General features: G+C 68.9%; 52 protein-coding genes, 1 tRNA gene and 1 pseudogene (2 of these 54 cut by a window edge). 23 read left to right on the forward strand and 31 right to left on the reverse strand.

Translation table 11 applies throughout. The features are described from left to right. The 4 genes from merA to THIARS_RS01520 all read right to left on the reverse strand — a co-directional run. A protein-coding gene (gene merA, locus THIARS_RS01505; RefSeq protein WP_094159164.1) for a mercury(II) reductase crosses the window boundary here: on the reverse strand, positions 1–700 show its beginning. The gene continues 968 nt to the left of window position 1, outside the view; only the first 700 of its 1,668 coding nucleotides appear in the window; the start codon lies at positions 698–700; its stop codon lies off the left edge, out of view. A 248-nt stretch (positions 701–948) separates the two neighbouring features. Then, a complete protein-coding gene (gene merP / locus THIARS_RS01510) occupies positions 949–1,227 on the reverse strand; it encodes a mercury resistance system periplasmic binding protein MerP (RefSeq protein ID WP_094159165.1) in 279 nt (92 codons plus the stop codon). A gap of 16 nt (positions 1,228–1,243) precedes the next feature. After that, positions 1,244–1,609, reverse strand: a complete 366-nt coding sequence (merT, locus tag THIARS_RS01515) for a mercuric ion transporter MerT (protein ID WP_094159166.1) — start codon at positions 1,607–1,609, stop codon at positions 1,244–1,246. Between the two features lie 182 nt (positions 1,610–1,791). Continuing rightward, entirely contained in the window at positions 1,792–3,054 is a 1,263-nt protein-coding gene (locus tag THIARS_RS01520) for an MFS transporter (protein WP_245845422.1), read from the reverse strand. Positions 3,055–3,403: 349 nt separating this feature from the next. Here THIARS_RS01520 and uvrA point away from each other — a divergent pair, with 349 nt between their 5' ends. Further along, positions 3,404–6,304 (forward strand): excinuclease ABC subunit UvrA, encoded by a 2,901-nt coding sequence (gene uvrA, locus THIARS_RS01525; protein ID WP_094159168.1) that lies wholly within the window; start codon positions 3,404–3,406, stop codon positions 6,302–6,304. 73 nt (positions 6,305–6,377) lie between these two features. After that, entirely contained in the window at positions 6,378–7,265 is an 888-nt protein-coding gene (locus tag THIARS_RS01530; protein WP_094159169.1) for a fructosamine kinase family protein, read from the forward strand. Between the two features lie 37 nt (positions 7,266–7,302). Here THIARS_RS01530 and THIARS_RS01535 read toward each other — a convergent pair. Both THIARS_RS01535 and THIARS_RS01540 read right to left on the reverse strand, forming a co-directional pair. Next, positions 7,303–8,804, reverse strand: a pseudogene (locus THIARS_RS01535) (class I adenylate-forming enzyme family protein). A 45-nt stretch (positions 8,805–8,849) separates the two neighbouring features. After that, positions 8,850–10,502: an acyl-CoA dehydrogenase family protein gene (locus THIARS_RS01540; RefSeq protein ID WP_094159170.1), complete on the reverse strand. Its 1,653-nt coding sequence runs from the start codon at positions 10,500–10,502 to the stop codon at positions 8,850–8,852. Positions 10,503–10,549: 47 nt separating this feature from the next. Between THIARS_RS01540 and THIARS_RS01545 the strand changes: the two genes are divergently transcribed. The 3 genes from THIARS_RS01545 (at position 10,550) to THIARS_RS01555 (ending at position 12,649) form a co-directional block, all read left to right on the forward strand. After that, positions 10,550–11,251, forward strand: a complete 702-nt coding sequence (locus tag THIARS_RS01545) for a TetR/AcrR family transcriptional regulator (protein WP_094159171.1) — start codon at positions 10,550–10,552, stop codon at positions 11,249–11,251. Between the two features lie 95 nt (positions 11,252–11,346). Continuing rightward, a complete protein-coding gene (locus THIARS_RS01550; protein WP_094159172.1) occupies positions 11,347–12,009 on the forward strand; it encodes a dienelactone hydrolase family protein in 663 nt (220 codons plus the stop codon). 10 nt (positions 12,010–12,019) lie between these two features. Continuing rightward, positions 12,020–12,649, forward strand: a complete 630-nt coding sequence (locus THIARS_RS01555) for a chorismate--pyruvate lyase family protein (protein WP_094159173.1) — start codon at positions 12,020–12,022, stop codon at positions 12,647–12,649. 12 nt (positions 12,650–12,661) lie between these two features. Here THIARS_RS01555 and THIARS_RS01560 read toward each other — a convergent pair whose 3' ends face one another. The 14 genes from THIARS_RS01560 to THIARS_RS01625 form a co-directional block, all read right to left on the reverse strand. Next, positions 12,662–13,513, reverse strand: a complete 852-nt coding sequence (locus tag THIARS_RS01560; RefSeq protein WP_094159174.1) for a DMT family transporter — start codon at positions 13,511–13,513, stop codon at positions 12,662–12,664. A 130-nt stretch (positions 13,514–13,643) separates the two neighbouring features. Then, positions 13,644–14,345 carry an AraC family transcriptional regulator gene (locus THIARS_RS01565; protein ID WP_094159175.1) on the reverse strand — a complete coding sequence of 234 codons (702 nt, stop codon included), beginning with the start codon at positions 14,343–14,345 and terminating at the stop codon, positions 13,644–13,646. After that, on the reverse strand, positions 14,342–15,847 hold the full coding sequence (locus THIARS_RS01570) for an amidase (RefSeq protein WP_094159176.1): 1,506 nt from the start codon (positions 15,845–15,847) through the stop codon (positions 14,342–14,344). The genes THIARS_RS01565 and THIARS_RS01570 overlap by 4 nt, the downstream gene beginning before the upstream one ends. Positions 15,848–15,983: 136 nt before the next feature. Further along, entirely contained in the window at positions 15,984–16,688 is a 705-nt protein-coding gene (locus tag THIARS_RS01575) for a HugZ family pyridoxamine 5'-phosphate oxidase (RefSeq protein WP_094159177.1), read from the reverse strand. A 139-nt stretch (positions 16,689–16,827) separates the two neighbouring features. Then, positions 16,828–17,415, reverse strand: coding sequence for a CBS domain-containing protein (locus tag THIARS_RS01580; protein ID WP_094160554.1), 588 nt, complete (start codon positions 17,413–17,415; stop codon positions 16,828–16,830). Positions 17,416–17,653: 238 nt separating this feature from the next. Then, positions 17,654–17,729, reverse strand: a tRNA-Phe gene (locus tag THIARS_RS01585). Between the two features lie 93 nt (positions 17,730–17,822). Then, complete coding sequence (locus THIARS_RS01590; protein ID WP_094160555.1) at positions 17,823–18,500, reverse strand: response regulator; 678 nt, start codon at positions 18,498–18,500, stop codon at positions 17,823–17,825. A gap of 26 nt (positions 18,501–18,526) precedes the next feature. After that, positions 18,527–20,797: a sensor histidine kinase gene (locus THIARS_RS01595; protein WP_094159178.1), complete on the reverse strand. Its 2,271-nt coding sequence runs from the start codon at positions 20,795–20,797 to the stop codon at positions 18,527–18,529. Next, a complete protein-coding gene (locus THIARS_RS01600) occupies positions 20,761–21,378 on the reverse strand; it encodes a DUF4390 domain-containing protein (RefSeq protein ID WP_094159179.1) in 618 nt (205 codons plus the stop codon). Before THIARS_RS01600 ends, THIARS_RS01595 begins: the two co-directional genes overlap by 37 nt. Continuing rightward, positions 21,375–22,790, reverse strand: a complete 1,416-nt coding sequence (gene rsmB, locus THIARS_RS01605) for a 16S rRNA (cytosine(967)-C(5))-methyltransferase RsmB (protein WP_425444233.1) — start codon at positions 22,788–22,790, stop codon at positions 21,375–21,377. Before rsmB ends, THIARS_RS01600 begins: the two co-directional genes overlap by 4 nt. A gap of 82 nt (positions 22,791–22,872) precedes the next feature. Continuing rightward, positions 22,873–23,340 (reverse strand): DsrE family protein, encoded by a 468-nt coding sequence (locus tag THIARS_RS01610; protein WP_094160556.1) that lies wholly within the window; start codon positions 23,338–23,340, stop codon positions 22,873–22,875. Between the two features lie 132 nt (positions 23,341–23,472). Beyond that, entirely contained in the window at positions 23,473–23,940 is a 468-nt protein-coding gene (locus THIARS_RS01615; protein WP_094159181.1) for a DsrE family protein, read from the reverse strand. A 57-nt stretch (positions 23,941–23,997) separates the two neighbouring features. Further along, positions 23,998–24,285, reverse strand: coding sequence for a hypothetical protein (locus THIARS_RS01620; protein WP_094159182.1), 288 nt, complete (start codon positions 24,283–24,285; stop codon positions 23,998–24,000). Between the two features lie 45 nt (positions 24,286–24,330). Next, positions 24,331–25,623, reverse strand: a complete 1,293-nt coding sequence (locus THIARS_RS01625) for a glutamate-5-semialdehyde dehydrogenase (protein ID WP_094160557.1) — start codon at positions 25,621–25,623, stop codon at positions 24,331–24,333. Positions 25,624–25,908: 285 nt separating this feature from the next. Here THIARS_RS01625 and THIARS_RS01630 point away from each other — a divergent pair, with 285 nt between their 5' ends. The 4 genes from THIARS_RS01630 to THIARS_RS01645 all read left to right on the forward strand — a co-directional run bounded on the left by THIARS_RS01630 (position 25,909) and on the right by THIARS_RS01645 (position 29,584). Continuing rightward, positions 25,909–26,589 (forward strand): c-type cytochrome, encoded by a 681-nt coding sequence (locus THIARS_RS01630; protein ID WP_222423016.1) that lies wholly within the window; start codon positions 25,909–25,911, stop codon positions 26,587–26,589. 36 nt (positions 26,590–26,625) lie between these two features. After that, on the forward strand, positions 26,626–27,579 hold the full coding sequence (locus tag THIARS_RS01635; protein WP_094159184.1) for a c-type cytochrome: 954 nt from the start codon (positions 26,626–26,628) through the stop codon (positions 27,577–27,579). A 161-nt stretch (positions 27,580–27,740) separates the two neighbouring features. Continuing rightward, positions 27,741–28,523: a thiosulfate dehydrogenase gene (gene tetH, locus THIARS_RS01640; protein WP_094159185.1), complete on the forward strand. Its 783-nt coding sequence runs from the start codon at positions 27,741–27,743 to the stop codon at positions 28,521–28,523. Positions 28,524–28,549: 26 nt separating this feature from the next. After that, positions 28,550–29,584 carry a molybdate ABC transporter substrate-binding protein gene (locus THIARS_RS01645; protein ID WP_094160558.1) on the forward strand — a complete coding sequence of 345 codons (1,035 nt, stop codon included), beginning with the start codon at positions 28,550–28,552 and terminating at the stop codon, positions 29,582–29,584. A gap of 71 nt (positions 29,585–29,655) precedes the next feature. Here the strand turns inward: THIARS_RS01645 and ald are convergent, their stop codons facing one another. Further along, positions 29,656–30,798 (reverse strand): alanine dehydrogenase, encoded by a 1,143-nt coding sequence (gene ald, locus THIARS_RS01650; RefSeq protein WP_094159186.1) that lies wholly within the window; start codon positions 30,796–30,798, stop codon positions 29,656–29,658. A 180-nt stretch (positions 30,799–30,978) separates the two neighbouring features. Between ald and THIARS_RS01655 the strand changes: the two genes are divergently transcribed. Further along, positions 30,979–31,440, forward strand: a complete 462-nt coding sequence (locus THIARS_RS01655; RefSeq protein WP_094159187.1) for an Lrp/AsnC family transcriptional regulator — start codon at positions 30,979–30,981, stop codon at positions 31,438–31,440. 32 nt (positions 31,441–31,472) lie between these two features. Here the strand turns inward: THIARS_RS01655 and THIARS_RS01660 are convergent, their stop codons facing one another. The 5 genes from THIARS_RS01660 to THIARS_RS01680 all read right to left on the reverse strand — a co-directional run bounded on the left by THIARS_RS01660 (position 31,473) and on the right by THIARS_RS01680 (position 35,277). Further along, positions 31,473–31,862: a hypothetical protein gene (locus THIARS_RS01660; RefSeq protein ID WP_094159188.1), complete on the reverse strand. Its 390-nt coding sequence runs from the start codon at positions 31,860–31,862 to the stop codon at positions 31,473–31,475. Positions 31,863–32,427: 565 nt separating this feature from the next. Further along, complete coding sequence (gene rocF, locus THIARS_RS01665; protein ID WP_094159189.1) at positions 32,428–33,342, reverse strand: arginase; 915 nt, start codon at positions 33,340–33,342, stop codon at positions 32,428–32,430. Positions 33,343–33,351: 9 nt separating this feature from the next. Continuing rightward, positions 33,352–34,254: an LOG family protein gene (locus THIARS_RS01670; RefSeq protein ID WP_094159190.1), complete on the reverse strand. Its 903-nt coding sequence runs from the start codon at positions 34,252–34,254 to the stop codon at positions 33,352–33,354. Between the two features lie 87 nt (positions 34,255–34,341). Next, positions 34,342–34,731, reverse strand: coding sequence for a c-type cytochrome (locus THIARS_RS01675; RefSeq protein WP_094159191.1), 390 nt, complete (start codon positions 34,729–34,731; stop codon positions 34,342–34,344). Between the two features lie 15 nt (positions 34,732–34,746). After that, complete coding sequence (locus tag THIARS_RS01680) at positions 34,747–35,277, reverse strand: cytochrome c-like protein (protein WP_094159192.1); 531 nt, start codon at positions 35,275–35,277, stop codon at positions 34,747–34,749. A 334-nt stretch (positions 35,278–35,611) separates the two neighbouring features. On the opposite strand from THIARS_RS01680, the gene metX reads away from it, so the two are divergent. Continuing rightward, entirely contained in the window at positions 35,612–36,841 is a 1,230-nt protein-coding gene (gene metX / locus THIARS_RS01685; RefSeq protein WP_094159193.1) for a homoserine O-succinyltransferase MetX, read from the forward strand. Beyond that, positions 36,838–37,416 (forward strand): methionine biosynthesis protein MetW, encoded by a 579-nt coding sequence (gene metW / locus THIARS_RS01690; protein ID WP_094159194.1) that lies wholly within the window; start codon positions 36,838–36,840, stop codon positions 37,414–37,416. Before metX ends, metW begins: the two co-directional genes overlap by 4 nt. Before the next feature lie 19 nt (positions 37,417–37,435). Here metW and folE read toward each other — a convergent pair whose 3' ends face one another. Then, positions 37,436–38,014 carry a GTP cyclohydrolase I FolE gene (gene folE, locus THIARS_RS01695; protein ID WP_245845425.1) on the reverse strand — a complete coding sequence of 193 codons (579 nt, stop codon included), beginning with the start codon at positions 38,012–38,014 and terminating at the stop codon, positions 37,436–37,438. A 282-nt stretch (positions 38,015–38,296) separates the two neighbouring features. On the opposite strand from folE, the gene THIARS_RS01700 reads away from it, so the two are divergent. From THIARS_RS01700 to THIARS_RS01735, 8 genes are all read left to right on the forward strand, one after another. Beyond that, positions 38,297–38,488, forward strand: a complete 192-nt coding sequence (locus tag THIARS_RS01700) for a hypothetical protein (protein ID WP_094159196.1) — start codon at positions 38,297–38,299, stop codon at positions 38,486–38,488. A gap of 7 nt (positions 38,489–38,495) precedes the next feature. Further along, the gene (gene kdpF / locus THIARS_RS01705) at positions 38,496–38,579 is read left to right on the forward strand and encodes a K(+)-transporting ATPase subunit F (RefSeq protein WP_245845728.1); all 84 of its coding nucleotides are present in this window, start codon (positions 38,496–38,498) and stop codon (positions 38,577–38,579) included. Then, positions 38,579–40,348, forward strand: coding sequence for a potassium-transporting ATPase subunit KdpA (gene kdpA / locus THIARS_RS01710; RefSeq protein WP_094159198.1), 1,770 nt, complete (start codon positions 38,579–38,581; stop codon positions 40,346–40,348). Before kdpF ends, kdpA begins: the two co-directional genes overlap by 1 nt. A 7-nt stretch (positions 40,349–40,355) precedes the next feature. Further along, positions 40,356–42,518 (forward strand): potassium-transporting ATPase subunit KdpB, encoded by a 2,163-nt coding sequence (kdpB, locus tag THIARS_RS01715; protein ID WP_094159199.1) that lies wholly within the window; start codon positions 40,356–40,358, stop codon positions 42,516–42,518. Positions 42,519–42,564: 46 nt separating this feature from the next. Further along, a complete protein-coding gene (kdpC, locus tag THIARS_RS01720; RefSeq protein WP_094159200.1) occupies positions 42,565–43,155 on the forward strand; it encodes a potassium-transporting ATPase subunit KdpC in 591 nt (196 codons plus the stop codon). A 33-nt stretch (positions 43,156–43,188) separates the two neighbouring features. Next, positions 43,189–46,077: a DUF4118 domain-containing protein gene (locus THIARS_RS01725; RefSeq protein WP_425444216.1), complete on the forward strand. Its 2,889-nt coding sequence runs from the start codon at positions 43,189–43,191 to the stop codon at positions 46,075–46,077. Then, entirely contained in the window at positions 46,074–46,769 is a 696-nt protein-coding gene (gene kdpE / locus THIARS_RS01730) for a two-component system response regulator KdpE (RefSeq protein WP_094159201.1), read from the forward strand. The genes THIARS_RS01725 and kdpE overlap by 4 nt, the downstream gene beginning before the upstream one ends. 127 nt (positions 46,770–46,896) lie before the next feature. Continuing rightward, positions 46,897–47,916: a cation diffusion facilitator family transporter gene (locus tag THIARS_RS01735; RefSeq protein ID WP_094159202.1), complete on the forward strand. Its 1,020-nt coding sequence runs from the start codon at positions 46,897–46,899 to the stop codon at positions 47,914–47,916. 21 nt (positions 47,917–47,937) lie between these two features. Here the strand turns inward: THIARS_RS01735 and THIARS_RS01740 are convergent, their stop codons facing one another. The 4 genes from THIARS_RS01740 to THIARS_RS01755 form a co-directional block, all read right to left on the reverse strand. After that, a complete protein-coding gene (locus THIARS_RS01740; RefSeq protein ID WP_094159203.1) occupies positions 47,938–48,978 on the reverse strand; it encodes a sterol desaturase family protein in 1,041 nt (346 codons plus the stop codon). Between the two features lie 16 nt (positions 48,979–48,994). Further along, positions 48,995–50,035 carry a YncE family protein gene (locus tag THIARS_RS01745; RefSeq protein ID WP_094159204.1) on the reverse strand — a complete coding sequence of 347 codons (1,041 nt, stop codon included), beginning with the start codon at positions 50,033–50,035 and terminating at the stop codon, positions 48,995–48,997. Between the two features lie 83 nt (positions 50,036–50,118). Continuing rightward, positions 50,119–51,684, reverse strand: coding sequence for a heavy metal sensor histidine kinase (locus tag THIARS_RS01750; RefSeq protein WP_245845427.1), 1,566 nt, complete (start codon positions 51,682–51,684; stop codon positions 50,119–50,121). Continuing rightward, positions 51,674–52,351, reverse strand: a complete 678-nt coding sequence (locus THIARS_RS01755) for a heavy metal response regulator transcription factor (protein ID WP_094159206.1) — start codon at positions 52,349–52,351, stop codon at positions 51,674–51,676. The genes THIARS_RS01750 and THIARS_RS01755 overlap by 11 nt, the downstream gene beginning before the upstream one ends. Positions 52,352–52,446: 95 nt before the next feature. Here THIARS_RS01755 and THIARS_RS01760 point away from each other — a divergent pair, with 95 nt between their 5' ends. The 3 genes in view from THIARS_RS01760 to THIARS_RS01770 are tightly spaced (at most 13 nt apart) and all read left to right on the forward strand, a layout consistent with a single transcriptional unit that may run on beyond the window. Then, complete coding sequence (locus tag THIARS_RS01760; RefSeq protein WP_186436529.1) at positions 52,447–53,973, forward strand: TolC family protein; 1,527 nt, start codon at positions 52,447–52,449, stop codon at positions 53,971–53,973. Between the two features lie 13 nt (positions 53,974–53,986). Beyond that, positions 53,987–55,033: an efflux RND transporter periplasmic adaptor subunit gene (locus tag THIARS_RS01765; protein ID WP_141202309.1), complete on the forward strand. Its 1,047-nt coding sequence runs from the start codon at positions 53,987–53,989 to the stop codon at positions 55,031–55,033. Further along, positions 55,033–55,753, forward strand: partial view of an efflux RND transporter permease subunit gene (locus THIARS_RS01770; protein ID WP_094159209.1) — the 5' portion only. Its footprint extends 2,501 nt past the window's final position; the window shows 721 of its 3,222 coding nt (coding positions 1–721); the start codon lies at positions 55,033–55,035; its stop codon lies beyond the right edge, outside the window. The genes THIARS_RS01765 and THIARS_RS01770 overlap by 1 nt, the downstream gene beginning before the upstream one ends.

Below are 55,753 nucleotides of genomic sequence, written 5' to 3' on the forward strand. Positions count from 1 at the left end.
TGGCGATCAGGCAGCGGTCGAATCCGAGCCTGCGCTCGCTGCCGTCGTGCAGCGTCACGACCAGCGTCCGGGCGTCTTTGAAGCTGGCCCTGCCGTGCAGGGTGGTGATGGCCGGCTGGCTTTCGAGAATGCTTTCGTACTTGGCGTGGCGCAGTTCGTCGACACGCGCTTGCTGCTGCGCGAGCAGCTTGTCGCGCAGGATGGCCGGGGCCGCGGGCTCGATGCCGGCGTCGAACGGACTGTGGCGGCGCAGATGGGCGATGTGCGCGGCACGGATCATGATCTTGGACGGCACGCAGCCGACGTTGACGCAGGTGCCGCCGATCACGCCGCGCTCGATCAGCGTGACCTGGGCGCCGCTGCCGGCCGCCTTGATGGCCGCCGCCATGGCCGCCCCGCCGCTGCCGATGACGGCGATGCGCAGGCCGTTGCCATCGCCATGCCGGGCGGGACCGGTGGTGTCGCCGGGCTGGCCGCTCGAGCTCTCGGGCGAGCGGGTCGCCTGTTTCGCCGAGTAGCCGGCCTTGGCCACGGCCGCAGCCATCGCGTCAAACGAGACGCCGGCATCGGCGACGACCTGGGCCGTGCCCTGCGGATACGAGACCTGCGCGGACTTCACGCCGGGCAGCCGTTCCAGGACGTCCTTGACGTGGATGGCGCAGCTGTTGCAGGTCATGCCGCTGATGCTCAGGGTTTGCATGTGCTTGTCGTTGGGATGGATGGATTCGGAGGAAGCCGACCAAGGCCCGGATCACCCCGGCCGGCACGAGCGCGAGGCCAAGCTTCGGATACACGATGTCCCTGATGTGGCTGTGGCGCGCTCGGCGCCCGGCCGCTCACGCCGCGTGCCGGGCGATGCCGCCGGCGATGCGCGAACCGGGTTGGCGATCCCCGCGCCCCGCCGCGGCGGCATGGCCCGGGCGCCGGTCGAACCGTCGCGCCATCGACTTACTGCGCCACCGTCGAGGGATAGCCCGCATCGGTGGTGGCCTTGATCAGAGCCTTGACATTGGTCCTGGCATCGTCGAACGTGACCACGGCGTCTTTCTTGGCCTCGTCCACGCTCACTTTTTCCACGCCAGGCACGGCGGTGAGGGCCTTGTGCACGGTGATGGGGCAGACCCCGCAGGTCATGCCAGGCACGGCGAGCGTCACCGTCTGCTCGGCAGCCCAGGCGGGGGCGCTGAAAACGCAGACGGCGGCGAGGGCGGTCAGGAGCTTGTTCATCGGGATTCCTTTCAATTCAATAGAACAGGGGGGCGACGTAGGGGAAAGCCAGGGCAACGACGATCAGGGCTGCGACGATCCAGAACAGCAGCCTGTACGTGGCGCTGACCTGGGGAATAGCGCAGACCTCGCCGGGCGTGCATGCCGCCGGAGCCCTGAACAGGCGGCGGTAGGCGAAGAACAGGGCGACGAGGGCAGCGCCGATGAAGATCGGCCGGTACGGTTCGAGCAGGGTCAGATTGCTGATCCACGCACCGCTGATGCCCAGCGACAGCAGGATCAGCGGGCCCAGGCAACAGGTCGAGGCCAGGATAGCCGCGAGCCCACCGGCGAACAGAGCGCCGCGCCCGGTGGGCGGGTTGGATGGACTGGGTTGCGACATGCCGAAACTCCATGGGGTTGACGATGGCGGCACTGTAGAGCCGTACCAAAGTCCGGAGTCAAGCCGTGCCGCGCAATGGTTGACAACGCCTTGTGGACTTGCCCCGCCCCGACGCCTCGAGGACGCGCGGGTCGCCACGAGCAGGCCGCGCACCCGCAGGCCCGCGGGAAAAAACGCGGGGTTCAGCCCGGCTGCGCCTGGGGCTGCTGCTCCTGCACGGCCGCCTTCGCCCGCTTGGCCGGCGGCTTGATGGTCATGGCCACCGCCAGCCACAGCGCGGCCAGCGCGGCGGCGGCAAGGAACACGGCTTCCTTGCTGAAGTGCTGGGCCAGCAGGCCGCCTACCGCGCCGCCGGCGAACAGGCCGAGCGACTGCCCGGTGTTGTAGATGCCCATGGCCAGGCCCTTGCGGCTGGGCGGCGCCGTGCGCGACACCAGGGACGGCAGCAAAGCTTCCATCACGTTGAAGGCCATGAAGAAGAAAAACAAAGCGGCGATCAAGGCCACCGGGCTCTTGTAGCCGGCCGCGAAGCCGAACATGGTGAGCACCAGCAAGGCCACCGAGGACACGAAGACCACCTTCATGTATCCGTGCTTCTCGGCCCAGATGATGCCGGGGATCGACAGCATGAAGGACACCACGGTCACCGGCAGATACACCATCCAATGGTGCATCAGCGGGATGCCGGCGTACTGCACCAGGGCCACGGGCACGACGACGAACATGCTGACCTGCAGGAAGTTGACCACGAAGATGGAGAAGTCGAGCTTGAGCAGGGCTGGCGTGAACACGGCCTTGGCCCAGTGGCCCTCGAGTTCTTCCGCGTGCTTGACCATGGGCACGTTGGGCACCACCCAGATGATGACCGCAATGGCGACCAGCGCCGACAGGCCGGTGAGGATGAACATGCCGGGAACGGAAATGGCGTGATACACCGGCGGGCCCAACACCAGCGAGGCGATGAAACTGAAGCCGATGGTCATCCCGACCAGGGCCATGGCCTTGGTGCGGTGCTCTTCGCGCGTGGCGTCGGCGATCATGGCCGAGATCGCCGCCGAAATGGCCCCGGCGCCCTGGATGGCGCGGCCGAGGATGATGAGGTAGAGGTTGTCGGACGAGCCGGCGCAAAAGCTGCCGGCGGCGAAGATCAGCAGGCCGAGCACCATCACCGGCTTGCGGCCGAAGCGGTCGCTGGCCATGCCGAAAGGAATTTGCATCAGGGCCTGGGTCAGCCCGTAGATGCCCATGGCCAGGCCCACCAGGGTCTTGTCGTGGCCGAGCGGCAGATGTTCGGCATAGATGGCGAACACCGGCAGGATGAAGAACAGGCCGAGCATGCGCAGGCCGTAGATGGACGCCAGGGTCGTGCTGGCACGGCGCTCGGCCGGGGTCATGCCGGATGGCTGGGGCAATGGTGCGGCACGGTTCGATGCGGTGGCGGACATGGGTCGACGAGGTGATCTGTGTGCTGAAACGAAACCGGTTCGGTCCGGTTGGAGGCGGCGGATGGGAACTGGAATCCACCGGTTCACATCCCGGAAAGGACGGCGGCTCGGCGGCCTGCCCCGGGAAGACACTGCATTTTCGCCCATTCTTCTCAGGAAGGAGGTCCGCGGCAGGTGAAAATTCCCCCGCTTTACAGTCGGTTGCACGATGCCCGCCCTCTGGGCGGGCCAACCCCGCGCCACGTCGAAAACAGCCCCCCCGGTGCGCACAGTCCTTGCTTGGCATTCCTGTGCGGCGCGCGGAAAGCCTCCGCGCGCCTATAGTTGCGTGTTGTCCAGCATCGCCGCCATGAACGCTCAAGACCGCCTCGCCCTGATCGACACCGCCTCCGACGACGCCACCGTCGCGCCGCCGGCCGCGAGCATCCGCGTGCGTGGCGCGCGCACCCACAACCTGAAGAACATCTCGCTCGACATCCCGCGCAACAGCCTGGTGGTGGTGACCGGGCTGTCGGGTTCCGGCAAGTCGTCCCTGGCCTTCGACACACTGTATGCCGAGGGCCAGCGGCGCTACGTGGAAAGCCTGTCGGCTTACGCGCGGCAGTTTCTGCAGCGCATGGAAAAGCCGGACGTGGACGTGATCGAGGGCCTGGCGCCGGCCATCTCCATCGAGCAGAAGTCGGCCAGCCACAACCCGCGCTCCACCGTGGGCACGGTGACCGAGATCTACGACTATGTGCGCCTGCTGTGGGCGCGCGTCGGCGTGCCGCACTGCCCCAACCACCCCACGCAGGCGCTGCAGGCGCAGACCGTCTCGCAAATGGTCGACGCCCTGCTGGCGCGGCCGCCGGGGCAGAAGCTGGCGCTGCTGGCCTCGGTGGTGGACGGGCGCAAGGGCGGGCATGCCGAGCTTCTGGCCGCGCTGCGCGCGCAGGGCTACGTGCGCTTCCGGGTGGACGGGCGGATCGTCGAAGCCGAGAACCTGCCGGCGCTGGACGACGGCGCCCGGCACAGCCTGGAGGTGGTGGTCGATCGCGTCAAGACCGGCGGCGACATCCGCCAGCGCCTGGCCGAGAGCCTGGAAGCCGCGCTGCGCCTGAGCGACGGCCGCGCCGTGGCGCTCGACCTGGACACGGGCGAGGAGCAGGGCTTCAACAGCCGCTTCGCCTGCCCCATCTGCGGCACCGCGCTGCCCGACCTGGAGCCGCGCCTGTTCTCCTTCAACAACCCGGCCGGCGCCTGCCCCGGCTGCGACGGCCTGGGCCAGGTCGAGTTGTTCGACCCCGCGCTGGTCGTGGCGCATCCGGAGCTGAGCCTGGGCAGCGGCGCCATACGCGGCTGGGACCGGCGCAACCGCTTCTACTTCGAGCAGCTGCAGGCGCTGGCCGCGCATGACGGCTTCGACCTCGACACGCCGTTCGAACAACTGCCCGAGGCCGCGCAGCAGCGCCTGCTGCACGGCACGGGCAACGACAAGATCACCTTCACCAGCCTCGACCCCAAGGGCAAGACCGTCACCCGCCAGCACCCCTTCGAGGGTGTGCTGCCCAACCTGGAGCGGCGCTGGCGCGAGACCGACACCATCGCCGTGCGCGAAGAGTTGTCGCGCCTGCGCAGCGTGCACACCTGCCCGGACTGCGGCGGCAGCCGGCTCAAGCGCGAGGCGCGCCTGGTGACGGTGGGCGAGCTGACCCTGCCGGAACTCGGCCACATGACCCTGCGCCAGGCCCAGGCCTGGTTCGACGCGCTGCAACTCGAGGGCGCGCGCGCCGAAATCGCCGCGCGCATCGTGCGCGAGATCGCCACCCGGCTGCGCTTCCTCAACGACGTGGGCCTGAGCTATCTGACGCTGGAGCGCAGCGCCGACACGCTGTCGGGCGGCGAGGCGCAGCGCATCCGCCTGGCGTCGCAGATCGGCTCCGGCCTCACCGGGGTGATGTACGTGCTGGACGAACCGTCCATCGGCCTGCACCAGCGCGACAACGACAGGCTCATCGCCATGCTCAAGCGCCTGCGCGACCTCGGCAACAGCGTGATCGTGGTCGAGCACGACGAGGACATGATCCGCGCCGCCGACCATGTCGTGGACATGGGCCCTGGCGCCGGCGTGCATGGCGGCGAGGTGGTGTCGCAGGGCACGCCGGCGCAGATCACGGCGGACCCGGGCTCGCTCACCGGCGCCTACCTCAGCGGACGCAAGCGCATCGCCCCCGGCGGCAGCCGCCGCAGCCCCGGCGAGCAGTGGCTGGAGCTGACCGGCGCGCGCGGCAACAACCTGCAGGACGTCACCGCGCGCATTCCGCTCGGGCTGTTCACCTGCATCACGGGCGTGTCCGGTTCGGGCAAATCCACGCTGGTGAACGACACGCTGTATGCCGCCGCGGCCGCCGCGCTCAACGGCGCGCACACCGAGCCCGCGCCCTTCGACGCGCTGCACGGGCTCGACAAACTGGACAAGGTGATCGCGGTCGACCAGTCGCCGCTGGGCCGCACGCCGCGCAGCAACCCGGCGACCTACACCGGCCTGTTCACGCCGCTGCGCGAGCTGTTCGCGCAAACCAATCTGTCGCGCGAGCGCGGCTACGACGCCGGGCGCTTCTCCTTCAACGTCAAGGGCGGGCGCTGCGAGGCCTGCCAGGGCGACGGCCTGGTGAAAGTGGAAATGCACTTCCTGCCCGATCTGTACGTGCCGTGCGACGTGTGCCACGGCCGGCGCTACAACCGCGAGACCCTGGACGTGGTGTGGCACGGCCTGAACATCGCCCAGGTGCTGGACCTCACGGTGGACCAGGCGCTGGAGCATTTCAGCGCGGTGCCGGCCATCGCCCGCAAGCTGCAGACCCTGCAGGAAGTCGGGCTCGGCTACATCCGCCTCGGCCAGAGCGCGACCACGCTCTCCGGCGGCGAGGCCCAGCGCGTCAAGCTCGCGCTCGAACTCTCGCGCCGCGACACCGGCCGCACCCTGTACATCCTCGACGAGCCCACCACCGGCCTGCACTTCGCCGACATCGACCTGCTGCTCAAGGTGCTGCTGCGCCTGCGCGACGCCGGCAACACCATCGTCGTCATCGAACACAACCTGGACGTGATCGCCAGCAGCGACTGGGTCGTCGACCTCGGCCCCGAAGGCGGCTCCGGCGGCGGGCGCCTGGTGGCGGCGGGTCCGCCGGCGCAACTCGCGGCCGAACCGGCCTCGCTCACCGGCCACTACCTGGCCCGTCTGCTGCGCCAGCAAGCCGCGGCGGCATGAGCGCACTCCGCACCGCTGTTCCGCAGAAGTGTGCAACCCTCGCGGAGGGCTGCGCGCGGCGCCGGGAGTCGCCATGAGCCCGGCACTGCCCGGGGCGCTGAGCGCCGCGCTGGGCGGCGGCTGGACCGTGCGGCCCTTGCACGCGAGCGGTTTCTGCGACACCTGGCGGGCCGATGGCGCCGACGGTGCACGGCTGTTCGTCAAGACCGCGCCGGGCGCACGCGCCCCGATGCTGCGGGCCGAAGCCCAGGGGCTCGCGGCCATCGCCGCCACGCGCACCGTCCGCACTCCCGAGGTGCTGGCCCTGGCCGATCTTCCCGGCGGCGGCGGGCTGCTGGCCATGCGCTGGCTCGACCTCGCCCCGCCCGACGCCGGCTTCGGCGCGCGCCTCGGCGCCGCGCTCGGCGCGTTGCACGCCCGGCCCCAGCCGCGCTACGGCTGGGAGGCCGACAATTTCATCGGCGCCACGCCGCAGGCCAACGGCTGGACCGGCGGCAACGCGCTGGACGACTGGCTCGGCTTCTGGCGCGAGCGCCGCCTGCGCCCGATGCGCCAGGGCCTCGCCCGGCAAGGGGCCGCCGAGTCCCTGCTCGGCGCGGTCGACGCGGTGTGCGACGCCCTCCCCGCGTTCTTCGCCGACGGCGACATCCCGCGCCCCAGCCTGATCCACGGCGACCTGTGGAGCGGCAACTGGGGCATGCTGGCCGACGGCACCCCGGTCATCTACGACCCCGCCGTGAGCTGCGCAGACCACGAAGCCGAACTGGCGATGATGGAGCTGTTCGGCAGCCCGCCGGCGGGGTTCTGGCCGGCCTATGGCGCGCGCCTTCGGCTTCGCCCCGGCTACGCGCGCCGGCGGCCGCTGTACCAGCTCTACCACCTGCTCAACCACGCCCTGCTGTTCGGCGGCGCCTATGCGCAGCAGGCGCTGGCCTGCGCGCGCGGCGCGCTCGCCGGGTGAGCCCCCCGCGCTGCGCGCGACCCCGTTGGGCGGGACGCTACTGCCGCAACAGGAACTTCTGCAGCTTTCCGGTCGGGGTGCGGGGCAGGCTGGGCTTGAATTCGTAAAGACGCGGGATCTTGTAGCGCGCGATCCGGCTGGACAGATACGCGGCGCAAGTTCGTCACCGGTCACGACGCAACCGGGACGCGGCACGACATGCGCGACGACGGTTTCGCCCCATTCCGGATGCGCGCGGCCGACGACCGCCACGTCGGCGACGTCGGGGTGCGCCCCGATCGCGTCTTCGACCTCCTTGGAATAGACGTTCTCGCCGCCGGTGACGATCATGTCCTTGGTGCGGTCGACGATGAACAGATAGCCGTCGTCGTCGATGCGCGCGAGGTCGGCGGTGCGATACCAGCCGCCCGCGGCGAACGCGGCCCGGGTCGCAGCCTCGTCGTGCAGATAGCCGAGCATGACGCTTTCCGTGCGCAGCCAGATTTCGCCGACCTCACCCTTGTGCGCATCGGTGCCGTCGTCGCGCACGACGCGCATATCGACCCCCGCAAGCGCATGGCGCCCGATCGACCCGGCCTTGGCGGCCTGCTCCTCGGGATAGAGCGTGGTCCCGAGCGGGCCGGTCTCGGTCATGCCGTAGACCTGATAAAAACGGTCGCTCTTGTACGCGGCGGCGAGCTTCACGGCCGCGTCGGCGCCGATCGGACCGCCGCCGTAGACCCAGGCGCGCACGCTGGAGAGGTCGTAACGGTCGAAGTCGGGCACTTTCTGCAAGGGCAGCAAGTACGACACGGGCGCGCCGAAATACAGCGTGACGCGCTCGTCCTGCACCGTCTGCAGGAACTGCTGCGGGTGGTATTCGCGCAGGAAAACGACCGTGCCGCCGACGTACAGCGTTCCCCCGAACCAGTTGTTCAACGGCGAGGAATGCCACAGCGGCATCGCGATCAGCGTGCGCTCGCCGCGCGTCATCGACAACGCCAGCGCCGCGGTGATCGCGGCAAACGCCACGCTGCGATGGGTCAGCAGACAGCCTTTCGGCCGCCCCGTCGTTCCCGAGGTGTAGAGCACCTCGGCCACCGCGTTTTCCACCGGCGCCTCGCCCGCGATGTCCCGCGCCGCCGCCACCAGCGCATCGAAGTCGCCGGCGCCGTCCACGCTGCCGCCGGTGCTCAGGCGAAGCGCCGCCGCGTCGACCCGCGACAGCACCTCGGCGAGCGAGGCGTCGAACACGACGACCCTGGCTGCGCTGTGCCCGAGGATGTAGCCCACCTCGGGCGCCTGCAGCTTGTGGTTCACCGGCACGACCGCGGCGCCCAGGCGCCAGGCGCCGAGCAGCGCGTCGACGAATCCCGGTGCGTTCAGGCCCATGATCGCGACCTTGTCGCCAGCACGGACTCCGCAGTCGTGCAGCACCGCGGCCGCGCGCCGCGACCGCGACTGCATCCGGGCATAGCTGATCGACTCGCCCTCGCTGCGCAGAAAAGCCTGGTCCGGCGTCTTGCGCGCGGCGGCGTCGAACGCTGAAAGCAGATCCATGTCCCCTCCTCGTTTTGGATGGTGATGTGGCGCCGTTGCGTGGCGTCAGGCCGGATAGGCTCGTTGCAGCAAGGCCGGCATGTCGATGGCGCGGGTGTCCAGGCCGCCCACGACATGTCCCCAGCGCCGGTCGGCGAAGCGCGTCGCGATGAAGGCGTCGGCGACGGCTTGCGCGGCATTGCGCCGCAACAGGCAGGCTTGCGCGAGCAGGACCAGGCGCTGCGCGAGCACGCGACCGTCCGATTCGCCGATCCGGCCGGGCGCGGAAAGCCACAGCATCAGGTCCTTGGCCTCGGTGGCGAGCGCCGGGTCGCCGGCGGCGCCCTGCGCCAGGTCCGCGAGCAGTGCCGCGGCGGAATCGGGCTCGCGCGACAGCGCGCGCATCACGTCCAGGCACATCACGTTGCCCGAGCCTTCCCAGATCGAGTTCACCGGCGCTTCGCGGTAGAGGCGCCCCATCACGCCCTCTTCGACATAGCCGTTGCCGCCGAACACCTCCATCGCCTCGCCGGTCAGTTCGACCGCGCGCTTGCACACCCAGAATTTCGCCGCCGGCGTCATGATGCGCTTCCACGCGCGCTGCACCGGATCGTCCTCGCGTTCGTAGGCCTCGGCCAGGCGCATCGCCAGCGCCAGCGCGGCCTCGCTTTCGAGGGTCATGTCGGCCAGCACGGCCTGCATCAAGGGCTGCTCGGCCAGGCGCTTGCCGAAGGCGCTGCGCTGGCGCGCATAGACCACCCCCTGCACCAGCGCCTGGCGCATGATCGCTGCGCTGCCGATGACGCAGGTCAAGCGCGTGATCGTGGCCATTTCGATGATCGTGCGGATTCCATGTCCTTCCTCGCCCATCAGGATGCCCCAGGCATCGTCGAACTCCACTTCGCCGCTCGAATTGCTGCGGTTGCCGACCTTGTCCTTGAGCCGCTGGAGAAGCACGGCATTTCTGCTGCCGTCGGGACGCCAGCGCGGAACATAGAAGCAGGCATGGCCGCCGTCCTGCGTGCTGGCGACGACCAGATGCGCATCGCACATCGGCGCCGAGAAAAACCACTTGTGACCGCGCAGCAGGTATTCGCCGCCGCGTCCGCCGGCGCCGACCGCAACCGCCGCGGTGGTGTTGGCGCGCACATCCGAACCGCCCTGCTTTTCGGTCATCCCCATCCCGACCCAGGCCGAAGGCTTGTGCTCCAGCGGCATGTCGCGCGCGTCGTAGCGGCTGCTGTAGAGCTTGTCTTCGAGCCGCGCCCAGAGCTGCGGCTCCTTTTGCAGCAGAGGTATGGCGGCGGTCGTCATGCTGATCGGGCAAAGCGTCCCCTGCTCGATCTGGCCGTGCAGGTAAAAACCCGCCGCCCACGCGCTCCAGCGTCCCGCGCGCGTTTCGCGAAATGGCGTCGAAATCAGCCCCTGCTCGCGATAGGCGCGGCTGAGCGCATGCCAGCTCGGATGGAACTGCACCTGGTCGATGCGCCTGCCGCGCGCATCGAAGGCCTTGAGTTCGGGCGTATAGCGGTTGGCGTCTTGCGCCAGCGCATAGGTCTCGGCGCGCCCCAGCCAGTCCGCGTAGGCTTCGAGTTGTGGCGAGGCCCACTGCGCGCCGGCGCGCTCCAGCGCCTCGCGCAACGCCGGGTCGGTCGCCAGCAGGTTGTAATCTGCCAGTTCGGCGAACTGGTTGAAAACTTCGTGTGTCGCGGTACGCATGATGCCTTCCTCTCGGTTCGATGAATCGTCAATCAAGTCTAGGAAACATGGCCGCACGAGGTGTTCGGATTGCGGAGGCCGGCGCATCGGCCGCCAAACAGGTGCCCGCCGCGATGCGCAGGCGCCCGCGCCAGTCGCGCGCGCAAGCCAGCTCACAGGCGCTGCAGGACGCCTTTGTTCGGGTTTTGATCGAACGCGGCTATGCGCGCACGACCATCCGCGAAGTCGTCGCGGTCGCAGGAGTCGGGGTTGGCACGTTCTACGAATACTTCGGCAATATGCACGCGCTCGCGGCGCTGTGCATCCATCAGCGCGTCAAGACACTGGAATCGTGCGGCCACGCGGTGATCGCGCAAAACGCCGGCGCGCCGCGGGACGTGCGCGTCAACGCATTGCTCGATCAGCAGGTCGGGGACGTGCTGATCGACGCGCCGGCTTGGGCCGCGCTGTTCCAGCTCGAGCGCCAAATCTCGAGCCCGCAAGCGTTTCGCCAGCAATACCTCCGACATGTCGGGCTGTGGCACGAGGCGCTGCGCTGTCCCGGTCTGGCGCAACCGCCGCTGCTGGCCGCGCGCATGGTCCACGCCATGGTCTACGGCTGGGTCTCGCAGTGTCTATTGACCCTGGGACCCGGCGTCGATGCCGCATCGCTGCGCCAGGAACTCGGTCGCGCGGTGCTGGCCTATGTCGCGCAACTCGGCCTGGGGCAGGGCGATGCCGGCGTTTCACACGATTCTGGCCAGGCATGACCGCAAGTGACATCTGCACACATCCAGCGTCGTGACGAGAATGTGCGGTTGCACATGCGCATCGTGCGGCATGGCGATTTCAACCGGAGAACCCCATGGGCAAGACCCTCGCACTCAAAACCGCGGACGGCCAGCAACTGAGCGCCTACCTCGCCGAACCCACCGGCCCGTCCAAAGGCGGCATCGTCGTGATGCAGGAGATTTTCGGCGTCAATCCGCATATCCGCAGCGTGGCCGACCGCTACGCCGCGGCCGGCTACACCGCGATCGCGCCGGCGGTGTTCGACCCCGTCGAGAAGAACGTCGAGCTGGGCTACGACCAGGCCGGCATGCAAAAGGGCCTGGAACTGGTCGGCAAGCTCGGCTTCGATTCGGCCGTCGCCGGCGTGGACGCGGCGGCCAAGGCCATCGCATCCGCAGGCAAGGTCGGCATCGTCGGCTATTGCTGGGGCGGCAGCGTGGCTTACCTGTCGGCCATCCGCCTGGGCCTCCCCGCGGTGAGCTACTACGGCGGGCGCAACGCGCAGCTGGTGGGCGAGAAGGCCAAGGCCCCGCTGCTGTTCCACTACGGCCTGAAGGACGCGCACATCAGCGAGGCCGACCGTGAAGCGGTGCGCCGCGCCAACCCCGACGCCGAGTTCTACGTCTACGACGCCGACCACGGTTTCAACTGCGACGCCCGCGCCAGCTTCGACGCCCCCAGCGCCAAGCTGGCCATGGAGCGCAGCCTGGCCTTCTTCGCCAAGCACCTGGGCTGAACCCGACCGCATGCCAGGACCGCCGGACGTCAGCGCCTTGCGCCAATCGCCTGCAAATCCGCCACGCCCCGGCGCCTGGCTGCCGCTGCGCCCGGCCGCCGGGCGCAGCGGCTTGGCGGGCTGGCTGGCCGAACGCGGCTCGCTCACCGCGCGCCTTCGCGCCCATTGCGGGCAGTTCGTGCTGCTGCGCCTCGGCCAGCGCCCAGCGACGCCGCATCGCGACGAGACCCCGCTGCTTGGCTTGCCGCAGGGCCGCAAGGCCTGGGTCCGCGAGGTGCTGCTGCTGGCCGACGGCGTCCCCGTCGTTTACGCCCACAGCGTGGCGCGCACCGAGGTTCTGCGCGGTGCCTGGCGCCTGCTCGCGCGCATCGGCGGCAAGCCGGTGGGAGACGCCGTGTTCGCGCGCCCCCTCACCCGGCGCGGCGCCATCGAAGTCCGGCACCTCAAGCCGGGCCACCCGCTGCAGCGCGCCGCCTGCGCTGCGGCTGGCCTGCCGCCGGACACCCGGCTCTGGGCGCGCCGCTCGGCCTTCGTCCACGCCGGCCAGGCGCTGTGGGTGAGCGAGGTTTTCCTGCCCGGCGCGGCGGTCTTGCGGCCCCGCGGCCGGCCCCGCCGCAGACGGATGTCGAAGCAGCGCTGAGCACGGCGCGGTTCAGTTCCCGGTCCGCACTGCGGCTAGCGCCGAGCCGACGATGAGCACCGCGGCCAGGGCCAGAGGCCAGGTCAAGTGCCGGCCGCTGGCCCACACCAGCAGCGCGGTCGAGGCCAGCGGCGTGATGTAGGCCAGCACCCCGATCTGCCGCGCATCGCCCAGCTTGAGCGCGCGGTCCCAGAGATAGAACGCCGCGCCCAGGGGCCCCAGCCCGAGCAGGACGATGCGAAACCATGCGGCCGGCGCAAGGCTGAAGGTCGGCTCCAGGAGCGCATGGCACAGCAGTGCGAGCAAACCCGAAACCAGCGCGAACAGGCCGATGGCCGCCGTCGGAAAGCCGCGCCCCTGCTGCGCCAGACGCCGGCAACCGAGTGAGAACGTGGCCCAGACCAGCGCGGACCCGAGCGCGGGCACATAGCCCCAGGCGAAGCCGCCGCGAAGTCCGCGCCCGCCCAGAATGGCCAGCACGGCGCCGGCAAAGCCGACGACGGCCGCAGCGGCGTGCACCGGCCGCAGCCTCACGCCGGGCAACAGCCAGGGTGCCAGCACGACGATGAACAAGGGCCAGAGGTAGTTCACCAGATTGGCCTGCACCGGCGGAGCGTGGCGCAAGGCGATGAACAGCAGGAAGTGAAAGCCGAACAGACCGTACACCCCCAGCGACAAAATCGCCGGGCGCACCCGCCACTGGCGCGCGTAGGGCCATGCCGGCACGCTGCCGATGACGAGCGCAAGCCCGGTGAGCAGGAAGGGCGGCACTTGCCCCAGCTTGACGCCCAGCGTGGCCAGGCTGGACCACATGGCGATGGCCCCGAGGGCATGGAGATTGGCGGCGGCCTGGCGCGAGATCATCCACGCAATGTAGAGGCGCAGGGACGACGGAATTTGCGCGCTTGAACGGCCAACTGTCGCGATCGGACGGTCGGGCGCGGGTCCGGGCGCGGAACTGGACCCAAGGCCCCGCGCCGCGTGAGCCAACGCTTTATTGCGCGCGACGCGTGGCGGCGATGAGGGCCGACGCGCTGGCGTAGCCGCAGGCCAGCGCGGCACGCTCGGCGGACCAGCCTTGGCGGCGCAGTTCCTGCGCCTTGAGCACGCGGCGCTGGCGCAGCCAGCCCGCCGCGGGCAAACCCTGCTCCTCGATGCAGCGCACGGTGAACTGGGTCGGGCTCAGGTGCACACGCGCGGCGAGATCCGCCACCCGCAGAGGCAGATCCAGCCTGGCGTCGACCCAGCCCTGCAAGGCCGCCCAATCGATGGCGCGGCGCACGCGCGGCGGCGCCATCGACGCCTGGCCGGCGTCGTCCAGACAGGTCTGGAGCAAAGGCCGCGCGCTCTGCAGCAGCGCCTCGGCGCGCGGCGTGCCGGCGGCCTGCTCCAGCCAGCGCAGCAAGCCGCCGAGAGGCCTGGCGTCGAGCAGCCGCGCTTGCAGCTTGGACGCGATGGCGGCGCGGGTATCCAGCACCAGGCAAACGCTGCCTCGCGCGGCGGCGTAGCCATGCCAGGCCTGTGCCGGGATCACACAAGCCGTGCCGGGCGCCAGGTCCAGCGCGCGGCGGTCGATGCGCAGCGACAGAACACCGCGGCAGGCCCACAGCACCTGCACGTGGTCGTGCGCATGGCCTGCGGCCTGCGCCCCGTAGCGGCGCAGGCTGAGCCGGCCGTCCGATGGCGCGGCGCTCATCGCACCGCCCCGGGTTCGGCCGGCAGCTTCGGCCGGCGCTGCGCCCAGGGCTGCGCGACTTCGAGTTGCGCGGCCAGGCGGATGAGCAGGTCCTCGCGGCCCCAGGCGGCGACGAACTGGACCCCCACCGGCATGCCGTCGCGGCCCCAGTGCAGGGGCACGGACATCGCCGGACAGCCGGTGAGATTGGCGAGCTGGGTGAACGGCGTGCGCTCGAGATTACGCCGCGCGAGATCCTCGACCACGCCGAGCCTGCGCAGCACCCCCCCCACGCCCAGGCCGAGAATGGCGCGCAGCGCGGCCTGCTGCCAGCGCGGGGTGTCGAGCTCGCCGATGCCCGCGGCCGGCTGCGCGGTGGTGGGGGTGAGGAACAAGTCGAATCGGTTGTGGAATGCCGCCAGCGTCCGGGAAAAATCATTCCAGCGCGTGCGCAGCCGGACGTATTCGCCGGCGCGCAGGCTGTCGCCGATCGCCGCGAGCGCGCGCGTGTCGAGCTCGAAATCGGACGGACGCGCGCCGAAGTCGCGAATGCAGGCGCGCACTTCGGCCGCGACGTGGCCAAAGTAGATGGCCAGATAGCTTTGCGCCAGCGCCAGGCCGTCGATGGCTGGCGCGGCGGGCTCGACATGGTGCCCCAGCGATTCCAGCAGCCGCGCCGCGCCGTCGACCGCCGCGCGCATCTCGGCGTGCACCGGCGAGCCCAGCGGCGAATCGGTGGCAAACCCGATGCGCAAGCGCCCCGGCGGGGCGCCCACCTCCTCGGCATAGGGCCGCGCAGGCGGGGCCGCGACGAACGGATCGCCGGGTTCGGCGCCGGCGATCACATCGAGCAGGGCGGCGCTGTCGCGCACGCTGCGCGACAGCGCGTGCGTGACGCTGGCACCGTCCCAGACCTCGCCGTCTCCCGGGGCGTGGCTGACGCGGCCGCGCGAGGGTTTGAGTCCGAACAAGCCGCAATACGCGGCGGGAATGCGGATCGAGCCCCCGCCGTCGGATGCGCCAGCGACCGGCACGATGCCGGCCGCCACCGCCGCCGCCGCGCCGCCGGATGAACCGCCCGGCGTGCGCGCCAGGTTCCAGGGGTTGCGCGTGGCGCCGAACAGCGCCGGTTCGGTCACGCCCTTGAGCGCGAATTCGGGCAGATTGGTCTTGCCCAGCACGAGCAACCCCGCATCCATCCAGCGCCGCACCACACCGCTGGTGGCCGCGGCCAGCACGCCGCGGCGCGCGCGCGAACCCCAGGTGGACGGCAGGCCGGCGACATCCTGGCCCAGATCCTTGAGCAGGAAGGGCACACCGGAAAACGGCCCGGCCGCGTCTCGCGTGAGCTGGGCGCGCGCCTGCTCGCGCCCATCCATCACCACGGCATGGACATGGGGGTTCACCGCATCCAGACGCGCCAGCGCGGCGTCGAGCACCTCGGCGCGGCTGACCTCGCCGCGCGCGATGAGGGCGGCGAGGTCCGTGGCGTCAAGTTCCGGATATTCGGTGAATGGCGGCATACGCGGGATCGGTCCAGGCGAGCCTAGCAGAGCCTTGGGCCGGCCGGAACAGGCCCTCGGCAAGGCTTGCGCCACCGGCATCCCGCGCGCGTCCTCGGCGGCTTCTGCCCGCCTTCGGGGCGGCGATGCGGCGCGCTCAAGCCTGCTGGCGGCACTGGTGCGCGAGATCGACCAGCGCCTGGCGCACCTCGCCGGCGTTGCGCACCGGCTGCGTGAAAGCGAAGCGCAGCAAGCGACCGTCGGCGCGCACGTCGAAACCGTCGGTGTCCACGCCGATCATCGCCACCTCTTGCGCCTGCACGCCGTGCACATGGGCGCAGTAGGCGCGCAGGTTGTCGACGTGGTCCGCGTTCATATGCGCCAGGATGCCCGGCTCGGACGCATCGAGGTCGTTGGCGGGCGGCGCGAAGTCGGCCGGGGCGATCCAGTGGATCTTGCCGAATCCGCCGATGAAGCGCACCGCCTCGATCTCCAGCCGGTAGAAGAAGAAATCGTGCATGCCGAAGTAACCCTCGGCCTCGGGTAAATAGCGCAGGTAGCGCGGCCCCATGGCGTCCTTCTCGGCCAAGCGGCTGGCATGGCCGACGAGGGTGACCCGCCCGGCCGCCTGTGCGTCCTGCGCGCAAGGATGGGCGATCAGGCTGCAGCGCGGGTCGGCATCCAGGTTCTTGGTGTGCTCGGCCAGCGTGGAGATGAGGATGACGGATCGCCCCGCATGGTCGAGCATGAAGGGCGCGATGGAGCCGAAGGGGAAACCGCCCAGGCGCTTGGACAGCGTGGACAGCACGCCGTTGGGATGGGCGCGGACGAATTGGCGGGCTTCAAGACCGAGATCGTGCATCGTGTGGACCTGTGTTGCGTGTCATGCGGCAGGCACGCGCCCGCCGCTTCGCGTACCGCTATTGTGCGGCGACTGGGGCGTCGACCTCGCAGCCTGCCAACTGGCGGGCGCGAAGCGGCAACCCCTCGCGCGCACGTGCTCAACTCGCCGCGAGCAGATGTTCCACTTCGGCGAAGCTCTGCGGGCGTTCCGACGCCTCGATCGGCGAACCGAGCTGGCGCCCGATCTGGGTCGTGGAAAAAATGCCGCGAATGACCGGGACCGGTCCCTGCTCGAGAACCAGCGCGTGCTGGCGGCCGGCTTCGCGCAGCGTCATCACCACATCGCCCACGCTCGAGTGCTGCACCTCGCCGTAGTCGAGCACCTGAATGCGCTCGCGCGGCACCATCACCCGCGCCACGGTCACGGCGTCGCGCGCGACGCCATCGTCGACCGCGACGCGGATGGGTTTCTCACCGAGCAGGTCGCGCGCGGTAATCAGGCCCAGCACCTCCCCGCCCGGCGCGGTCACCAAAAGCAGCCGCACGCGGGCATGGATCATGCGCTCCTGCGCCGTCTCCACAGTCGCGTCCGGCGCGATGGTCACCGCCGGCACGCGCCGCAGGTCGGTCATGACCGCCGTGGCCGGCGTGTCCATGTCCACGCGTGCGGGGCGACCAAGGTCCGTCTCGCAAATGCGCGCGTGCGGCGGCAAGCTCTTCGGATGCAGGTTGCGGTAGATGGTCATGGTGTTCTCCTGAAAGCTGGCCCACGCCATGATCACCATGCCACGATGCGCGGCGGGTGAATTGCGGGCCTCATGCGACCAATGTAGGCCGGGCAGAAAACCCCTGCTGTGTCGGCCTGTCCCCAATCGCAAGTTTTTGTTGCAAAGCAACATTGCCCATGAACACCCTCCGCCACACATGACCGTCCGGGCCGCCCCGAAAAAAAACCAGCCCACGCGGGGCTGGTTTTGAGGGTGTTGGTGGCCAGGGACGGAATCGAACCGCCGACACGCGGATTTTCAATCCGCTGCTCTACCGACTGAGCTACCTGGCCAGAACGTCGTGCAGGCAGGGCGCGAAGTCTTCGCTAAGCGCCTGCAAACGAAGCCCGCAATCATAGCAAACACTCGCGGCGCGGCGGCAGGGCTTAGCCTGCCGCGTCGTCGTCGGGCGGTGCGGGGCTGGCCAGCTGGGCCTTGCGGCCGGGGCGGCCCCAGTCGACCCCGAGCTGCTTGAGCTTGCGGTACAGGTGGGTGCGCTCGAGTCCGGTCTTGTCGGCGACTCGGGTCATGCTGCCGCCCTCGCGCGCGAGGTGGAACTCGAAATAGGCGCGCTCGAAGTCGTCGCGCGCCTCGCGCAGCGGGCGGTCGAGCGTGAAGGACTGTTCGGCGATCAGGGGCGCGGGCTCGGGCAAGGCCGGGGCCGGCGCGATGTGCTGAACCGCCGCAGGGCTTGCCGGCGCCGGCTTGCTCAATCCCTGCTGCACGGCGCGCAGCAGCTTTTGCAGGGCGATGGGCTTCTCGAGAAAGGCCATGGCGCCGATGCGGGTGGCTTCCACGGCGTTGTCGATGGTGCCGTGGCCCGACATCATGATGACGGGCATGGTGAGCTGTCCGGCGCTGGCCCATTCCTTGAGCAGCGTGACGCCGTCGGTATCAGGCATCCAGATATCGAGCAAAACCAGATCCGGTTGAAACTGCTGGCGGAACTCGCGGGCCTGTTGGGCGTTTTCGGCCGCCTCAACCGTGTGGCCTTCGTCACTCAAAATCTCGGACAACAAATCGCGAATGCCGATTTCATCGTCCACAACCAAGATGCTTGCCATACGCAGAAGGGTTCCGAGGTTTGCCGTCATGCAGCGCCGGATGGCGCAGGGCATGCCACAGCGGGAAATATAAGGGATACACGCGCGCCGCCAGGTGGGGTTGACGCGGAGAGATTTTGCACCTCGAGCCGGGCATGGTGCTCCTCGGCGATTTTCTTCACCACGGCCAGCCCAAGGCCGGTGCCGCGGGGCTTGGTGGTGACGTAAGGCTCGAAGGCGCGCGCCAGGATCTTCTCGCTGAACCCCGGACCGCTGTCGGCCACCGACAAGCGCACGCGCTGTGCCCCGCTGCTGGCGGAGCGATACGCCTCGGTGCGTATGCACACTTCGCGCTTGGGCTGGCCGGCCACGGCGTCGAGCGCATTTTGCAGCAGATTGTGAATGACCTGGCGTAATTGCGTGGCGTCGCCCTCGATGCAGGGCAGCCCGGCCGCGAGTTCGGCCCGCACCAGGGGCGCTTCCTCGCCCGCATGGGCATCGCGCGCGCCCATGCCGCTGTAGAGATTGAGGACGTCGCCGACCAGGGAATTGAGGTCCATGGGGGCGAGCTGCGTTGCCGGGGTGCGCGCGTAGTCGCGAAACTCGTCGACCATGCGCCGCATGGCGGTGACCTGATTGACGATGGTCGTCGTGGCGCGCCCGAGCATGTCGCGATCGGGTCCCGCGAGCTTGTCGCTGAGCTTCATCTGCAGGCGTTCGGCCGAGAGCTGGATGGGGGTGAGCGGATTCTTGATCTCGTGCGCCAGGCGCCTTGCCACCTCGCCCCAGGCCAGCGAGCGCTGCGCCGAAATGAGTTCGCTGATGTCGTCGAACACCACCACGGATGCGGCCTGCCCGGGCAGGGCCAGGCGCGCTCCCCGCACCAGCAGGGTCAACGCGGTCTCGCTGCTCGGCGGGGTGTAGTCGATCTGTTGCAGCCAGTGGTCCGAGCCGCCGCTTCCCGCCAGTTCCTGGAACGCCGCGTCGACCGCCGCGGCGAACGCGCGCAGGCTGTCCATGCTGTCGATGGGCTGGCCGATCGCGCCCTGCAGGGGCACGCGCAGAACCCGCGTGGCGCTGGGGTTGGCCAGGGTCAGGCGCATGCCGTCGCCAAGCACGAGCACGCCGGCGGAAAGGTTGTCGAGCACGCTTTGCAGATAAGCGCGCGAGGCCTCGAGGGCTTGCCGGCTGGTCTCGGCCTGCTGGCGCGCTTCGGACAGTTGCGCCGTCATGTCGTTGAAGGAGCGCGTCAGGGTGCCCAGTTCGTCGGCGGATTGAAGCTCGGGGCGCGGACGCAAGTCGCCGCCGGCCACGGCCTTCATGCCATCGGCCAGCAGGAGCAAGGGCCGCGCCAGCTGGTTGCCCAGCAGCACGGCCAGCAGCACGGCGGCGAACACGGCGAGAAACAGCGTAAGCGTAAGGGTGGAGATATACATGCGGCGCAAACCGTCGCGCCCCAGCGCGCGCTCCTGGTATTCGGCATAGGCGCGCTGCACCTCCAGCGCGCTGCGCGAAATGACCGAGGGCACGTTCTGCACCAGCATGAGATAGCGCTGGTGTCCGGGCAGCAGAATGCTGCGCATGGGCAGAGGCACGACCACGCGCAACCTGAGGTTCTGCCCGATCCCGGCCACGCCGTCATCGCCGCCCTCCACGCTGGCCAGCTGGCCCATGAGGCGCAGCTGGCGCATCGCTTCGGCGCCGGGAATATCAGGCACGAGAACGAAGGGGTTGCCACCTGCGGTGGCCAGGACGTTGCCGTTGGAGTCGAACACGGTCGCCTGCTCGGCACCGAGCTGCTGCAGCAGCCGCTCCAGTTCGGAGGGCGACACGTTGCCATGCACATCGCTGACCTGGCCGGCGACGTTGCGCGCCTTGGCCTGCAGATCGGCCAGCAGAACGTCCAGCGTCGTGCGCCCGAGGTTGAGGCCCGAGTCGAGCGCGCGCTCGACCTTCACGTCGAACCAGGTTTCGATGCTGCGCTCGACGAACTGGTAGGACACGACATAGATCACGACGCCGGGCAGCACGCCGACCAGCGCGAACACCGTCGCGAGCTTGAAGAGCAGCCGGCTGCCGAAGCGGCGCCGGCGCAGGCGCCACAGCAGACGCGACGCGAGCCCGACGATGAGCAGCAGCAACAGGCCCGCCACCGCGATATTGATCCAGTAGAGGACGCCGAAGTAGGGATTGATGGCCTGGGTGTTCTTGGTGGACACTGCCAGCAGGAACACCAGGAACACCACCAGCGGCAGCCCCAGGGCCAGCGCCGTCCAGGCGGCTATCCGGGTGAGGCGGTTGACTGTGGCGGTTTCCATATGAAACTGGCACTGGGGAAATCGGCCTCCAATTGCCACTCGGACTGCGAGCCGACGTTGATCTGGAAAGGGCGTGGTAGTTGCGACAAATCCAGCTCGAAGCTGGCCTGGACGGTGTAACTCCGTCCGATCACGAGATCCCTGGCATCGGCGACTTTCAGGTGCAGCACGTGCTGCACCTGGTTGAGCGCCTCGTCGAGGCTGCTGTAGTTTTTCTGCAACGCGCCCGTGGAAACGCGGTATTTTTCCAGCAGCGGTTGATAGGCCAGGCGCGAAAGAACCTGGGCCGCGCCGATCTTCTCGTCGAACCACCACCAGCGCCCATGCACCACGGCCACGCGCGTGAGGAAATACAGCGGAATGCCGCGATGCAGGGCGTCTTCGAGCGCGCGCGGCAGAGCAAAGACCACGGTGGCGCTGACATAAAGCCCGTCCGGCTCTTGCTCGATGCCCAGCGGCTGGGCATCCACTGCCGCGGCGCCGGCCTGGCCGGGGCGCCCGTACAGCCCTGCGCCCAAAGCCAGCCCCAAGGCGATCATCGCGCGTCGTCGAATGGGATCAGGAGCCTGCGGGAGGGTCATGCAGTGGAGCGTTTGGCGAACAGAGCGTAGAAAAAGCCGTCGCGCTCGGGCGACCTGCCCGGCAGAATCTGCCCGGGTGCGGCCAATGCTAGCGCATCGCCATGCCGCCGCAAGAAGCCGGCGGCCTGGTCGGCACCCTCTTGCGGAAACACCGAACATGTGGCGTAGAGCAACCATCCGCCGGGCGCCAGAAGGGGCCACAGGGCGTCGAGAAGTTCGGTCTGCTGCGCCGCCAGCGCGGCAATGTCGGCGTCCTGGCGCAGCCAGCGGATATCGGGGTGGCGGCGCACGATGCCCGAGGCGCTGCAGGGAGCGTCGAGCAGGATGCGATCGAAAGGTTGGCCGTCCCACCAAGTGCCGGGCCGGCGCGCATCGGCGACGGCGATACGCGCCGCAGGCAGGCGCAGGCGGGCGATGGTGTCGCCGATGCGCGCCGCGCGCTGCGCGTCCTGGTCGAGCGCCAGCACGTCGCAGTCGGCCAGTTCGAGCATGTGCGCGGTCTTGCCCCCCGGTGCGGCGCAGGCGTCGAGCACGCGCATGCCTGCGCCGGCCTGCAGCAGCCATGCGGCCAACTGGGCTGAACTGTCCTGCACGCTCACGGCCCCCGCCTCGAACAAGGGCAGTTCCTGCACGGGAACGGCGCGCCGCAGCACCAGCGCATGCGCCAGGCCCGGAGCGTCGGGAGCCTCGGCGTCCAGGCCCGCGGCGCGAAGCCGTGCCAGGTAATCCGCGCGGCTGCCCCAGCGCGCATTGACCCGCAAGGTCATTGCGGCAGGCTCGGCCGCCAAGGCCAGCACTTCCTGCCAGGCTTCGGGATAGGCCGCGCGCACGCGGGCGATCCACCACGAGGGATGGTTGTGGATCGCCTCTTCCGTTGCCAGCGGGGACTTCGGCGCGAACGCGCGCTCGGTCTGCACGCGGCGCAACAGGGCGTTGACGAAACCGCGGGCGTGCCGCGTCTTCGCATGCAAGGCGCAGGCCTGCACGGCCTGGCTGACCAAGGTGTGGTCGGGATAGGGTGGGAGTTTGTCCGGTGCGCTCGCGCGCAAACGCAGGTGCGCGTCCTGGTGTTCCTCACCCCCCCCGGGAGCCGGGCGGCGCGCCGCGGGAGTGCTCAGCAGCGCGATGGACACGAGCAAAAGCTGCTCCAGCTCGGCGGGCTTGATGCGCTTGGGGTGGACCGCCTGCAACAGCGCACGCGCGCGGCCCAGGCCGCGCAAAGCCTCGAAACTCAAGGCTTGCGCCGCGCCGCGCTGCGCCGGACTCCAGCCCCCGGCTTGGGCCAGACGCGGCAAAGCGCCGGCCAGCGACTGCCCGGCCAGCACACAGCCGAGCAAATCGGCCGCCGCGCGCAGATCGACATGCAAGGGCCGCCGCTCCGGCGCAGGCCGGGGCGGCGGCGCATGGGACAAGGACGTCGAAATGGAGGAACTCACGCGGCGCGATGATAGGCGCGCCGGCCGCGCGCCGCGTCAACCCAGCAGGTTCGGCCCGTCAAGGGCAGATGTAGGCGTAGCCTTCGCGATATTGCAGATTGGCGGCTTCGGCCACGCCGGAAGGCACGACGACGGCGTCGAGAATGACATCCGTCTTGGGAATGTTGCGGTTTTGCAGGGTGTTGTTGCAAACCCGGAACGATACGCCCTTGCTGGCCAGATCGCCGATATTGCCGGCGAACTCGGCGCCCTTGGCATCCTTGGCGCCGTTGAGCATGAAATCGATGCCGGCGCCGTTGCCGACCACCGCGATTTTCGCCGTCGGGTCAGCGGCCAGATGATTGCGCACATTGCCAAGGCAGCGGGTAGCCTGGGGAATACCCTGCGTGATGTGATAGACCACTTTCACTGGACCGTCCTTGTCGGCACGGCCCTCTGCCGCCTTGGCGGCTGCGCTGAAAGTCGCCGCACCCACGGCAGCAGAGGCGAGCAACACTTTGCGGCGGGGGGTTGTTGTCGTCGTCATGACTTGTCTCCTCGTGACATAGGGTCGATTGATCCATGGAACGCAGGCATGTCCATGGCGGATCATGCCCACTTGTTCAATCTTGCGCGAGGTCAGCATGATAAGCAACCAGGTGTAACACCAACCCGAGCCTCATGGCTTGACGTAGTAGTAGCCCTCGGACTGCAGCTTGACGATTTCATAAACGCCCGCCGGAACGACCGTGGCCTCGAGCGCCAGCTTGCTCAATGGAATGTTCATGAATGTCAGGGTGTTATTGCAGGCCCTGAACTGCACGCCCAGATTCGCCAGGTTGCCGATCATGCCGGAAAACAGTGCGCCTTGGGGTGTCTTCGCACCCTCCAGCAGAAACTCGATCGCATCGCCGTAGCCGACCACGACGAACTTCATCTGCGGATCGAGTTCGAGAACATTCTGGATGTTGATCAAGCCTTCGTAGGCCTGCTTCAAGCTATCGCTGATCTGCATCACCACCTTCCAGGGCTGGTTGGAGATGGGTTTGGCCGGCACCAGGCCCTGGTTTTCCGCCCGCGCGGCAGTTGTGGCCCCCAAGCCGGCCAGGCCGGCGGCGAGTATTTTGATGCGATCACGCGGATTCATGCAGTTCTTCCTTCGGAGAGAGAACCCCCAGCAACTGGTGAGTTCGTGGTGAATGGGTCAAGGGCGTGCCGCGGAATGCAAAGTCAGGCGATGCAAACCGAAGAGGCCCTTGCGCGCCAGGACGCGGTAAGGCCAGTAGCCGATCAGGGTGGCGGACATCAGCGCCAGCGCGTTGAACAGGGCGCCGCCGATGAACAGGCCGAGGGCGCGGCCGGGCCCCAGCTGGCCCCAGTACAGGCCGATGGCGATGGCTGCGCTGACCATGCCGATCCCGACGCCCATGACGGCCATGATGCGCAGCAAGGTCGGCAAGGTGAGGACGCCGGTGATGTGCTGGGTCGTCATGGGCAACGTGATCGGGCGTGTGAAAGGCATTTGCGGCGCGGCATGTCAGGTCCGGATCTCGCCATTGCCCAGCACCATCCACTTCTGGCTGGTCAATCCCTCCAGGCCCACCGGGCCGCGGGCATGGAACTTGTCGGTAGAGATGCCGATCTCGGCACCGAGGCCGAACTCGAAACCGTCGGCAAACCGTGTCGAAGCGTTGACCATGACCGAGGCCGAGTCGACCTCGCGCAGGAACCGCATGGCGCTCGGGTGATGGCTGGTGAGAATGGTGTCGGTATGGCCGGAGCCGTAGCGGTTGATATGGGCGATGGCTTCGTCGAGACCGTCGACCACCTTGATGGAGATGATGGGCGCCAGGTACTCGGCGCTCCAGTCGGCCGGCGTGGCGTCGCGCAACAGCGGTCCGGCACCGGGCACCTGTTCGAGCACGGCGCGACTCTGCGCGCAGCAGCGCATTTCCACGCCCTTTTGGGCAAAGACCTTGCCAATGCGCGGCAGGAATGCGGCCGCGCTGGATGCGGCCACCAGCAAGGACTCGGCGGCGTTGCAGGGGCTGTAGCGCTGGGTCTTGGCGTTGTCGGTGACCCGCACGGCCATGTCCATGTCGACCTCGGCGTCGACGTAGACATGGCAGTTGCCGTCCAAATGCTTGATGACGGGAACCTTGGCCTCGGCGCTGATGCGTTCGATCAACCCCTTGCCGCCGCGCGGGATGATGACGTCCACGTACTGCGGCAGCGTGATGAGCGCGCCCACCGCCGCACGGTCGGTGGTGGGCACGAGCTGCACCGCGTCGGCCGGCAAATCCGCATCCACCAGCGCCAGCGCCACCAACCCGGCCAGCGCGCGGTTGCTGTGGATGGCTTCCGAGCCGCCGCGCAGGATCACGGCATTGCCCGACTTGATGGCCAGCGACGCTGCCTCGATGGTGACGTTGGGGCGGCTCTCGTAGATCATGCCGAACACGCCCAGCGGCACGCGCATGCGGCCCACGGTGATGCCGCTCGGGCGGCGGCGCAGGTCGGTCATTTCGCCGACAGGATCGGGAAGCTGGGCGACCTGCTCGCAACTTTGCGCCATGAGTTCGATGTGCTGGTCGGTCAAGGTCAGCCGGTCCACGAAGGCGCCGTCCTGGCCTGCGTCGCGCGCGGCCTGCACATCGGGCGCGTTGGCGGCCTTGAGTTCCGCCGCCTGCGCGCGGATCAATCTGGCCAGTTCCAGCAAGGCGGCGTTCTTCGCCGCGGTGGAGGCGCGCGCCATGAACCTGGATGCCGCGCGCGCACGTACGCCCAGATCGGTGATCAGGGCATGAATCGAGTCGTTGGAAATCTGCATGATGGTGCGTCGAATCGGGCGTTGGTCATTGTCGCAAACTGCGACCCGCTCTGCGCGGGCCATGCATCGGAAGAGTCGATGAGCCTGACCCAAAAAATGCGTTCGACAGTGCTGTCCGGTTTACCTAGGCTTGCCAGGTCCCTGGCGCATAGGCCGTCCAGCGCCCTGTGCTGAATTCCGTAGATTTTGCAATGAGCGATACAGCATGCGCGCACAACACAACATATTCTTACAAACATAAGGTCTAAGATGGGGTTAACCCTCAACTCCCCGGAGTATCCGCCCATGTCCTTCCTACGCGCGTTTCGCCGGCCCGGGTTCATGTCCATGCTCGGTTTGGCGCTTTGCAGTTCTTCCGCGCTCGCGGCCAATCCAGCCGCCGAAGGCGCCGCCATTGCCCAGCATGGCGCCGGAAGCGCGGTCCCCGCCTGCATGTCCTGCCATGGCGTCAAGGGCGAGGGCAATGCCGCCGCTGGTTTTCCGCGCCTGGCAGGCTTGCCCGCCGGCTATATCGCCGCGCAGTTGCACAGCTTCGCTCAGGGCACCCGCCCGAATAGCCTGATGAGCCCGCTGGCCAAGGCGCTGAACGACGGCCAGATCACCGCGCTGGCGGATTACTACAGCCATCTCCCGCTGCCTGTTGCGGCTTACGGCCCCATGCCTGCGCCGGCCATGGCCGCCACGGGGCAACGCCTGGCCGAACGCGGCGACTGGAATGCAGGCATCGCCTCCTGCTTTCGCTGCCACGGCCCAGGCGGTGTCGGCGTGGCGCCCGACTTCCCACCCATCATCGGCCAGCCGGCTTCCTACATCGACGCCCAGATCAAGGCCTGGAAGACCGGAGCCCGGCGCAACGACCCGCAGGGGTTGATGCACACCATCGCCCTGCGCATGAGCGATGCGGACACGCAGGCCGTGGCCGCCTGGCTGGCGGCGCAAAAACCTTCCGCGCCCAAGGCGCGCTGACGCCTTTCCATGGGCACCCCATCGCGGAGATCACGCATGACCCACCCCCTTGCCTCCCGCTTCCCGTCACGCGCCGCGCTCGCGCTTTGCCTTGGGCTGCTGGCTGTCGGCCTCGAAACAGCGTTCGCCGCCGACGCGACGCTGCCGCCGAAATCCGAAATCAACCCCGCAGCCGGCACCGGCGCGACCTTCCACCCGCCGCCCGAGTCCGAGATCCCGAAGAATGAATTCGGCAAGATGATCAAGCTCGGGCGCGACATCATGCTCGACACCCCGCAATACGCCGGCAAATACGTGGGCAACACCCTGAGCTGCGTGAACTGCCATACCGATGCCGGGCGCATGGCAGGCTCGGCGCCGCTGTGGGCGGCCTATGTGAACTACCCCGCCTACCGCAGCAAGAACAAGAAGGTCAACACCTTCGAGGAACGCATTCAAGGCTGCTTCCGCTTCAGCCAGAACGGCAAGGCTCCGCCGCTAGGCAGCAAGACGCTGGTCGCGTTGCAGTCGTACTCCTATTGGCTGGCCAAGGGCCTGCCCACGGACGAGAAGGTCGCCGGCCGCGGCTACCCGGACCTCGCGGCGCCGGCCCTGCCGCCCAACTACGCGCGAGGCAAAGCGGTCTACGAGGCGCGCTGCGCCGTGTGCCACACCGCATCCGGCGCAGGCCGCTATGTGGACGGCAAGACGGTGTTCCCGCCGCTGTGGGGCGACAAGTCGTTCAACTGGGGCGCGGGCATGGGCAGCTACAAGAACGCGGCCAAGTTCATCTACGCCAACATGCCCTACGGCCAAAGCTACAGTCTGACGCCCCAGCAGGCCTGGGACGTGGCCTATTTCATGGATGCCCATGAGCGTCCGCAAGACCCGCGCTGGAAAGGTTCGGTGGCCGCAACGCGCGCCGCCTTCCACGACAGCAAGTTCAGCCTCTACGGCGAAACCATCAACGGCAAGGTGCTCGGCGACATCGGCCCGCCGAAAAACCATTAAGAGCATCAGCCCCGAGCCCGCGCAAGGCGGGCGTTCCGCTGCGGCCCGCGCGCCGCGGCCCGACCCGAATCGAGACCGGCACGACACAGCGCGCTGCATGGCGCGGCGCCGTGCCGTCATCTTTTCCCGTTTTTTTCAACCCTGAACCAGGAGCTCACACCATGACCACACGTCGTCAACTTTTTGCCCAGGCCAGCGTCGCCGCGATCGGCGCCGCGATGCTCACCCGCAACATCGCGCAGGCCGCACCCGCCCCGGCTGCCGACCTCGAACCCGCCGGCTCGGGCCAGCTCAAGGCCCTGAGCGAAGCCCTGGCCAAGGCGCCACGCCGGCGCGACTTCAAGACCGTGCCGATGATTCTCACCGACGCCTCCTACTGGGACGCCGAGGCGCTCGACCTCGTCATCCACTACAAGGGCGGGCCCAAGCAGCTGTGGGACAACACCGACCTGGAAAGCCCCTGGCTGAACCTGATGCGCAACGCGATGAATGCGCAGATCTGGTCGTGGAAACATCCGGACTTCCTCGCCGTCTCGGCCACCCATGGCTCGGCCCACCTGGCGCTGTACGACGATCACATCTGGGCCAAGTACGACTTCCCCAAGATGGTCAAGGACAAGTTCAAGACCAATGTGTTCATCGAACAGCCCTCGGCCTCGAAAGCCGCCGCGGCCGATTACGAGAACCCCAAGGGCGCGTACTCGCCCGCCGACAACAGCGTGACCGTGCTGCAACGCCGCGGCGCCGTGTTCCTGGCCTGCCATAATGAAATTTGGGAGTTCACGCGCGGCCTGCATCAGAAGGGTGTCAACCCCGACAAGCTCAGCCACGAGCAGATGGCCGCCGAGTTCACCAACCACCTCATTCCCGGCGCCGTCCTGACGCCTGGCGTGGTGGGCACGATCCCCGAGCTGCAGTTGGCTGGGTTCCAGTACATCAAGTGAGCACACAATCCATGAAGGAGAGGTTCATGCACAACAAATCCACACCAACATGCCGCACGCGCATAGGCAGCCTGCTGGCGGGCCTCGGTCTGCTGGCAGCGGCCTGCGGCGTCACCGCCCTGGCGGCCGACACCGGCTGGGGGGGCAAGGCCCGCCCGCCACAGTACAAGGAATCCATCTTCCCGCCGTGGCAGCACGGGGCCAACAACCCGGCCCTCGACAAGGGCCTGGAGTTCACCGTGCCGGAGATCAACGACCTGCCCGACTTCCACGGCGACCCGATGACCTCCAAGCTCAACATCTTCGTCGCCGGCAATTATTACTTTGCCATGGCGCCGCTGGTGGCCGCGTTCGAGAAGGAACACCCGGCACTCAAGGGCCACATCTATTACGAAACCCTGCCTCCAGGCATTCTGCTCAAGCAGATGGCGCACGGCGGCACCATCACTGTGGGCAACATGACCTGGACGGTCAAACCCGATGTGTACGCGGCCGGCCTCAAAAAGATCAAGGCCGGGATCGCCAAGGGTGAGTTGGTGGCACCGGCGATTCCCTACGTCACCAACGACCTCACCATCATGATCCCGAAGGACAACCCGGCGCACATCGCCAGCCTGACCGATCTGGGCAAACCTGGCGTGAAGCTGTCCATGCCCAATCCGGCATGGGAAGGCGTGTCACGCCAGATCGAGGCCTCGCTGGTGAAAGCCGGCGGCAAGAAGCTGGAACAGACGGTGTATGAGGCCAAGGTCAAGGACGGGCAGACCATCCTCACCCACATCCACCATCGGCAGACCCCGCTGTTCCTGATGCAGGGCTTGGCCGACGCCGGCGTGACGTGGAAGTCCGAGGCCATCTTCCAGGAGCAAGTGGGCCATCCGATCGGCCATGTCGACATCCCCGCGGCCGACAACACCACCGCGATCTACGGCGTGGCCGTGGTCAAGGGCGCGGCGCACCCGGAAGCCGGCAAGGAATGGGCGGAGTTCCTGCGCACGCCGGCGGCTCTGACCATTTTCGAAAAATACGGCTTCAAACCCTACATGGACAAGGCGTCCTGAGCCCCCCCGGGCCGGGCTGCGCCCGGCCCGGCGTTTCTGTTTGAGAAGCTGCGGCAGATCGACTCCGGCCCTCAGACAGCGGCCGGTTCCACGGTGCGACCGGACATCACGTCGGCCGCCGGGGTGTACGGCAGGCCCAGGGCCTGCGCCACCGCGGCGTGCGTGATGCGTCCGGCATGAACGTTGAGGCCGGCGCGCAGATGCGCGTCGTCGGCGCAAGCCCGTTGCCAGCCCTTGTTCGCCAGCGCCAGCGTGAAAGGCAGGGTGGCGTTGTTCAGCGCATAGGTCGACGTGCGGGCCACCGCACCGGGCATGTTGGCCACGCAGTAATGCACGACGCCGTCGACGATGTAGGTCGGCTCTTCGTGCGTCGTCGGCCGCGAGGTCTCGAAACAGCCGCCCTGGTCGATGGCCACGTCCACCACCACACTGCCCGGGCGCATGCGCGCCAGATGGTCGCGCCTGACCAGCTTGGGCGCCGCGGCTCCCGGCACCAGCACCGCGCCCACGACGAGGTCGGCATGCGTGACGGCGGCCTCGGTGGCCTGCAACGTGGCGTATTGGGTGCTGACGCGTCCGCCGAACAATTCGTCGAGCTGTCGCAAGCGCGGCAGGGACTTGTCGAGGATGGCGACGCGCGCGCCCAGGCCCACGGCCATGCGCGCGGCGTGCGTGCCCACGGTGCCGCCACCGAGAATCACCACGTCCCCCGCGGCAACGCCCGGCACGCCGCCGAGCAGCACGCCGCGCCCGCCGCCCGACTTTTGCAGCGCCGCCGCGCCGACCTGGATCGCCATGCGCCCGGCCACCTCGCTCATCGGCGCCAGCAGGGGCAGGCCGCCATGGGCGTCGGTGACGGTTTCGTAGGCAATGGCGGTGCAGCCGCTGTCCATGAGCAGCCGCGCCTGCGCGGGGTCTGGCGCCAGGTGCAGATAGGTGAACAGCAACTGCCCGGGCCGCAGCATGCGGCACTCGACGGGCTGGGGCTCCTTGACCTTGACGATCATCTCCGCCGCGGCGAACACGCTGGCCGCATCGGGCGCAATCCTGGCCCCCGATGCGGCATAGGCGGCGTCGTCCGCGCCCATGCCGCCTCCGGCGCCCGTCTCGACCAGGACCGCATGGCCGTGGTGGACGAGTTCGCGCACCGCATCGGGCGTCAGGCCCACGCGGTACTCATGCACTTTGATTTCCTTGGGTACGCCGATCAACATGACAAACTCCCCCGCGTCGTGATCCGCGCCGCGTGCTGCGGCAATGCAGACAGTATCGGACGCGTGGCGCGCAATGGGGTTGCAAGATCGGGGCGCACGAACCCTGGTTCAAGCAACAATGATTGGATTTTTTGGCGCTCGGCAGCGCAGAATTGCGCGAAACACCGCAAGCTCGACGAAATGACCGAACTCGATCACCATGATCGCGCCATTCTGGCCCTTCTGCAGTCCGATGCCCGCATGCCCAACGCCAGCCTGGCGGAGCGCGTGGGGCTGTCGCCGTCCGCCTGTCTGCGACGCGTCCAGCGGCTGGAGCAGGCCGGCGTCATCGCGCGCTATGTGGCCCTGCTCGACCCCCGCGCCATCGACCGCGCCACGACCGTGTTCATCGAAGTCACGCTCGACAGTCAGCGCGAGGAGGTGTTGGCCGCGTTCGAGCGGGCCGTGGCCGGATGCCGCGACATCCTGGAGTGCCACCTGATGGCGGGCGACTTCGACTATCTCCTGCGGGCCGCGGTGGCCAATCCCCAGGACTACGAACGCCTGCACAAGCAGGACCTGTCACGCCTGCCGCATGTCGTGCGCATCAAGTCCAGCTTCGCGCTGCGCACTGTCGTCAAACGCACCGACTATCCGGTGTAGGGGCGATCTCGGCGCGCCCGGCGCCGCCAGGCTCAGTGCGTCAGTCTGCGCATGATGTGCACGTAATGTCTCGGCACCGCTTCGCCGGATTGCGCGCCTTCCCGGCTGTGTTCGACCACGTACAGGTCTTCACCCGGACGCCCGGCTTCGGACACGCGGCCGACACGGTAGATGCCGGCCTTGGGAAGCAACTCGCAGGCGGCCAGCGCGATATAACCCTGACCGTCCTCGTCGACGACGATGGCCAGCTGGCCGGTGGCCTCCGCCACGGCCTGGACGCGCACGGATTCGAGCCGGCACATGCCCACGTTCTCGATATAGACCTGGGCGAGCTGGGCCATGCGTTCGGCCGCGGCGGGGTCGTTCAAGGACACGCTGGCGCGTGAAGCCGTCGCGATCTTCGTGGGTGTGTACTGAGCCATGGCCGTCGTCCTTCACTGGAAAAATCGTGGAACACGAGACCGATGCCGGATGGCCGATCTCTTTGTTGCCCACTGTAGGAAGGACGATGCAAAGCGACCGTGAACGATTTCACGGAATCACGAGGAATTTTCCAATGCTCACCTGGACGCGACACCCCGCCCGCCAGGAAGGCGGAAACCCAGGCACAAACCTGCCAGAGCGGCGAACAAGCCGCACCACGCCGCCACGCCAGCCTTATGCCCTGCGGCGCGTTTGCTGCATGGGTGCCTGCCGTGTGAAATCGTTCGCGCCACTGACCCCGTGCCGTGGGCGCAGGCCGCGCCACAAGGCGAGCCCGACGCCCAAAACCAGACTGACGGCGCCGATGCCAAGCAGGTAGAGGACAAACATGACTAGCGACATGGACTGGCTCGATCTCCCCGGTGCAGGCGGCTCGGGTACGCCGGCGACGATCGACCGCCGCGCATGGTGCGCCTGCCATGCATGAGTGGCCCAGCCTGCGCCTGGAGTTCCGCGCCGGAATGCAAGAATTTGTTGCGCCCACGCCGCGAGGCGCGGCCGATCTCAGGCCCGCATCAGGGTGGCCTTGCCGAACAGGCTTTCGATCAAGTCGACCGCCAGTTCGGCGGTGCGGTTGCGCACGTCGTAGGCCGGGTTCAACTCCATCACGTCCAGCGAGCCGAGCAGGCCGGTGTCGGCGATCATCTCCATGCACAGCTGCGCCTCGCGGTAGCTCGGGCCGCCGCGCACCGTGGTCGCCACGCCGGGAGCGATGTCGGGGTCGAGGAAATCCACATCGAAGCTGACATGCAGGTGCGTCTCGTCATCCAGCCCGGCCAACGCCATGTCCATCACCTGGCGCATGCCGAGTTCGTCGATGGTGCGCATGTCGAACACATCGAGGCCGACGCCATGCACCAGGCGCTTTTCGCCCGCGTCGACGCTGCGGATGCCGATCTGGCGCAGGCAATGCGGCGCGATGGCGGGAACCGTGCCGGACAGCGCCAGCAGTTCCTGCGGCCCATGCCCGCACAGGCAGGCCACCGGCATGCCGTGCAGATTGCCGGTCGGCGTGATCGCGCTGGTATTGAAGTCCGCATGCGCGTCGAGCCACAGCACGCGCAGCTTGCGGCCCCGTGCCCGGCAATGCGCCGCCACCGCGCCGATCGAGCCGACAGCCAGGCTGTGGTCGCCGCCCAGCAGCACCGGCAGGGTTGCCGCGTCCAGCGCATCGCGCACGGCCATGAACACGGCACGGTTCCACGCCACCACCTCCGGCAGGTGGCGATAGCCGTCCAGCGGCGGCTGCCAGGGGTTGGCCGGACCGGCGAGATTGCCCTGATCGTCCACCCGCAGTCCGAGCGCCTGCAGCGCCTCGCGCAAGCCCGCGACGCGCAGCGCCTCGGGGCCCATGGAGGCGCCGCGGCTGCCCGCGCCGACATCGGTGGGCGCGCCGATCAGACGAATGGCGACGCTCATCGATGCGCCTCAGCCGGCAGGCGCATGCGTCTGTTCGAGCGCGCCGTCCAACCCGAATTCGTGGCGCAAGAGATCCCAGGCTTCTTCGGCCGTCTCGACGAAGTGGAACAGCTTGACGTCGTGCGCGCTGATCATGCCGGTGTGGACGAGGTGGTCGAAATTGATCAGCGAGACCCAGAACTGGCGGTCGAACAACAGGATGGGGCGCTTGCGCACCTTGCCGGTCTGCGTCAGGGTCAGCACCTCGAACAGCTCGTCCAGCGTGCCGAAGCCGCCGGGGAAGCACACCAGCGCGACCGAGCGCATCAGGAAGTGCATCTTGCGCAGCGCGAAGTAGTGGAACTGGAAACAAAGCTGCGGTGTGATGTAAGGGTTGGGCTGCTCCTCGTGCGGCAGCACGATGTTCAGCCCGATGCTCGCGCCGCCCGCCTCGTGCGCGCCGCGATTGCCGGCCTCCATCACTCCGGGGCCGCCGCCGGTGACGACCACGATGGGCTGCTCCAGCGAACTTGAAGCCTGGGTCACCAGCGCCGCAAAGCGGCGCGCCTCGTCGTAGTGGCGCGACATGGTCACGGCATGCCTGGCGCGCGTGATGGCCTGCGCGTCACCCTGCGCCTCGGCCTCGCGCAAGCGCGCTTGCGCGACCTCGGGCGCCAGAATGCGCGCGCTGCCGAAGATCACGATGGTGGCCTCGATGCCATGCTCGCGCTGCACCATCTCGGGTTTGAGCAGTTCGAGCTGCATGCGCACGGGGCGCAGATCTTCTTGCAGCAGGAAGGCCGTGTCGGTGAAGGCCAGCCGGTAGCTGCTCTCCGGGCCAGCGTAGCGCGATGGCGCCTTGAGCTTGGCGGCTTCTTCCTGCGCCGAAGGGAAGTTGCGCGCGGCCAGTTGCTGTTTGCGTTTTCTCGTCATGGCGTGAGCTTAACGTCTTCGCCGCCCGTGCGTTCCCGGGCCGCGCCGCCTCCATTCAGCCGCATGGACGCCGGCGGGCCCGCCACATCAGGCTCGACCCCGCATGCCCATGATCCACTGCGCCAGCTGGCGGGCCTGGTCCGGCATCAAGATCTGCTGGGAACCGCCATAGGCCGGCATGGGGATCACCCCCCAGGTGCCGACATGCCCGTCGAGGATGGCGTTCTCCAGGATGGTTAGCGCCTTGGCGTTGCCCGCATAGCGCGCCGCGATGGCGGCATAGGCCGGGCCGACCTTCTTGTGGTGCATGGCATGGCAAGCCAGGCAGCCGGAGGCCTTCGCCAGCGACAGCATGGCGGCGTCGTTCGTGGCCGGCCCGGCCGCCGCCTGCGCCACGCCCGGCGACGCGAGCGCGGCCGCCCCGACCAGCCAGGCCCCGAGCAGCCGGCCTTGGATGCCGCGCAAACCGGATGTCATGCGCGATTCACGCCGTCAGTGCGTCACCGCCGGCATCTGGTGCCCCATGACCGAACCTTTCGACAGCGCGGTGAGATAGACGACCAGGTCGACCATTTCGGGACTGTTGTAGCCAGGCGGCTTGCCCATGACGCCGGCGCGCACGCAATGCACGATCTGGCGCTCCAGCGTGAAGACCGTGTGTTTCTTGGCTTTGTACTTGGGATAGTTGGATGCCGCGCCGATCAGGCTGGGCAGATGCGCGCCGGCGGGCGAGGTGCCCTCGGGAACGCCGCCATCGGTATGACAAGCGGCGCAACTCATCAGGTGGCTGCCGAAGGCGCCCTCCGGCACCCAGGTCTGCTTGGTGCCGAAGCTGTCCTGCGCGAAGATCCTGGCGCCGTCCTGCACCGCCTGCTCCATGGACGTGGCGGGCTTGACCGTCATCGGCCCGGCCTTGGGCGGCACGGCGGCAAAGCACATCGCCGTGCCGGCGGCGGCGAACGCCATGATCAGGGCCGGGCGCACCGCAGCCGCCATGGCCGCGCTGGTCGAATGTTGCTTCATGGGCATCTCCTGAAATGGGGTGGAAGGCGTACCGGACCACCGCGGGCCCCGGCTGGCAGGGCGCCGGCGGCGCTGGTTGATTTTCCGGCGATGCGACCAAGCTGGCTAGGCGGGCGCGCGTGACAAACGTTGCAAGGTGAAACCGGAGGCGCCGCCGGCGCGCAACCCGGCCCCGAGCGAAGCGGCGACCCGCCAGCCTATACTTACGGTCACGCGCCGATTTGCTCTGAGCTTGCGGGCGCTTAACAAATGCAGCTAAAACAGCGCGCTCCACCGGCCGTTTTGCTGCACATCCTCGCAGCAGGAACTGCCGGTTTTTTATTGGGACACGCGCATGGCATCACCCACCGAGCAACCCGGGCCAACCCCGAGCCGCATGGCTTTCGACACGCCGCTTGCGCTCAAGAGCGGCGCGTCCATGCCCGCCTACGAACTTGCGGTGGAAACCTATGGCCAACTCGACGCCACCCACAGCAATGCGGTGCTGGTGTGCCACGCCCTGAACGCCAGCCACCACGTGGCCGGCATCTATGACGGCGACCCGAAGACGCGCGGCTGGTGGGACAACATGGTGGGGCCGGGCAAGCCCGTGGACACCAACCGCTTCTTCGTCATCGGCGTGAACAACCTCGGCTCCTGCTTCGGCTCCACCGGCCCGATGAGCCTCGACCCCGCGACCGGCCGGCCCTGGGGCAGCCGCTTTCCGGTCGTCACGGTCGAGGACTGGGTGGACGCGCAGGCCCGCGTGCTCGACCGCCTCGGCATCGCGCGCCTGGCGGCGGTGATGGGCGGCAGCCTGGGCGGCATGCAGGCGCTGTCCTGGGCCATCCGCCATCCGGCGCGCGTGGCGCATTGCGTGGCCATCGCCACCGCGCCCAATCTGTCGGCGCAGAACATCGCGTTCAACGAGGTGGCGCGCCGCGCCATCATCACCGACCCGGAATTCCACGGCGGCGACTACTACGCCCACGGCGTGGTGCCGCGCCAGGGACTCTCCGTGGCGCGCATGATCGGCCACATCACCTACCTCAGCGACGACGCCATGGCGCGCAAGTTCGGCCGCAGCCTGCGCAACGGCGGCCTGTCCTACGGCTACGACGTGGAATTCCAGATCGAGAGCTACTTGCGCTATCAGGGCGAGAAGTTCAGCGGCTATTTCGACGCCAACACCTATTTGCTGCTGACCCGCGCGCTCGACTACTTCGACCCCGCGGCCGAGCACGGCGGCGACCTCACCGCCGCCCTGGCCCCGGCGCGGGCGCGCTTCCTGCTCGCCAGCTTCACCACCGACTGGCGTTTCTCGCCCGAGCGTTCGCGCGAGCTGGTGCGCGCGCTGCTGGCCAACCGGCGCGAGGTGAGCTATGCCGAAATCGACTCGCCCCACGGCCACGACGCCTTCCTGATGGACGAGCCGCACTACCACGACATGGTGCGCGCCTATTTCGACCGCATCGCACGCGATCTGCGCCTGGAGGACGCGCCCAGGGGCGCGGCGCACGGCCGCCCGAACCTGCGCGAAGTCCCTCCCGCAGGGACCGCACCAAGCGCGAGGGAGTCCACATGACCAGCCGTTTCGACATCATCGCCGCGCGCGTGCCCGCGGGCAGCCGCGTGCTCGACCTGGGCTGCGGCGACGGCGCCCTGCTCGCCCATCTGCGCGATGCGCGCGGCTGCTCGGTGCAAGGCGTGGAAATCGATCCCGACAAGCTGGTGGCCTGCGCCAGGCGCGGGGTGGACGTGCTGCAGCTCGACCTCGAACAGGGCCTGTCCATGTTCGCCGACGCCAGCTTCGACGTCGTGCTGCTGATCGACTCGCTGCCCAACTTGCGCCACACCGAAGCCGCGCTGCGCGAAGCCGCCCGCGTCGGCCGCAGCGGCATCGCCAGCTTCGCCAACTTCGCCTACTGGCGCATCCGCCTGCGCGTCGCCGGCGGCCGCCTGCCCGTGACGGACGAGTTGCCCTACCAGTGGTACGACACCCCCAATCTGCGCGTGGCCACCCACGCCGATTTCGCCGGCCTCGCCGCCAAATGCGGCCTGCGCGTGCACGAGGCCTTCGGCGTGCACGCCGGGCGCGAAGTGCACATCCTGCCGAATCTGCGGGCGTCCGAATCGATGTTCGTGTTCTCGGCCGGCTGAAAACTTCAGCCGCGCCCGCTCAATCGCGGATGAGGCGCATGAACTCGTCGCGCGTGCGGTGGTCTTCGCGGAAGCTGCCGAGCAGGGTGCTGGTCACCATGCTCACGCCGCGCTTGTGCACGCCGCGGGTGGTCATGCATTCGTGGCTGGCCTCGATCACCACGCCCACGCCGATGGGTTGCAGCGTGTCGTGGATGCACTGGGCGATTTGCGCCGTCATCTTCTCCTGCACCTGCAGGCGCTTGGCATACGCGTCGACCACACGCGCCAGCTTGCTGATGCCCACCACGCGGCTGCGCGGCAGATAGCCCACGTGGACGCGGCCGATGATGGGCGCCATATGGTGCTCGCAATGGCTCTCGAACTCGATGTTGCGCAGCACGATGATCTCGTCGTAGCCGGCCACCTCTTCGAAGGTGCGCGTCAGGTAGGCCGTGGGGTCCTGCGCATAGCCGGCGAACCATTCCTTGTAAGCCTTGGCCACGCGCCTCGGCGTGTCGCGCAGGCCTTCGCGCGCCGGGTCGTCGCCGGCCCAGCGCAGCAGGGTGCGAATGGCGTCCTCGGCCTGCTCGCGGGTCACGGGGATGGGTTCGGTCATGGTTTTCATGCAAGGTTCTGAGGCTTTGGAGCTTGGCGGCAATCGGCCAGAGGCGTGCGGGGCAAGGACCGCATTCCCGGCTTGGTTGCATTCAGTTTAGGGGGCTTTCCCGGACACTTCAGGCATAGGCAGTTTCGACCTTGCCATCCTCGGGTTTTGCCCGCGCGCAGCGCTCGCGACGCTGCGCCGCCTCATGAAAGACCCCGCGTCGACATCGCGTTGTTGCCGCCGCGGCCCCATCTTTTTACACCCGGTTTACGCGGGCCTGCCTACGCTTTCGACATGCCGACACACCAGGACACGCAGGGTTGCGCCGGCGTGCGCCTGCCCACATCGTGGGGCCGCTCGCGGACTGCTGGAGGCGCTCACACGCCGTACGCCATGGATGGATTCTGGATTGCCCTGATCGTTGCGCTCTACGCCGCCATGCTCGGTCTGGTGTGGTTTTGCGACCGCTTGCTGCAAAGGAACTGATGTGAACATGTTCGACTGGATCGGCGGCCTGGGCGCGTTGGCCCTGCTCCTTTACCTGCTGGTTGCGCTCTTTCGCGCGGAGGATTTTTGATGACTCCCGAATTCTTCGCGCTACTGGCTGCGCTGCTACTGGTGGTGGTGGGCATGGCACGTCCGCTCGGGCGCTTTTTCGGCTGGATCATGGACGGCCGCCCGGCCTGGGGGCCGCTGGCGCGGCTGGAAGATGGCCTGCTGCGGCTGTGCGGCGTACGCAGGACCGAGATGGGTTGGCGCGCCTACGCCGTGGCGCTGATGATGTTCAGCCTGCTGGGCACGCTGCTGCTGTACGCGCTGCAACGCCTGCAGGGCTGGTTGCCGCTCAACCCGCAGCAGCTCGGCGCGATCAGCCCCGACTCCAGCTTCAACACCGCGATCAGCTTCGTCACCAACACGAATTGGCAGGATTACGCCGGTGAGACCACCATGAGCAATCTCACGCAGATGCTGGGGCTGGCGGTGCAGAACTTTCTCTCGGCGGCTTCGGGCATCGCCGTGGCCTTCGCGCTGATTCGCGGCTTCGCACGGCATTGCGTGCACGAAATCGGCAACTTCTGGGTGGACCTCTATCGCATCACCGCCTACGCCCTGCTGCCGCTGTCGCTCCTGCTGGCCGTGGCGCTGGTGAGCCAGGGCGTGATCCAGAACTTTTCCGCCGACACGCCTGTCACCCTGCTGCAGGCGACCACCTACACGGCACCCAAGCTCGACGCCGCCGGGCAAGCGGAGCGGCAGACGGTGACGGTGGCGCGGCAAATCCTGCCGATGGGCCCTGTGGCCTCGCAGGAGGCGATCAAGGAACTGGGCACCAATGGCGGCGGCTTTTTCAACGCCAATTCGGCCCATCCCTACGAGAACCCGAATGCGCTGAGCAATTTTCTGGAGATGACCGCGGTGCTGCTGATTCCCGCGGCGCTGGTCTACACCTTCGGCCTGGCGGTGGGCGACACGCGCCAGGGCTGGGCACTGCTGGCGGCCATGGTGCTGGTGTTCGCGGCGGCTGTCAGCGGCTTGGCCGCGGCCGAGCAGCAAGGCAACCCGGCCATCGCCGCGCTGGGAGTGAACCAGGTCCACAGCGTGCTGCAGTCCGGCGGCAATATGGAAGGCAAGGAAACCCGCTTCGGCATCGCCGCCTCGGCGCTGTTCGACGCGGTGACGACCACCACGTCCTGCGGCGCGGTGAACGCCATGATCGACTCGTTCACGCCCCTCGGCGGGCTGGTGCCGATGGCGCTGATCCAGCTTGGCGAAGTGGTGTTCGGCGGCGTGGGCTCGGGCCTCGCCGGCATGCTGGTGTTCGCACTGGTGGCGGTGTTCGTCGGCGGGCTGATGATCGGCCGCACGCCGGAATACGTCGGCAAGAAGGTCGAGGCCTTCGACATGAAGATGGTGTCCATCGCCGTGCTGCTGATGCCCGCGCTGGTGCTGCTCGGCACGGCCCTGGCGGCGGTGGTTCCGGCGGGACTGGCGGGCCTGGCAAACCCCGGCGCGCACGGGTTTTCGGAAATCTTCTACGCCTTCACCTCGGCCGCCAACAACAATGGCAGCGCCTTCGCCGGGCTCTCGGTGAACACGCCGTTCTACAACGGCTGGCTAGGCGTGGTCATGTTGTTCGGACGCTTTGGGGTGATGGTGCCGACGCTGGCGCTGGCCGGCTCGCTGGCGGCGAAAAAACGCATTCCCGCAGGCGGCGGCACGCTTCCCACCCATGGCCCGCTGTTCATCAGTCTGCTCATCGGCGTGCTGCTGCTGGTGGGGGCCCTCAACTTTTTCCCGGCGTGGGGACTGGGTCCCGTCGTGGAGCAATTACAGCTCTGGAAGTGAGAATGGCATGACACGCAAGTCCCTACCCTTGTTCGATCCCGCGCTGATGCGCGCGGCGCTGCTGGAGTCGTTCGCCAAGCTCGACCCGCGGCAGCAATGGCGCAACCCGGTGATGTTCGTGGTGTATGTGGGCAGCCTGTTCACCAGCGCGTTGTGGGTGCAGGCGCTGGCTGGCCATGGCGAGGCGCCGGCCTGGTTCATCGGCACCGTGACGCTGTGGCTGTGGTTCACGGTGCTGTTCGCCAACTTCGCCGAGGCTCTGGCCGAAGGTCGGGCGCGGGCTCAGGCCGCATCGCTGCGCGGCATGAAGAAAACCGTGCTCGCCAAGAAGCTGGCCGCGCCGCACTTCGGCGCCGCCTGGACGCAGACACCCGGCGAAAGCCTGCGCCGCGGCGACGTGGTGCTGGTGGAAACCGGCGACCTGCTGCCCTGCGACGGCGAGGTGATCGAGGGCATGGCCTCGGTGGACGAGAGCGCCATCACCGGCGAATCGGCCCCGGTGATCCGCGAGTCCGGTGGCGATTTCTCGGCCGTGACCGGTGGCACCATGGTGCTGTCGGACTGGATCGTGGTGCGCTGCAGTGCCGACCCCGGCGAGTCCTTTCTCGACCGCATGATCGGCCTGGTTGAAGGCGCGAAGCGGCGCAAGACACCGAACGAGATCGCGCTGACCATTCTGCTGGTGGCGCTGACCCTGGTGTTCCTGCTGGTGACGGTGACGCTGCTGCCGTTTTCCATCTACGCCGTGAACGCCAGCCACGCCGGCGCTCCGGTCACGCTCACGGTGCTGGTGGCGCTGCTGGTCTGCCTCATCCCCACCACCATCGGCGGCCTGCTCTCGGCCATCGGCGTCGCCGGCATGGGGCGCATGCTGCTGGCCAATGTGGTGGCCACCTCGGGCCGCGCCATCGAGGCCGCAGGTGATGTCGACGTGCTGCTGCTGGACAAGACCGGAACCATCACCCTGGGCAACCGCCAGGCCAGTGCCTTCCTGCCCGCACCGGGTGTGGGCATGCTCGAACTGGCCGACGCGGCGCGCCTGGCCTCGCTGGCGGACGAGACGCCCGAGGGCCGCAGCATCGTGGTGCTGGCAAGGCAGCACGGCACGCCGGACGAGCCCGCGGCCGACCCGCAGGCCAGCTTCGTGGCGTTTTCGGCACACACCCGCATGAGTGGGGTGGACCTGCCCGGGCGCAGCATCCGCAAAGGCTCGGCCGATGCGATCAAACGCTGGTGTGCCGACGCGTTGGCGCCCCCAGGCCAGCCGTTGCGTGCCGAGCCACCCGAGGATGCGAGCAGGCACGACCCGGCGCGTCTTCCGGACGACGCCTGGCCCGCCGCCGTCGTGCGCCATGTCGAAGAGGTGGCGCGGCGCGGCGGCACGCCGCTGGTGGTGGCCGAGCAGGTCCACACCGGGACGGCCCGCCACCCCTGCGTGCTCGGCGTGGTGGAGCTGAAGGACATTGTCAAAAGCGGCATCAAGGAGCGTTTCGCCCAGTTGCGCCGCATGGGCATTCGCACGGTGATGATCACCGGCGACAACCGCCTCACCGCCGCCGCCATCGCCGCCGAGGCGGGGGTGGACGACTTTCTCGCCGAAGCCACACCGGAGAACAAGCTCGACCTCATTCGCAAGACCCAGGCCGAGGGCCGGCTGGTGGCCATGACCGGCGACGGCACCAACGACGCGCCGGCACTGGCGCAGGCCGACGTTGCCGTGGCCATGCACAGCGGCACGCAGGCGGCGAAGGAAGCCGGGAATATGGTGGACCTGGACTCCAACCCCACCAAGCTGATCGAGGTGGTGGAGATCGGCAAGCAGATGCTGATGACGCGCGGCGCGCTGACCACCTTCAGCATCGCCAACGATATCGCCAAGTACTTCGCCATCATCCCGGCGGCCTTCGTCGCCACCTATCCGCAGCTCGGCGCGCTCAACGTCATGCACCTGACCTCGCCCGACTCGGCCATCCTCGCGGCGGTGATATTCAACGCCCTCATCATCGTCGTCCTCATCCCGCTGGCGCTCAAGGGCGTGCGTTACCGCCCGCTGGGCGCCGCGGTGCTGCTGCGCCGCAACCTGCTGCTCTACGGCCTTGGCGGCATCGTCGCGCCCTTCATCGGCATCAAGCTCATCGACATGCTGCTGACCGTGCTGGGCCTGTCTTGAACCCCCGGCGACGCGGCCCTGCATCGCTCAATCCAAGCCACCAGCCATGAAATCCGTCCTGCGTCCCGCCATCAGCCTGCTCCTGCTGTTCACCCTGGTCACCGGCCTGCTCTACCCGCTGGCCGTCACCGGCCTCGCCCAAGTGCTGTTTCCCTGGCAGGCCAACGGCTCGGTGCTCGCGGTGCGAGGCCGCCCCATCGGTTCGGCGCTGATCGGCCAGAACTTCACCGCGCCCGGTTATTTCTGGAGCCGTCCCTCGGCCACCAGCGTCTATCCCGACAACGCCATGGCCTCGGGCGGCTCCAACCTCGGGCCGACCAATCCGGCCTTGATCGAGGCGGTGAAGGCGCGCATCGCCGCCCTGCGCGCGGCCGACCCCGGCGACACCAGCGCGGTGCCGGTGGACCTCGTCACCGCCTCCGCCAGTGGACTGGACCCGCAAATCTCCCTGGCTGCCGCCGAATACCAGGCCGCACGCGTGGCCCGGGCGCGGCATGTGCCGCTGGCGCGGGTGCAGGCGCTCATCGCGCGATACGCCCGCCACCGCTGGCTCGGACTGTTCGGCACGCCGCGGGTGAATGTGCTGGAATTGAATCTGGCCCTCGACGGCCTGACGACGCGACGCATGGACGGTTGAAAATTCCAGCATGGACGCTTCACACTTTCACGCATGGGTGGACATCCATCATTCCTGCATGCATGGACCGCCACATTGACTGATCCCGAAGCCCGCCTCTCGCCCGATGCGCTGCTGGCCCAGGTCCAGCAGAACGATGCCCAGGCGCATCGCGGCAAGCTCAAGATCTTCTTCGGCGCCTCGCCCGGTGTCGGCAAGACCTATGCCATGCTCAAGGCCGCGCGCCGGCTGCGCGAACAGGGAGTGGACGTGTGCATCGGCATCGTCGAGACCCATGGCCGCGCCGACACCGCGCGACTGCTGGAAGACATGGAGCCGCTGGCGTTGCGCGAGGTCCGCCGCGGTCGGCTCACCCTGCGCGAATTCGACCTCGCTGCCGCGCTGCAGCGCCACCCCGCGGTGCTTCTGGTGGACGAACTGGCGCACAGCAACGCGCCGGGCTGTCGTCACCCCAAGCGCTGGCAAGACGTGGAGGAATTGCTGGCCAGCGGCGTCGACATCTACACCACGCTGAACGTGCAGCACCTGGAGAGTGTGAGCGACATCGTCGGCAGCATCACCGGCGTGCAGGTGCGCGAGACCCTGCCCGATCGCGTGTTCGAGGCGGCCGACGAGGTGGTGCTGGTCGACCTTCCGCCGGACGAGCTGCTCCAGCGCCTGCGGGACGGCAAAGTCTATCTGCCCGAGCAGGCCGCGCACGCCGTGCGCAACTTCTTCCGCAAGGGCAACCTGCTGGCGCTGCGCCAACTCGCGCTGCGGCTCACCGCTGAGCAGGTGGAAGGCGAAATGCGCGACTACCGAAGCAGCCGCGTGGGCGGCCAGGTGTGGGATGCCGCCGAAGCCCTGCTGGTGTGCGTGGGACCACACGACGATGCCAGCCTGGTGCGCGCCGCGGCGCGCCTGGCCGACGCCCTGCACGCCCGCTGGCACGTCATCACGGTGGAAACCCCGGCGCTGCAAAGCCGACACGAAGCGCGGCGCGATCATGCTCTCAAACTGCTGCAGTTGGCGCGCGAGCTCGGCGCTCAAACCGCCATGCTCTCCGGAGCGAATGCCGCCGAGGCTGCGCTGGTCTACGCCCGCACCCACAACCTCAACCGCGCGATGCTGGGCCGCTCGCCCACTTGGGCCTGGTGGCGGCGCCTGCTCGGCCGCTCGACCACCGCGCTGCTGGCGCACCAGGCACCCGACCTCGACCTCATTCTCATCACCCGCGCAACGCAGACCCTGCGCCCTGCGGCGGCGCGGTCGGCCTTCGACCTGCCGCAAGCCGGAGCGTTGTGGCGGCGCTACCTACCCGCGCTGCTCATCTCAGGCGCCATCACCCTGCTCGCCAGTCCGCTGCGCAGTTATTTCGACCTCTCCAACACGGTCATGCTCTTCATGCTCGGGGTCGTGGCCGTGGCCTTGCGCTTCGGCCGCGGACCCGCGGCGCTGTCGGCCATCGTCAACGTGTTGGCATTTGATTATTTCTACGTGCCGCCGCGCTTTTCCTTCGCCGTGAGCGACGTGCAATACATCTTCACCTTCGGCGTCATGCTCGGTGTGGGCCTGCTCATCGGCCACCTCACTTCGCACCTGCACTTCCAGGCCATGGTCGCGGAACAACGCGAACGCCGCACCCACGATTTATACGAACTCTCGCGCGAGCTTTCCGGCGCGCTCACCACCGACCAGGTGGCCGAGATCGGCGAGCGCGTGGTGCAGGCCAGCTTTCGCTGCCGCGCCAGCCTGCTCCTGCTCGGCATGGACGACAGCCTGCAACCGGGCGCAGACGCCGCTTCCGGCACGGCCCTACCGGTCGACGCCGAACTCGCGCGCTGGTGCCTGCAGCACGGCGAACCCGCCGGCCATGGCACGGACACCTTGCCGAGCGCGGCGCTGTTCTACCTGCCGCTGAAGGCGCCCATGCGCGTACGCGGCGTGCTGGTGGTGGACCCTGGCGACACCCGCCTGTCCACCATCCCCGAGTTGCGGCGGCTGCTGGAAACCTGCGCCACGCAAATCGCCATTGCGCTGGAACGCATCCATTTCGTCAGCGTGGCGCAGGACACGCTGCTGGCGATGCAGGCCGAGCGCATGCGCAACTCGCTGCTGTCGACCCTGTCGCACGATCTGCGCACGCCACTCACCTCGCTGGTGGGCGCCGCCGAAGTTCTGGCCTCGCAACTCGCCGCCCAGTGCGCCACCCCTTGCGCCACCCAAGCCACGGCCAGCGCTGCATCGCTGCATGCCCAGGCCCTGATCATCATGCGGCAAGCCCGGCGACTGGCCCACATGGTGGACGACCTGCTCGACATGGCACGGCTGCAGTCCGGCCAGGTGACGCTGCGGCACGACTGGCAATCGGTCGAGGAACTGGTGGGCAGCGCGCTGCGTGCGGTGGACCCTGCGCAACTGGCGCAGCACCCGCTGCACATCGACCTGCCCGCCGATTTTCCGCTCGTGCGCGCCGATGCCGTGCTGCTGGAGCGCGTGCTGGTCAATCTGCTGGACAACGCACTGAAGTTCACCCCGCCCGGCACGCCGCTGGGCGTGCGCGCGCAGGTGCAGGGAGCCGAAGCGCTCCTCACCGTGTGGGACCAGGGCCCGGGGCTGCCGCACGGGCGCGAGCGTGCGGTGTTCGAAAAATTCACACGGGGCGAACCCGAATCGTCCATTCCGGGCGTGGGACTGGGCCTGGCCATCTGCCGGGTCATCGTCGAGGCGCACGGCGGCACGATCGCGGCGGCGAACCAGCCCATGGGCGGCGCTGCGTTCAGCGTGCGTCTGCCACTGCAGACCGCGCCGCAACTGGAACCCGCCGGCGACGCCGAGCACGAGGCCGAGACCGGCAAATCGCCCGCCGCGGCGACGGTGGATCCAGCGGCCCACGCGCTCGAGCCGACGGCCGCGCCGCCGACCTCGCCGGAATTGCCATGACCACCCCGTCCAGCCTGATCCTGGTGGTCGAGGACGAGGCCGAGATACGGCGCTTCGTTCGCGCAGCGCTGGAGGGCGAGGGCTACCGCGTGTGCGAGTCGGCGACCATGTCGCGCGGCCTGATCGACGCCGGCACGCGCAAGCCGGACCTCGTGATCCTCGACCTGGGTCTGCCGGATGGCGACGGTATCGACTTCATCCGCGACTTCCGCGGCTGGAGCGGCGCGCCGCTCATCGTGCTGTCGGCGCGCTTGGCCGAAGCCGCCAAGGTGGCCGCGCTCGACCAGGGCGCCGACGATTACCTCGGCAAACCTTTCGGCGTGGCCGAGCTGCTGGCGCGGGTGCGCGCAGCGCTGCGTCGTCCGCCCGCGGGCAACGCGGCGCCCAGCGAACCCCTGCGCTTCGGCCGCGTAGAGCTTGACATGGTGCGGCGCCTGGTGCGACGCGACGGCGAGGACCTGCGCCTGACCGTGATGGAGTACCGCCTGCTGTGCGCCCTGGCCAGCCGCCCCGGCCTGGTGCTGACCCACCGCCAGCTGCTGCGCGAAGTCTGGGGGCCGGGCTATGTGGAGCATGGCCATTACCTGCGCATCTACATGGGTCGCCTGCGCCACAAGCTGGAAGACGATCCGACCCGCCCGCGCCACCTGCTGACCGAGGTCGGCGTGGGCTACCGCTTCATGACGGGTTGAGCCGTGCGGCGTCTTGGCCGTCTGCCCATGCCCGCCCTCCGGTCATGATCTTGGCGCGGGATCGGCGCATGGTGTAATCGGCTAGGCTTTTCCAGCTGCTGCAACCATCTTCCGTTCCGCACAGATCATGGCTTCAACCCACGACGATCATCACCACGGCCCCGCGCACGACGACCATGCGCGGGGTGGCGGTCATCACCACCATGGCGCCGGGGCGAGCGCGCGGCGCCTGGGATGGGCGCTCGCCATCCTGCTGGTGTTCACCGTGCTGGAGGCGGCTGGCGGCTGGTGGGCGAACTCGCTGGCGCTGTTGTCGGACGCGGTGCACATGGCCGCCGACACTGCCGCCCTGGGCCTGGCCATGTTCGCCCAGATCATCGCCGCCCGTCCCGCGAACGCGCGCCTGAGCTATGGCTGGCAGCGCAGCCCGGCGCTGGCGGCCTTCGTCAACGGCCTGGCACTGTTGCTTCTGACCGTGTGGGTGGTGGTGGAGGCGCTGCTGCGCCTGTTCCGCCCGGAAGACGTGCAGGCCGGCTGGATGCTGGGCATCGCCGTGGCCGGCGGGCTGGCCAATGTCTGGGTCTTCATGGTGCTGTCGGGCGGCGCCTCGCTCAACGAACGCGGCGCGCGCGCGCATGTGCTGGGCGATCTGCTCGGGTCGGCCGCCGCCGTGTTGGCCGCCGTCATCATCCTGCTCACCGGCTGGACCGTGGCCGACCCGCTGCTGTCGCTGTTCATCTCGGCCATGATCCTGCGCACCGGCTGGCACATCACGCGCCACAGCGCCCATGTGCTGCTCGAGGGCGCCCCGCCCGGCTTCGACGAGGCGCGCGTGCACCGCGAACTCGCCGGCCTGCCCGGACTCGCCGGGGTGCATCATGTGCATGCCTGGTCGCTCTCGGGCGAGCAAACCCTGGTCACGCTGCACGCCGCGCTGCACACCGGGGCCGACGCCGACGGCACCCTGCACTCCATCCACCACCGCCTGCGCGAACACCTCGGCATCGCCCACGCCACGGTGCAGATCGAGACCGGCGCTTGTGCCGACGCACTGCGCGACGAACAGTGTGGCTGCGGCGGCGCGGCGGCGCCGCATGGCCAGAATCCCACGCCGGCGCATGGCTCGCCTCACGGCCATGCGCATTGATGCTTGCGTGGGTGTGCCGGCTCAGACGCCGGAGACCTCGGGCCGGCTGCGGCGTGCGGAGATCCGCGCGTTCCTGATACGCACGGCCATGCGCAGCAGGCCCAGCCATTGCTGGGCCCAGAACCCCTGGCCATAGTCCACGCCCTGGCCTTCGGGCGGGGGCAACTGGGCGCGCACGCCTGTAGGCTGGGTTGGCGTCATGAAGTCGGCGGAATGGAACAGCAGGTCCCACCAGGGGAAAAGAATGCCGAAATTGCAGCCGTAGAGACGGGCGCGGTTGCCGTGGCCGAGTTCGTGGCCGTAGCCCACGGCGTGGTGCAGGCGGTGGAAACGCGGGCTCACCAGCAGGCGCTCGCCCAGCCGGCCGAAATCCATGCGCACATTGGCGTGCTGCAGGCTTTGCAGGGCGCCGCCCAGCATGGCCAGCAGCACGAATTGGTTGGGCGGCACGCCGATGGCCAGCGCCAGCGCGGCGAAGAACGCGGCTTGCAGCGTGTCGTCGAGCAGATGGCCGCGGTCGTCGGCCCACAAGGTGAGCTGACGCTGGCTGTGGTGCACGGCGTGCAGTTCCCACCACCACTGGAACTGGTGCTGCCAGCGGTGATACCAGTAGCCGGCGAAATCCAGCGCCACGAGGTAGATGAGGAAACCGAGCAGCGGATGGGTCCGCATGCCGGGCAGCAGCTCGTCGAGGTTGAGGTTGACGACGCCGTGCAGGCGCAGCCATTCCTGCAGGTTGTCGAAGGCCGGTTGCAGGGCCAGGAAAAACACCAGGCTCACCAACCCCAGGCGGTTGATGAGGGTGTAGATGACGTCGACCCGCGCCGCCTTGCGGTCGGGCCAGCGCTCGATGGGCCGCCACGCCTCGAGCGGACGCAGGACGGCGTACACGGCGAGGATCTGCGCCGCGCCGGCGACGAACCACAGCGTGGCGTCGTAGGCGAGGTCGTCGTAGTCCATGAGGTGAAGCTGGTAGAGCAGCGGCTGCTCCAGCGTGACGAACAGCCAGGTCTGGGCCTGCCCGAGCAGGGCCGAGACGGCATGCGCGACGGCGTCGAACATGGCACGCGCCTTCGCGTCACACCGGGCGCGGCGCGTGCGCCTGCAAGGCCGGGGGCAGGTTGTCGTAGAACGGCGCGCGATCGTAGAAGTAGATGCCGTGCGGCGATTTACCCACGCCGATGACGTCCACCAGCTTGCGCGACTGCATGTCGATCACGCCCACCGTGCGATCGAAGCGGAAGGTCGTCCACAGCCAGCGGCGGTCGGCCGAAAGCTCCATGTCGTCCGGCCCGGGGCGCAGCCCGGCGATCTCGCCCACGTTGGTGAGCTGCTGCATGTCGAGGATGCTGATGGTGTCGGCGATGCGGTTGCTCACCAGCACATGCCGGCCGTCGGCCAGCGAGCGGAAGTTGTGCGCCGCCTTGCCCGTCGTGATGCGCCGCACGATGCTGCGCGCGCGCCAGTCCACCGCCACCACCGCGTCGCTGCCGGTCAGCGCCACCAGCAGCACGCGGTCCTGCGGCGTCAGCCAAACCCCGGCCGGCGTCTCGCCCACCGGCATGGTCCACAGCAGGCTTTGCGTGGGCAGGTGGATGGCGGCCAGCTCGTTGGTCTGCTGCAGGGTGACGAAGGCGATCTGGCTGTCCGCGGTGAAGGCCATATGACTGGGCAGCGCCTCCAGCGGCATGCGCTTGGACAGGCGCAGGGTCTTGCCGTCGTAGGCGTAGATGTCGACGCGGTTCAGGCGCAAGCAGTTGGTGAGAAACCACTTCTTGTCGGGCGAGAAGCCGATCTGGTACGGGTCCTCGATGCCCGGCACCGTGCCCTGCGGCTGACCGGTGACGGGATTGAGGAACACCAGATCGTTGCCCACCGCGTTGGCCACGATGAGCGAGCGGTTGTCGGGCGTGGCCATCAGGTGGTGCGGCTCCTTGCCCACCGGAAAGGTCTGCACCGGCCGGCGCGTGGCCTGGTCGATCAGGGTGATGGTGGCGTCGCCCGAATTGAGCACCACCACCACGTCCGGCGGCAGCGAGGCGGCCCAGGCCGACAAGGGCCGCGACAGGGCCGGAACGATGGCCGCGGACAAGGCGGCTTTCAGGAGTTGGCGACGCATGATCGTGGGCACCCGCGGCGGACGGGAAAACGTGGAGGGAGCAACTGTAACGCGCGCGCAGGGTGTTTTGTTGACCTGGGCCATCACCCCAACGGCGTCAGGGCGGGCTGCGCCGGCAGCTCCAGCCGCACGCGCGTGCCCTGGCCGACGCGGCTGTCCACGCCCACCTCGCCGCCGTGCAGGCGCACGATGTTGCGCACCAGCGCCAGTCCCAGGCCCAGTCCGCCGCGCTCGCGGCTGCGCGCCGGGTCGGCGCGGTAGAAGCGCTCGAACAGATGCGGCAGATGCTCGGGAGCGATCCCGCATCCGGTGTCGGCCACGGCGATGCGCACCTTGTCGCCCAGGCGCTCGGCGGACAGCACCACCTCGCCTCCCACCGGCGTATGCGCCAGGGCGTTGCCGATGAGGTTGCCCAGCGCGCGCTGCAGCAGCATGCGGTCGGCGCGCAGCGTCAGGCCCTGCGCGCAGCGCACCCGCAGAAACACCTGGGACTCGGCCGCCGCCGCCTCGAAGAATTCGCCCAGCGCCGCCAGCTCGCGGCCGATGTCGATGGCCTCCAGGCGCAGCGCCGCATCGGGCTGCTCGGTCTGGGCCAGGAACAGCAGGGTCTGGATCATCTGCGACAACCGCGCGCACTCCTCCACCGCCGACTCCAGCGCCTCGCGGTACTCGGCCTGCTCGCGCGGGCGGCCCAGCGCCACCTCGAGTTCGCCCCACAGGTTGGAGATGGGCGTGCGCAACTCGTGCGCGATGTCGGCCGAGAACTGCGAAATGCGCCCGAACGACTCCTCCAGGCGCTGCAGCGTGGCGTTGAACGCCAGCGCCAGCGCCTGCAACTCGGCCGGCAGCCCGCGCGCGTCGAGGCGCTGGTGCAGATTGCTCGCGCCGATGCGGCTCGCCGCGTCGGCCATGTGGCGCAGCGGGCGCAAGCCTCGCCAGGCGATACCATAACCCGCCGCCGCGGCCACCAGCAAGGCCGCCACAAGTACCCCGCCCAGGCGCAGGCGGTAGTCGGCCAAGATGCGCGCCTCGGTGCTGCGGTTCAGCGCCACGTCCAGTTGCATGGCCTCGGGTGGCGCCGCGGCACTCGGGCGCGCCCACACGTCCAGCCGGGCGGTGAGGTAGTGCGCTCCGGCAGGTGTCGTCACCCGCTGCAGCAGGGGCCTCCCGTGCGCGGACGGCGGGAAGGCCGCGGCGCCGAGTTGCGTCGTCATGCCGGGGGTCTGCAGCACGAGGCGGCCGTCCGCGCCGCGCAGGCGCAGGAACAGGTTGCGCGGGGCGTCGGGCGGCAGCGGCAGATAGGCCTCCTGGCGCAGCGCCTCGCTGTCGGCGGGATGGTCGCGCAACAGGGCCGCGGCGGTGTCCAGCTTGCGCAGCACCGCCTCGCGGTCCTCCTGGATCATGCGCTGGTCCAGCCCCCAGTACATCCACGAACTCGCGGCCAGCAAAATGAGCGCCAGGGTCAGCGCGAACGCGGCGGCCAGCCAGGCCGCCAGCGCGCGCGGCGGCAGCCCGTATTGGCGCAGGCGGCGCAGCGCGAACCCTCCCCACCCCTGCCCGCCCCACGGAAGGCCAGGGCGCGAACCGGCTTCCCCCGCGCGTGGTGCAGGCCGGGAGGAGCAAGCCGCCTCGGGCGGCTCACCCGCCACCGCGCACCTCCAGCACATAGCCCGCGCCGCGCACGGTGTGCAGCAGCGGCTGGGCGAAGGGCTCGTCGAGCTTGCTGCGCAGGCGGCGCACGTGCACGTCCACCACATTGGTGTCGCTGTCGAAATTCATGTCCCAGACCTGTTCGGCGATGAGGGTGCGCGACAGCACCTCGCCGGCGCGCCGCGCCAGCAAGGCGAGCAACTGGAATTCCTTGGGCGTGAGCTGCAGGCGCTGGCCGCCGCGTTCGGCCCGCTGGCGCGTGAGGTCCACCGTCAGGTCGGCCAGTTGCAGCTGCTCGGGCTGGCGCGCGGGACCGCGCCGCAGCACGCTGCGCACCCGTGCCAGCAATTCGGAGAAAGCGAAGGGCTTGACCAGGTAATCGTCCGCGCCCAGCTCCAGCCCGCGCACGCGGTCGGCCACGCCGTCGCGCGCGGTGAGCATGAGCACCGGGGTCTGGCGCTGCGCGCGCAGCGCCTGCAGCACGCTCCAGCCGTCGCGCGCCGGCAGCATGGCGTCGAGCACGATGAGGTCGTAGTCCTGGGTCAGCGCCAGGTGCAGGCCGTCGTCGCCGCGCGCGGCGACGTCGGCCACGAAGCCGTTCTCGCCCAGCCCCTTCCTCAGGTAGGCGGCGGTCTTGGCTTCGTCTTCCACGATCAGGATGCGCATGCCTCAAGCATAGGAGTTCAGCGCCTTCGCCACATGACGAAATCGTCATGTGGCGTTCATGCGGGCGTGCGCCTGCCATGCCAACAATGCCACGCATGCAAAATCCTGCTTCGCCCCGACGCGGCGCGGTCCGCGCCGTCCCGCCACTGCTGGCCGTGCTGCTGGCCGGCTGCGCCGCGGCGCCCGCGCTCCCGCCCGTGGCGCCGCCGGCCGCCAGCGCGCAGGCGCTGCAACATCGCAGCCTGAACGATCCGGGTCTGCAGCGCTTCCTTACCTTGCAGGCCGGGTCGCCGCAGCCCGCCGACCTGCCCTGGGGCGCGCGCCGCCTGGGCCTGGCCGCGCTCTATTTCCACCCCACCGTGCGCGTGGCGCAAGCCGACCTGCAACTGGCCGAGGCCGACCTGCAGACCGCCAGGCAATGGCCCAACCCGCAACTCCAGCTCGGCATGAAGTACAGCACCACGGCCGCGGTGGCCGCGCCTTCGCCCTGGACCGTGGGCGCCGCCATCGGCCTGTTGCTGGTGTCGCATGCCCAGCGCGCGGCGCAGACCGCGCAGGCCCGGGCCGGGGTGCGCGCAGCCAGGCTCATGTTGTCCGCCAGCGGCTGGGCCGTGCGCAGTCAGGTGCGCCTGGCCTTCATCGCCTTGTGGAACGCCGAACAGAATGTGACGCTAGACCAGCGCATGCTCAACGAACGGCTGATCATGCAAGACCGCATTTCCCAGCGGACCCGCGCCGGCTGGGTCTCGCCGCTGGCCGCGGCCCGCGCCGAGCAGGCCGCGCAGGCCGCCATCCTGCAGCTCACGCAAGCACAGGGCGCGGTGCGCAGCGCGCGCATCGCGCTGGCGTCGGCGGTCGGCGTGCCGGATACGGCCCTGCGCGACGCGAAACTGGATTTCAGCACCATGCGGAACGCCCCCGCCATGCCGGATGCAAGCCGCCTCGCGCTCTGGCGCACCGCGGCGCTGGAACACCGCGCCGACGTGCGCGCCGCCGCCGCCCGGGAGCAAGCGGCGCGCGCCGCGCTGCAACTGGCTTTGACGCAACGCGATGGCGGCCCGCCCACCATCGCGCCGGGATTCGAACGCGACCAGGGCGCCAACCGGCTCACGGCCACCGCCACGCTGCCGCTGCCGCTGTTCAACCAGCACCAGGGCCAGATCGCCGCGGCCCGCGCCCGGCTCGCGCTGCGGCATGCCGAGTTGCAGCAGGTGCAGGCGCGCGCGCTGGCGCGACTCGAACGCGCCGAAGTCGATCTGCGCACGGCGAACGCCGCCCAGCAGCAGGCGCACGGATTGCTGCAGGCCGACCAGGCCTTGCTGCGCGCCGCCGAGAGTTCGCTGCGCAGCGGCTGGCTCGGGCCGCTCGCGGTGGCGCGAGCCCGGCTGCGCGTCATCGCCGCCGAGCGCGTGGCGCTGCAAGCCAGTGCCACGCAGTGGCGGGCGCTGGCCCAACTCGAGGATGTCGCGCAGCAATCCCTGCCCGCCGACCGGCTCGGGACGGACCCGGCCGCGCGACCCGGCAATCCCGTTCCTTCACCGACGACCCCCAAACCGTTCGCCACCGACTTGCCGACCCGCTGGACGCAAAGCCGCGGGCTGCCCGGCCAGACCCCACCCTGAACCGCCCTTCACCATGAACCGGTCTCCCTTCGTGATCCGCCTCCGCCTGCCGCAACCATGCCCGGCGTGCATGGCTCTGGCGCTTGTGCTGTGCGCCTCGCTGCCGAATGCGGCCATGGCCAAGACCCAAGCCGCACCCCTGCCGGCCGTGCAATGGACCTCGGCGCAGCAGGCCAGCTCCGGCGTGCGGATCGAGCGCCTCGCTCCCAACACTTACAACCGCGCATTCGCGGCCACCGCCAGCGTGCAAAACCCCGCGGCGCTGCTGCGCCTGCAAGCGCAGGTGGCCACCGCGCAGGCACAGCTGCAAGCCGCGCAAACCCGCTTGCGTCTGGCGCAGCTGCGCGCGCAGCAGGCCGAAGGGCTGTACACGCAAGGGCAGAACATGGCGCTGGCGGAGGTCCAGCAGGCACAAGCCGCGGCCGACACCGCCAGGGCCGATGTGATGGTGGCGCAAACCGCGCTGGAGACGGCGCGCATCCAGCGCCGCACCGAGGCCGGTAGGGCATTGGATGCGCGTCTTGCCCACGACCCGGCCCTGCGGCGCGCGCTGTCCGAAGGGCGCGATCTGATCGTGGATCTGGCCCTGCCGCCGGGGACGCGCTTGCCCGCCGCCGCGCATGTTCTGCTGCGCCTGCCGGCCGGCGACACCGTCGCGTTGACCATCATCGGCCCCGCCGCGGCGGCCTCCGGCGAAGTGCAGGGCTTGCGCTATGCCGGCGTCGTTGCGGCGGCGCCCGGGTTGATGCCGGGTCTGCGCCTGCCGGCCGAAGTACGCAACGCGCATGCGCAACGCGGGGTGCTGGTGCCGGCGTCCGCGGTGGTGTGGTCGAACGGCCGGGCCCTGGTGTTCGCCGCCGGCAAGGCGTCAGCGTCGGGCGCGCGCGGCTTCGCCGCCCGCCCGGTCTCCACCGCCGAGGCCTTGGCCGGCGGCTATCTGCAGGCTGGCTGGGGCGCGGTGGACGTCGTCACGCAGGGCGCCGGACTGCTGCTCACGCCGCCGCCCAAACCGCAGGCCAAACCCGCCGCGCATGACACAACCGCCGGGGACGACGACTGATGGCCCGCGCCCGTGGCCTGCAGGCGGCGCTGATCGGCGCCAGCATTCATCGCCGTGGCGTGGTGCTGACGCTGGCCGTGATGTTGGCGGCGCTGGCGGTCAACTTCTCGCGCCAGGCCAGCACCGATGTGTTTCCCGAATTCGCCGCCAAGATGGTGAAGGTGCAGACCGAAGCTCCCGGCCTGTCGCCCGAGCAGGTTGAACTGCTCGTCACCGACCCGCTGGAAGCCGCGTCCAGCGGCATGCTGGGCGTGAAGCAGGTGACGTCGAAAAGCCTGCCAGGCATCTCCATCCTGAAGCTGTATTTCGAGTCGGGCACCAAGCTTCAGGACGACCGCTGGCGCGTGGCGCAGCACCTTGCCACCGTGCATCTGCCCACGGGCGTCGGTGCGCCGCAGCTGATTCCGCTGACCTCCAGCACCGGCACGGTGCTGATGGCCGGGCTCACATCGCGGCGCCACAGCCTGATGGACTTGCAGTCCATTGCGCAATGGCGCATCCGGCCGCAACTCATGGCGGTGCCGGGTGTGGACAACGTGCTGATCTTCAGCCAGCAGACACGCGCGCTGCAGGTGCGGGTGAATCCGCAGACGCTGCAGCGTTTTCACCTCGATCTGCAGGAGGTGCTGGCCGCCACGCAACACGCCACCGGCTTGCTGGGCGGCGGCTTCATGGCCACGCCCGAGCAGCGCGTGCTGCTGGTCAGCCACGGTCTCGCGC

Origin of the sequence: Thiomonas delicata, assembly GCF_900088825.1 — a bacterium.
Classification (GTDB): Bacteria; Pseudomonadota; Gammaproteobacteria; order Burkholderiales; family Burkholderiaceae_C; genus Thiomonas_A; species Thiomonas_A delicata.

What these genes read in the sequence shown, in the direction of transcription:
- merP (WP_094159165.1), bottom strand. Translation starts at nt 1,227, where the DNA reads ATGAACAAGCTCCTGACCGCCCTCGCCGCCGTCTGCGTTTTCAGCGCC.
- merT (WP_094159166.1), bottom strand. Translation starts at nt 1,609, where the DNA reads ATGTCGCAACCCAGTCCATCCAACCCGCCCACCGGGCGCGGCGCTCTG.
- THIARS_RS01520 (WP_245845422.1), bottom strand. Translation starts at nt 3,054, where the DNA reads ATGTCCGCCACCGCATCGAACCGTGCCGCACCATTGCCCCAGCCATCC.
- uvrA (WP_094159168.1), top strand. Translation starts at nt 3,404, where the DNA reads ATGAACGCTCAAGACCGCCTCGCCCTGATCGACACCGCCTCCGACGAC.
- THIARS_RS01530 (WP_094159169.1), top strand. Translation starts at nt 6,378, where the DNA reads ATGAGCCCGGCACTGCCCGGGGCGCTGAGCGCCGCGCTGGGCGGCGGC.
- THIARS_RS01540 (WP_094159170.1), bottom strand. Translation starts at nt 10,502, where the DNA reads ATGCGTACCGCGACACACGAAGTTTTCAACCAGTTCGCCGAACTGGCA.
- THIARS_RS01545 (WP_094159171.1), top strand. Translation starts at nt 10,550, where the DNA reads ATGGCCGCACGAGGTGTTCGGATTGCGGAGGCCGGCGCATCGGCCGCC.
- THIARS_RS01550 (WP_094159172.1), top strand. Translation starts at nt 11,347, where the DNA reads ATGGGCAAGACCCTCGCACTCAAAACCGCGGACGGCCAGCAACTGAGC.
- THIARS_RS01555 (WP_094159173.1), top strand. Translation starts at nt 12,020, where the DNA reads ATGCCAGGACCGCCGGACGTCAGCGCCTTGCGCCAATCGCCTGCAAAT.
- THIARS_RS01560 (WP_094159174.1), bottom strand. Translation starts at nt 13,513, where the DNA reads ATGATCTCGCGCCAGGCCGCCGCCAATCTCCATGCCCTCGGGGCCATC.
- THIARS_RS01565 (WP_094159175.1), bottom strand. Translation starts at nt 14,345, where the DNA reads ATGAGCGCCGCGCCATCGGACGGCCGGCTCAGCCTGCGCCGCTACGGG.
- THIARS_RS01570 (WP_094159176.1), bottom strand. Translation starts at nt 15,847, where the DNA reads ATGCCGCCATTCACCGAATATCCGGAACTTGACGCCACGGACCTCGCC.
- THIARS_RS01575 (WP_094159177.1), bottom strand. Translation starts at nt 16,688, where the DNA reads ATGCACGATCTCGGTCTTGAAGCCCGCCAATTCGTCCGCGCCCATCCC.
- THIARS_RS01580 (WP_094160554.1), bottom strand. Translation starts at nt 17,415, where the DNA reads ATGACCATCTACCGCAACCTGCATCCGAAGAGCTTGCCGCCGCACGCG.
- THIARS_RS01590 (WP_094160555.1), bottom strand. Translation starts at nt 18,500, where the DNA reads ATGGCAAGCATCTTGGTTGTGGACGATGAAATCGGCATTCGCGATTTG.
- THIARS_RS01595 (WP_094159178.1), bottom strand. Translation starts at nt 20,797, where the DNA reads ATGGAAACCGCCACAGTCAACCGCCTCACCCGGATAGCCGCCTGGACG.
- THIARS_RS01600 (WP_094159179.1), bottom strand. Translation starts at nt 21,378, where the DNA reads ATGACCCTCCCGCAGGCTCCTGATCCCATTCGACGACGCGCGATGATC.
- THIARS_RS01610 (WP_094160556.1), bottom strand. Translation starts at nt 23,340, where the DNA reads ATGACGACGACAACAACCCCCCGCCGCAAAGTGTTGCTCGCCTCTGCT.
- THIARS_RS01615 (WP_094159181.1), bottom strand. Translation starts at nt 23,940, where the DNA reads ATGAATCCGCGTGATCGCATCAAAATACTCGCCGCCGGCCTGGCCGGC.
- THIARS_RS01620 (WP_094159182.1), bottom strand. Translation starts at nt 24,285, where the DNA reads ATGACGACCCAGCACATCACCGGCGTCCTCACCTTGCCGACCTTGCTG.
- THIARS_RS01625 (WP_094160557.1), bottom strand. Translation starts at nt 25,623, where the DNA reads ATGCAGATTTCCAACGACTCGATTCATGCCCTGATCACCGATCTGGGC.
- THIARS_RS01630 (WP_222423016.1), top strand. Translation starts at nt 25,909, where the DNA reads ATGTCCTTCCTACGCGCGTTTCGCCGGCCCGGGTTCATGTCCATGCTC.
- THIARS_RS01635 (WP_094159184.1), top strand. Translation starts at nt 26,626, where the DNA reads ATGACCCACCCCCTTGCCTCCCGCTTCCCGTCACGCGCCGCGCTCGCG.
- tetH (WP_094159185.1), top strand. Translation starts at nt 27,741, where the DNA reads ATGACCACACGTCGTCAACTTTTTGCCCAGGCCAGCGTCGCCGCGATC.
- THIARS_RS01645 (WP_094160558.1), top strand. Translation starts at nt 28,550, where the DNA reads ATGCACAACAAATCCACACCAACATGCCGCACGCGCATAGGCAGCCTG.
- ald (WP_094159186.1), bottom strand. Translation starts at nt 30,798, where the DNA reads ATGTTGATCGGCGTACCCAAGGAAATCAAAGTGCATGAGTACCGCGTG.
- THIARS_RS01655 (WP_094159187.1), top strand. Translation starts at nt 30,979, where the DNA reads ATGACCGAACTCGATCACCATGATCGCGCCATTCTGGCCCTTCTGCAG.
- THIARS_RS01660 (WP_094159188.1), bottom strand. Translation starts at nt 31,862, where the DNA reads ATGGCTCAGTACACACCCACGAAGATCGCGACGGCTTCACGCGCCAGC.
- rocF (WP_094159189.1), bottom strand. Translation starts at nt 33,342, where the DNA reads ATGAGCGTCGCCATTCGTCTGATCGGCGCGCCCACCGATGTCGGCGCG.
- THIARS_RS01670 (WP_094159190.1), bottom strand. Translation starts at nt 34,254, where the DNA reads ATGACGAGAAAACGCAAACAGCAACTGGCCGCGCGCAACTTCCCTTCG.
- THIARS_RS01675 (WP_094159191.1), bottom strand. Translation starts at nt 34,731, where the DNA reads ATGACATCCGGTTTGCGCGGCATCCAAGGCCGGCTGCTCGGGGCCTGG.
- THIARS_RS01680 (WP_094159192.1), bottom strand. Translation starts at nt 35,277, where the DNA reads ATGAAGCAACATTCGACCAGCGCGGCCATGGCGGCTGCGGTGCGCCCG.
- metX (WP_094159193.1), top strand. Translation starts at nt 35,612, where the DNA reads ATGGCATCACCCACCGAGCAACCCGGGCCAACCCCGAGCCGCATGGCT.
- metW (WP_094159194.1), top strand. Translation starts at nt 36,838, where the DNA reads ATGACCAGCCGTTTCGACATCATCGCCGCGCGCGTGCCCGCGGGCAGC.
- folE (WP_245845425.1), bottom strand. Translation starts at nt 38,014, where the DNA reads ATGACCGAACCCATCCCCGTGACCCGCGAGCAGGCCGAGGACGCCATT.
- THIARS_RS01700 (WP_094159196.1), top strand. Translation starts at nt 38,297, where the DNA reads ATGCCGACACACCAGGACACGCAGGGTTGCGCCGGCGTGCGCCTGCCC.
- kdpF (WP_245845728.1), top strand. Translation starts at nt 38,496, where the DNA reads ATGTTCGACTGGATCGGCGGCCTGGGCGCGTTGGCCCTGCTCCTTTAC.
- kdpA (WP_094159198.1), top strand. Translation starts at nt 38,579, where the DNA reads ATGACTCCCGAATTCTTCGCGCTACTGGCTGCGCTGCTACTGGTGGTG.
- kdpB (WP_094159199.1), top strand. Translation starts at nt 40,356, where the DNA reads ATGACACGCAAGTCCCTACCCTTGTTCGATCCCGCGCTGATGCGCGCG.
- kdpC (WP_094159200.1), top strand. Translation starts at nt 42,565, where the DNA reads ATGAAATCCGTCCTGCGTCCCGCCATCAGCCTGCTCCTGCTGTTCACC.
- THIARS_RS01725 (WP_425444216.1), top strand. Translation starts at nt 43,189, where the DNA reads ATGGGTGGACATCCATCATTCCTGCATGCATGGACCGCCACATTGACT.
- kdpE (WP_094159201.1), top strand. Translation starts at nt 46,074, where the DNA reads ATGACCACCCCGTCCAGCCTGATCCTGGTGGTCGAGGACGAGGCCGAG.
- THIARS_RS01735 (WP_094159202.1), top strand. Translation starts at nt 46,897, where the DNA reads ATGGCTTCAACCCACGACGATCATCACCACGGCCCCGCGCACGACGAC.
- THIARS_RS01740 (WP_094159203.1), bottom strand. Translation starts at nt 48,978, where the DNA reads ATGTTCGACGCCGTCGCGCATGCCGTCTCGGCCCTGCTCGGGCAGGCC.
- THIARS_RS01745 (WP_094159204.1), bottom strand. Translation starts at nt 50,035, where the DNA reads ATGCGTCGCCAACTCCTGAAAGCCGCCTTGTCCGCGGCCATCGTTCCG.
- THIARS_RS01755 (WP_094159206.1), bottom strand. Translation starts at nt 52,351, where the DNA reads ATGCGCATCCTGATCGTGGAAGACGAAGCCAAGACCGCCGCCTACCTG.
- THIARS_RS01760 (WP_186436529.1), top strand. Translation starts at nt 52,447, where the DNA reads ATGCAAAATCCTGCTTCGCCCCGACGCGGCGCGGTCCGCGCCGTCCCG.
- THIARS_RS01765 (WP_141202309.1), top strand. Translation starts at nt 53,987, where the DNA reads ATGAACCGGTCTCCCTTCGTGATCCGCCTCCGCCTGCCGCAACCATGC.